This is a genomic window from Mucilaginibacter sp. P1_D10 (assembly GCF_056406215.1).
Genome location: NZ_JBFUAP010000011.1, coordinates 112,374 through 170,044 on the forward strand (window position 1 = coordinate 112,374; position 57,671 = coordinate 170,044).

General features: G+C 47.1%; 51 protein-coding genes (2 of these 51 cut by a window edge). 26 read left to right on the forward strand and 25 right to left on the reverse strand.

Annotation, left to right across the window (positions count from 1 at the left end):
• The 4 genes from AC1DYT_RS18210 to AC1DYT_RS18225 all read right to left on the reverse strand — a co-directional run.
• On the reverse strand, positions 1 to 310 hold the 5' portion of the coding sequence (locus AC1DYT_RS18210) for a hypothetical protein (protein WP_477470960.1). It extends 11 nt beyond the left edge of the window; the window shows 310 of its 321 coding nt (coding positions 1–310); the start codon lies at positions 308 to 310; its stop codon lies off the left edge, out of view.
• 2 nt (positions 311 to 312) lie between these two features.
• A complete protein-coding gene (locus tag AC1DYT_RS18215; protein WP_477470961.1) occupies positions 313 to 801 on the reverse strand; it encodes a ferritin-like domain-containing protein in 489 nt (162 codons plus the stop codon).
• Positions 802 to 862: 61 nt separating this feature from the next.
• Positions 863 to 1,132 carry a hypothetical protein gene (locus AC1DYT_RS18220; RefSeq protein WP_477470962.1) on the reverse strand — a complete coding sequence of 90 codons (270 nt, stop codon included), beginning with the start codon at positions 1,130 to 1,132 and terminating at the stop codon, positions 863 to 865.
• Between the two features lie 78 nt (positions 1,133 to 1,210).
• Positions 1,211 to 1,987 (reverse strand): DNA-formamidopyrimidine glycosylase family protein, encoded by a 777-nt coding sequence (locus AC1DYT_RS18225; RefSeq protein WP_477470963.1) that lies wholly within the window; start codon positions 1,985 to 1,987, stop codon positions 1,211 to 1,213.
• Between the two features lie 77 nt (positions 1,988 to 2,064).
• On the opposite strand from AC1DYT_RS18225, the gene AC1DYT_RS18230 reads away from it, so the two are divergent.
• The 9 genes from AC1DYT_RS18230 to AC1DYT_RS18270 all read left to right on the forward strand — a co-directional run bounded on the left by AC1DYT_RS18230 (position 2,065) and on the right by AC1DYT_RS18270 (position 9,035).
• Positions 2,065 to 2,280 carry a hypothetical protein gene (locus tag AC1DYT_RS18230; RefSeq protein WP_477470964.1) on the forward strand — a complete coding sequence of 72 codons (216 nt, stop codon included), beginning with the start codon at positions 2,065 to 2,067 and terminating at the stop codon, positions 2,278 to 2,280.
• 46 nt (positions 2,281 to 2,326) lie between these two features.
• Entirely contained in the window at positions 2,327 to 2,539 is a 213-nt protein-coding gene (locus tag AC1DYT_RS18235; RefSeq protein ID WP_477470965.1) for a hypothetical protein, read from the forward strand.
• Positions 2,540 to 2,603: 64 nt separating this feature from the next.
• Positions 2,604 to 3,113, forward strand: coding sequence for a hypothetical protein (locus AC1DYT_RS18240; RefSeq protein ID WP_477470966.1), 510 nt, complete (start codon positions 2,604 to 2,606; stop codon positions 3,111 to 3,113).
• A 69-nt stretch (positions 3,114 to 3,182) separates the two neighbouring features.
• On the forward strand, positions 3,183 to 4,796 hold the full coding sequence (locus AC1DYT_RS18245; protein ID WP_477470967.1) for an amidase: 1,614 nt from the start codon (positions 3,183 to 3,185) through the stop codon (positions 4,794 to 4,796).
• A 106-nt stretch (positions 4,797 to 4,902) separates the two neighbouring features.
• A complete protein-coding gene (locus tag AC1DYT_RS18250; protein ID WP_477470968.1) occupies positions 4,903 to 5,289 on the forward strand; it encodes a helix-turn-helix domain-containing protein in 387 nt (128 codons plus the stop codon).
• Positions 5,290 to 5,528: 239 nt separating this feature from the next.
• Positions 5,529 to 6,293, forward strand: a complete 765-nt coding sequence (locus AC1DYT_RS18255; protein ID WP_477470969.1) for an SDR family NAD(P)-dependent oxidoreductase — start codon at positions 5,529 to 5,531, stop codon at positions 6,291 to 6,293.
• Positions 6,294 to 6,399: 106 nt separating this feature from the next.
• Positions 6,400 to 7,521 (forward strand): sulfotransferase family protein, encoded by a 1,122-nt coding sequence (locus tag AC1DYT_RS18260; RefSeq protein WP_477470970.1) that lies wholly within the window; start codon positions 6,400 to 6,402, stop codon positions 7,519 to 7,521.
• Between the two features lie 13 nt (positions 7,522 to 7,534).
• On the forward strand, positions 7,535 to 8,056 hold the full coding sequence (cysC, locus tag AC1DYT_RS18265) for an adenylyl-sulfate kinase (RefSeq protein ID WP_477470971.1): 522 nt from the start codon (positions 7,535 to 7,537) through the stop codon (positions 8,054 to 8,056).
• 46 nt (positions 8,057 to 8,102) lie between these two features.
• Positions 8,103 to 9,035: a DUF72 domain-containing protein gene (locus AC1DYT_RS18270; protein WP_477470972.1), complete on the forward strand. Its 933-nt coding sequence runs from the start codon at positions 8,103 to 8,105 to the stop codon at positions 9,033 to 9,035.
• A 68-nt stretch (positions 9,036 to 9,103) separates the two neighbouring features.
• Here the strand turns inward: AC1DYT_RS18270 and AC1DYT_RS18275 are convergent, their stop codons facing one another.
• Positions 9,104 to 9,325, reverse strand: a complete 222-nt coding sequence (locus tag AC1DYT_RS18275) for a PspC domain-containing protein (protein ID WP_133236895.1) — start codon at positions 9,323 to 9,325, stop codon at positions 9,104 to 9,106.
• A gap of 1 nt (position 9,326) precedes the next feature.
• Positions 9,327 to 10,613 carry a DUF2851 family protein gene (locus AC1DYT_RS18280; RefSeq protein ID WP_477470973.1) on the reverse strand — a complete coding sequence of 429 codons (1,287 nt, stop codon included), beginning with the start codon at positions 10,611 to 10,613 and terminating at the stop codon, positions 9,327 to 9,329.
• A gap of 739 nt (positions 10,614 to 11,352) precedes the next feature.
• On the opposite strand from AC1DYT_RS18280, the gene AC1DYT_RS18285 reads away from it, so the two are divergent.
• From AC1DYT_RS18285 to AC1DYT_RS18300, 4 genes are all read left to right on the forward strand, one after another.
• On the forward strand, positions 11,353 to 11,625 hold the full coding sequence (locus tag AC1DYT_RS18285; protein WP_477470974.1) for a hypothetical protein: 273 nt from the start codon (positions 11,353 to 11,355) through the stop codon (positions 11,623 to 11,625).
• Positions 11,626 to 11,800: 175 nt separating this feature from the next.
• Complete coding sequence (locus AC1DYT_RS18290; RefSeq protein WP_477470975.1) at positions 11,801 to 12,430, forward strand: hypothetical protein; 630 nt, start codon at positions 11,801 to 11,803, stop codon at positions 12,428 to 12,430.
• Positions 12,431 to 12,623: 193 nt separating this feature from the next.
• Complete coding sequence (locus AC1DYT_RS18295; protein WP_477470976.1) at positions 12,624 to 13,946, forward strand: MFS transporter; 1,323 nt, start codon at positions 12,624 to 12,626, stop codon at positions 13,944 to 13,946.
• A gap of 101 nt (positions 13,947 to 14,047) precedes the next feature.
• The gene (locus AC1DYT_RS18300; RefSeq protein WP_477470977.1) at positions 14,048 to 15,640 is read left to right on the forward strand and encodes a Vps62-related protein; all 1,593 of its coding nucleotides are present in this window, start codon (positions 14,048 to 14,050) and stop codon (positions 15,638 to 15,640) included.
• Positions 15,641 to 16,008: 368 nt separating this feature from the next.
• On the opposite strand, the gene AC1DYT_RS18305 is transcribed toward AC1DYT_RS18300, so the two are convergent.
• Complete coding sequence (locus AC1DYT_RS18305; protein ID WP_477470978.1) at positions 16,009 to 16,701, reverse strand: DUF1345 domain-containing protein; 693 nt, start codon at positions 16,699 to 16,701, stop codon at positions 16,009 to 16,011.
• 103 nt (positions 16,702 to 16,804) lie between these two features.
• Positions 16,805 to 17,002, reverse strand: a complete 198-nt coding sequence (locus AC1DYT_RS18310) for a YwbE family protein (RefSeq protein WP_128534462.1) — start codon at positions 17,000 to 17,002, stop codon at positions 16,805 to 16,807.
• Positions 17,003 to 17,063: 61 nt separating this feature from the next.
• Here AC1DYT_RS18310 and AC1DYT_RS18315 point away from each other — a divergent pair, with 61 nt between their 5' ends.
• Complete coding sequence (locus AC1DYT_RS18315) at positions 17,064 to 17,807, forward strand: DUF6263 family protein (protein WP_477470979.1); 744 nt, start codon at positions 17,064 to 17,066, stop codon at positions 17,805 to 17,807.
• Positions 17,808 to 17,814: 7 nt separating this feature from the next.
• Here the strand turns inward: AC1DYT_RS18315 and argH are convergent, their stop codons facing one another.
• The 6 genes from argH to AC1DYT_RS18345 all read right to left on the reverse strand — a co-directional run bounded on the left by argH (position 17,815) and on the right by AC1DYT_RS18345 (position 26,336).
• Positions 17,815 to 19,149 carry an argininosuccinate lyase gene (gene argH / locus AC1DYT_RS18320; RefSeq protein WP_477470980.1) on the reverse strand — a complete coding sequence of 445 codons (1,335 nt, stop codon included), beginning with the start codon at positions 19,147 to 19,149 and terminating at the stop codon, positions 17,815 to 17,817.
• A 1,133-nt stretch (positions 19,150 to 20,282) separates the two neighbouring features.
• Positions 20,283 to 21,347 (reverse strand): M20 family metallo-hydrolase, encoded by a 1,065-nt coding sequence (locus AC1DYT_RS18325; protein ID WP_477470981.1) that lies wholly within the window; start codon positions 21,345 to 21,347, stop codon positions 20,283 to 20,285.
• Between the two features lie 74 nt (positions 21,348 to 21,421).
• Positions 21,422 to 21,790: a single-stranded DNA-binding protein gene (locus AC1DYT_RS18330; RefSeq protein ID WP_477470982.1), complete on the reverse strand. Its 369-nt coding sequence runs from the start codon at positions 21,788 to 21,790 to the stop codon at positions 21,422 to 21,424.
• 181 nt (positions 21,791 to 21,971) lie between these two features.
• Positions 21,972 to 22,622 carry a response regulator gene (locus tag AC1DYT_RS18335; protein WP_477470983.1) on the reverse strand — a complete coding sequence of 217 codons (651 nt, stop codon included), beginning with the start codon at positions 22,620 to 22,622 and terminating at the stop codon, positions 21,972 to 21,974.
• Between the two features lie 515 nt (positions 22,623 to 23,137).
• Positions 23,138 to 24,388, reverse strand: coding sequence for a DUF2130 domain-containing protein (locus AC1DYT_RS18340; RefSeq protein WP_477470984.1), 1,251 nt, complete (start codon positions 24,386 to 24,388; stop codon positions 23,138 to 23,140).
• 304 nt (positions 24,389 to 24,692) lie between these two features.
• Positions 24,693 to 26,336, reverse strand: coding sequence for a gliding motility protein RemB (locus AC1DYT_RS18345; protein ID WP_477470985.1), 1,644 nt, complete (start codon positions 26,334 to 26,336; stop codon positions 24,693 to 24,695).
• 273 nt (positions 26,337 to 26,609) lie between these two features.
• On the opposite strand from AC1DYT_RS18345, the gene AC1DYT_RS18350 reads away from it, so the two are divergent.
• Positions 26,610 to 29,747: a glycosyltransferase family 117 protein gene (locus AC1DYT_RS18350; RefSeq protein WP_477470986.1), complete on the forward strand. Its 3,138-nt coding sequence runs from the start codon at positions 26,610 to 26,612 to the stop codon at positions 29,745 to 29,747.
• Positions 29,748 to 29,842: 95 nt separating this feature from the next.
• Here AC1DYT_RS18350 and AC1DYT_RS18355 read toward each other — a convergent pair whose 3' ends face one another.
• A complete protein-coding gene (locus tag AC1DYT_RS18355; RefSeq protein ID WP_477470987.1) occupies positions 29,843 to 30,334 on the reverse strand; it encodes a hypothetical protein in 492 nt (163 codons plus the stop codon).
• Positions 30,318 to 31,631, reverse strand: coding sequence for an alkaline phosphatase family protein (locus tag AC1DYT_RS18360; RefSeq protein ID WP_477470988.1), 1,314 nt, complete (start codon positions 31,629 to 31,631; stop codon positions 30,318 to 30,320). Before AC1DYT_RS18360 ends, AC1DYT_RS18355 begins: the two co-directional genes overlap by 17 nt.
• 191 nt (positions 31,632 to 31,822) lie before the next feature.
• Between AC1DYT_RS18360 and AC1DYT_RS18365 the strand changes: the two genes are divergently transcribed.
• Both AC1DYT_RS18365 and AC1DYT_RS18370 read left to right on the forward strand, forming a co-directional pair.
• Positions 31,823 to 32,803, forward strand: coding sequence for a glycoside hydrolase family 5 protein (locus AC1DYT_RS18365; RefSeq protein ID WP_477470989.1), 981 nt, complete (start codon positions 31,823 to 31,825; stop codon positions 32,801 to 32,803).
• A 420-nt stretch (positions 32,804 to 33,223) separates the two neighbouring features.
• Positions 33,224 to 33,679 (forward strand): hypothetical protein, encoded by a 456-nt coding sequence (locus AC1DYT_RS18370; protein WP_477470990.1) that lies wholly within the window; start codon positions 33,224 to 33,226, stop codon positions 33,677 to 33,679.
• A 134-nt stretch (positions 33,680 to 33,813) separates the two neighbouring features.
• Here AC1DYT_RS18370 and AC1DYT_RS18375 read toward each other — a convergent pair whose 3' ends face one another.
• On the reverse strand, positions 33,814 to 34,575 hold the full coding sequence (locus tag AC1DYT_RS18375; protein WP_477470991.1) for an MBL fold metallo-hydrolase: 762 nt from the start codon (positions 34,573 to 34,575) through the stop codon (positions 33,814 to 33,816).
• Complete coding sequence (locus AC1DYT_RS18380) at positions 34,572 to 34,844, reverse strand: hypothetical protein (protein WP_477470992.1); 273 nt, start codon at positions 34,842 to 34,844, stop codon at positions 34,572 to 34,574. The genes AC1DYT_RS18375 and AC1DYT_RS18380 overlap by 4 nt, the downstream gene beginning before the upstream one ends.
• A gap of 212 nt (positions 34,845 to 35,056) precedes the next feature.
• On the opposite strand from AC1DYT_RS18380, the gene AC1DYT_RS18385 reads away from it, so the two are divergent.
• Together AC1DYT_RS18385 and AC1DYT_RS18390 are read left to right on the forward strand one after the other, a co-directional pair.
• Complete coding sequence (locus AC1DYT_RS18385) at positions 35,057 to 36,190, forward strand: acyltransferase family protein (protein WP_477470993.1); 1,134 nt, start codon at positions 35,057 to 35,059, stop codon at positions 36,188 to 36,190.
• 407 nt (positions 36,191 to 36,597) lie between these two features.
• Positions 36,598 to 36,831: a hypothetical protein gene (locus tag AC1DYT_RS18390; RefSeq protein ID WP_477470994.1), complete on the forward strand. Its 234-nt coding sequence runs from the start codon at positions 36,598 to 36,600 to the stop codon at positions 36,829 to 36,831.
• Position 36,832: 1 nt separating this feature from the next.
• Here the strand turns inward: AC1DYT_RS18390 and AC1DYT_RS18395 are convergent, their stop codons facing one another.
• From AC1DYT_RS18395 to AC1DYT_RS18410, 4 genes are all read right to left on the reverse strand, one after another.
• Complete coding sequence (locus AC1DYT_RS18395) at positions 36,833 to 37,711, reverse strand: diiron oxygenase (RefSeq protein WP_477470995.1); 879 nt, start codon at positions 37,709 to 37,711, stop codon at positions 36,833 to 36,835.
• Positions 37,712 to 37,811: 100 nt separating this feature from the next.
• Positions 37,812 to 38,861: a Fic family protein gene (locus tag AC1DYT_RS18400; RefSeq protein WP_477470996.1), complete on the reverse strand. Its 1,050-nt coding sequence runs from the start codon at positions 38,859 to 38,861 to the stop codon at positions 37,812 to 37,814.
• A gap of 184 nt (positions 38,862 to 39,045) precedes the next feature.
• Positions 39,046 to 39,714, reverse strand: coding sequence for an outer membrane lipoprotein periplasmic chaperone LolA1 (lolA1, locus tag AC1DYT_RS18405; RefSeq protein WP_477470997.1), 669 nt, complete (start codon positions 39,712 to 39,714; stop codon positions 39,046 to 39,048).
• 76 nt (positions 39,715 to 39,790) lie between these two features.
• Positions 39,791 to 42,358, reverse strand: coding sequence for an FtsK/SpoIIIE family DNA translocase (locus AC1DYT_RS18410; RefSeq protein WP_477470998.1), 2,568 nt, complete (start codon positions 42,356 to 42,358; stop codon positions 39,791 to 39,793).
• Between the two features lie 385 nt (positions 42,359 to 42,743).
• Here AC1DYT_RS18410 and AC1DYT_RS18415 point away from each other — a divergent pair, with 385 nt between their 5' ends.
• Both AC1DYT_RS18415 and AC1DYT_RS18420 read left to right on the forward strand, forming a co-directional pair.
• Positions 42,744 to 43,202, forward strand: coding sequence for a SecDF P1 head subdomain-containing protein (locus AC1DYT_RS18415; protein ID WP_477470999.1), 459 nt, complete (start codon positions 42,744 to 42,746; stop codon positions 43,200 to 43,202).
• A gap of 76 nt (positions 43,203 to 43,278) precedes the next feature.
• Entirely contained in the window at positions 43,279 to 44,601 is a 1,323-nt protein-coding gene (locus AC1DYT_RS18420; RefSeq protein ID WP_477471000.1) for a serine hydrolase domain-containing protein, read from the forward strand.
• Between the two features lie 32 nt (positions 44,602 to 44,633).
• On the opposite strand, the gene AC1DYT_RS18425 is transcribed toward AC1DYT_RS18420, so the two are convergent.
• A complete protein-coding gene (locus AC1DYT_RS18425; RefSeq protein ID WP_477459374.1) occupies positions 44,634 to 44,822 on the reverse strand; it encodes a hypothetical protein in 189 nt (62 codons plus the stop codon).
• 259 nt (positions 44,823 to 45,081) lie between these two features.
• On the opposite strand from AC1DYT_RS18425, the gene AC1DYT_RS18430 reads away from it, so the two are divergent.
• Entirely contained in the window at positions 45,082 to 45,654 is a 573-nt protein-coding gene (locus AC1DYT_RS18430) for a transposase (RefSeq protein ID WP_477471001.1), read from the forward strand.
• A 140-nt stretch (positions 45,655 to 45,794) separates the two neighbouring features.
• Here AC1DYT_RS18430 and AC1DYT_RS18435 read toward each other — a convergent pair whose 3' ends face one another.
• Together AC1DYT_RS18435 and AC1DYT_RS18440 are read right to left on the reverse strand one after the other, a co-directional pair.
• Positions 45,795 to 46,655: a YitT family protein gene (locus tag AC1DYT_RS18435; RefSeq protein WP_477471002.1), complete on the reverse strand. Its 861-nt coding sequence runs from the start codon at positions 46,653 to 46,655 to the stop codon at positions 45,795 to 45,797.
• Positions 46,656 to 46,800: 145 nt separating this feature from the next.
• A complete protein-coding gene (locus AC1DYT_RS18440) occupies positions 46,801 to 47,562 on the reverse strand; it encodes an NUDIX hydrolase (protein ID WP_477471003.1) in 762 nt (253 codons plus the stop codon).
• Between the two features lie 179 nt (positions 47,563 to 47,741).
• On the opposite strand from AC1DYT_RS18440, the gene bglX reads away from it, so the two are divergent.
• The 4 genes from bglX to AC1DYT_RS18460 form a co-directional block, all read left to right on the forward strand.
• Positions 47,742 to 50,051, forward strand: coding sequence for a beta-glucosidase BglX (gene bglX, locus AC1DYT_RS18445; protein WP_477471004.1), 2,310 nt, complete (start codon positions 47,742 to 47,744; stop codon positions 50,049 to 50,051).
• A gap of 792 nt (positions 50,052 to 50,843) precedes the next feature.
• A complete protein-coding gene (locus AC1DYT_RS18450; protein WP_477471005.1) occupies positions 50,844 to 54,044 on the forward strand; it encodes a SusC/RagA family TonB-linked outer membrane protein in 3,201 nt (1,066 codons plus the stop codon).
• Positions 54,045 to 54,071: 27 nt separating this feature from the next.
• Complete coding sequence (locus AC1DYT_RS18455) at positions 54,072 to 55,889, forward strand: RagB/SusD family nutrient uptake outer membrane protein (RefSeq protein ID WP_477471006.1); 1,818 nt, start codon at positions 54,072 to 54,074, stop codon at positions 55,887 to 55,889.
• 89 nt (positions 55,890 to 55,978) lie between these two features.
• Positions 55,979 to 57,671 carry the start of a VCBS repeat-containing protein gene (locus tag AC1DYT_RS18460; RefSeq protein ID WP_477471007.1) on the forward strand. The gene runs 1,880 nt beyond the window's last position, so only the first 1,693 of its 3,573 coding nucleotides appear in the window; it begins with the start codon at positions 55,979 to 55,981; the stop codon falls past the right edge of the window.

Below are 57,671 nucleotides of genomic sequence, written 5' to 3' on the forward strand. Positions count from 1 at the left end.
GATCTGCCTTGCCCGAGTTTTGCACTAGTATCTTGCTCAGGTTATATTGCCGTTCGGCCTCGTCGTCGCCTTTTATCAAGCCTTTATCAAACAGGTGCGTAAGCACTTCTTCCGCGTTTTTTTGGTGGGTTGCCAATTCAGTTTGCGGGTCGTGCTGCCAAAGCTTTAGGGCAACCTGTAAGGCATTGGCGTATTCTAATTGCGCAAGGGCATATACCACATTATCTTGCAGAGAAGCCGCTGCATCGTACTTGTGCGGTACGTGCAACGGCTTGTACTCTTTAAAGAAATCCTGGTCGGGGCTATCCATGGCTATGCTTCCTGCTTTTCTTTAAGGGCCACAGAGTCGCGCAGGGCCTTTATGGCATCGTGGGCCATCTTAAGCCCGGCAATATGATTGCTTAATAAAGATACCACTTTCTCATCTTCCCAAATCAGTTCTTTATCGTCAATTGCCTTGCGGTATGAGCCTCTGGCAATGTCTTCGCCATATTCGCAATCAGATAGTACCGAGTGGTCGTCGCGTTTGCTGAAAGCGGCCCTCACGTCTATCCAGGCATGGTAAAACTTGCCCGATAGCGTGGTGCCCTCGGCGGGTGATCCGCCCAGTTGATGTATATAATCGTTCAGTTCGGTAACGTAGCCTTTGCTTTGGTCGGCATAACCCTCAAAAACCGACTTCAGGCTAAGGTCGTCGGTACCCTCTATGGCTTTTTGATAACCGGCTACGCGGTCGTTATTAACTTTTATCAGGTCATTCAACGCTGATATCTGGTGGAGGATATGCTGCAACGTTCCCATGTTATGTTTGTTTTGATTAAATAACATAACATTTTGGTTAATTGTTTTACTTTTGACGAATTTATGCCATGTTTCCCACCACATAAATATTGGCTTTCTTGTTAACCTTGCGTGCACGATAAGGGGTTAAGTTTTGGTGTTCGGCCAGGCCCCTGGCCAGCCGAGCCTGGCGTGCCTTATTGCGTATCAGGCGGCTCCGGCGTGCCTTTAAAACATAGCGGTTACCCCAATGGTCGTAAGACCCGGTGAGGGCCGTTATGCAGCCCACGATAAACGCAGCCATCATAACAACAACAAAGAAGTGGAGGACGGTTGTAAGGAATTGTTCCATAGCGTTAATTAAATTATCCTACGGTTAAGGCAATTCCTGTGCCATTTAATACATTCAAGCCGGGCTATCGCATTCCTGTTAGCTATAAAGCTCCTGTTCTTCGGTATAATAGGTTTTGCGGCCGGCTTCTTTTACCAGGATAGGCGCGCCGGTTGGGCTGTTTTTCTTCTTGGAATTGTGTATCAGCATAAAATCACGTACCTCGCCATTGATGATTTCGGGATTCGATGCCAATATTTTCTCTTCCGCATCTTTCAATACCGAACGGATGGCCTGGGCGAGGTCTTTTATCTTGTCGGCAGGGATTTTGTTTCCGGCAGAGAAGGGCGAGATCCCCGCATGCCATAGTATCTCATCGGCATAAGCGTTACCTATCCCGCGGATGATCTTCTGATCTAAAAGCACCGTTTTTACCGCAGTTTTTGTTTTACCCAGCTTTGCAGTTAAGTAATCTGCGCCGGCTTTATCGTCCGCGGCATCCGGTGCTTCTTTTTCTTCGGGGTTGAGGGTGGGGGTGGCAATGCCCTGGAAATCGGTAAGCACCAGCCCGCTGCCATCGGTAAACAATAGTTCTATGATGCTGTATTTGTTGGTGTTTTCGCCCTCGAACAGGAACAGCTTGCCATGCAGCATCAGGTGCAGGGCCAATACATCGCCACCACTGAATTTGATATAAAGCTCCTTGCCATCGCGGTAAACCTTTTGCAGGGTTTGTCCGGTCAGTTTGCTTTGCAAAGCTTCGGCGCTTACGTTGAGTTTTTTAGGATTATGTACGATAACCTCTTTAAGTGTTTTACCGTGCAGTTTTTTATGGAGCGTATAGCTGAAGGCTTGCAGATCGGGTAGTTCGGGCATGGCGATGATTTTTTATGTTACAAACGTACTTAGGCTTAAGATGATTTACTAATTTTAAAAAATATGTATATTTGGTTATGGTAAGAACGATTATAAAATCTGCAACAAAAAGCATTTCTATTGAAGTGCCGGCAGATTACGTGGGTAAGGAAGTAGAAGTAATTGCATTTACCATTGAAGAAGCGCATCGCGAGGATGCCACAGATGCTATTTTAACACATTTTGCCAGTGAAAAAGCCTTGGCAAAAGATTGGTTAAGCCCCGAAGAGGATATTGCATGGCAAAGTTTGTAAAAGGCGACATCGTAATTATCCCGTTTCCGTTTTCTGACCTATTATTTTGTGCCAGATAACGAGCCAACAAAACACCGATGGTTTTGCGGTTCCTTTAACCTCGTCTGATTTTATAAGTGGCCAGCTTCCAGTATCTTCCAACATCCGTCCGACCCGGATTTTTACTGCTGATAAAAATATTATTGTTAGAAAAGCCGGAAGCGTAAACGCTGTAATCAAAAATAATGTGTCGCAAGTTTTGATTAAATTATTTTCCTAGACATCAGCATTTCATTTTAATCAGGCAAAACAATACTAAACCACCTGTTTTGCGCCCAACCACCATGAAACAGCTCCGCCTGCTATTGCTCCTTTTGCTCCCCTTCAGCGCCCTCCACGCCCAGGATACGGCCATCGTAAAGCATCAGGCTAACCTCATGGCCGAGGCGACTTTCAAGGAGGATTATCAAACAGTTATTGCATACACCCATCCCAGCCTTATTGCTATATCGGGCGGTAAGGACAAGCTACACCAACTCATCGTAGAGCGCATGCAGGAACTGAAAAGCCAGGGCATCACCAGTATCAATGGTTCGATAGGCAGCCCGGGTAAATTTTACCGCTCGGGTAACGAACTTTTCTGCTTGCTGCCCGAAGATATTATCATTACCGCATCTGCGGGGCGTTACCATAGCAAATCGTACCTGCTAGGCGTAAGCAACGATAATGGCAAAAACTGGACTTTTTTAGACGTAGGCAGTATGCCTGTGAACACGCTGCATCGTTTACTCCCTAATTTTAATAACGACTTGAAAATACCCCCACCCGTTAAGCCGGAGTTTTTGCCGAATTAATTTCCGGCTGTAGATAAACGGCTATAATTTTCCTTAAATTGGGATGGATTTTAATACCACCGCCCCAATATGCAACGCAGGAATTTTTTGAAGACAGGCACGCTAGCCGGCCTAACCATAACTACACTAAGCGCGGTATCGTGCAGCAGCCCATCCACCGATACCAAAGCAGGAACGGACACACCCTCTGCCGATGATTTCGAATTGAACGAGACGACCATAGACGCATTGCAGAAGATGATGCAGGATGGCAAACATACCGCCCGCTCCATTGCCGAACTGTATTTAAAGCGGATAGACGCTATAGACAAAGGGGGACCGAAACTTAACGCGATTATCGAACTTAACAAAAGCGCATTGGATATAGCCGATGGCCTGGATAAGGAACGTAAAGCAGGCAAGGTACGCGGCCCCCTGCACGGCATCCCCGTGCTGATAAAAGACAATATAGATACCGGCGATAACATGCACACCACGGCAGGCTCCCTGGCCCTGGCCGACCATTTTGCTAAGCAGGATGCCTTCATTGTACACAAACTTCGTGAAGCAGGCGCAGTGATACTGGGAAAAACCAACCTGAGCGAATGGGCAAACTTCCGATCCTCGCGTTCTACCAGCGGCTGGAGCAGCAGGGGGCGGCAAACTAAAAATCCTTATGTTTTAGATAGGGGGCCAAGTGGCTCCAGTTCGGGTTCCGGCTCGGCAACCTCGGCAAATTTATGCGCTATTGCCATCGGTACCGAAACGGATGGCTCGGTAGTGTCGCCTGCATCGGTAAGCGGTTTGGTGGGCATTAAGCCAACGGTAGGTTTGCTGAGTCGAAGTGGCATCATCCCTATCTCTGCCACGCAGGATACTGCCGGCCCTATGGCCCGCACCGTGCGCGATGCAGCCATTTTGCTGGGTGCCCTGGCCGGCGCTGACCCGAACGATAGCGCCACCCTCAAGGCCAAACCGGAAAAGGACTATACCACGTTTTTGCACGCCGACGGCCTCAAAGGCAAACGCATCGGCTTCGAGAAAATAGAACATGCTAACGATGGTACGCTTGCCCTTATCAAAGAGGCCAAGGAAACCCTTGTAAAGCAAGGAGCGACCATTGTAGAGGTAGAGGTTAACAAAGCGCTGGAACCAGCGGGCCGCTCGGAGTTCCAGGTGTTGCTGTACGAGTTTAAAGACGGCGTAAATAAATACCTGGCCAACGCCAATGCTAAGGTGAAGACCCTGGCCGACGTAATTGCCTTCAACAAGGCAAATGAGGCCACCGCTATGCCATTTTTTAAACAGGAAGATATGATGCTGGCCGAAACCAAAGGCGACCTGAAGAGCAAGGAATACATAGATGCCCTGGCAAAATCTACAGGGGTGAGCCGCACGGCGATAGATAAGATCCTTACAGATAATAAGCTGGACGCCATCTGCGGTCCCACCAACGGTTTCGCCAGCTGCATCGATATCATCAACGGCGATTACGATAACGGCTTCTCTTTTTCTACGCCCGCGGCAATGGCAGGCTATCCGCATATCACGGTACCGATGGGTGCCTGGCACGATTTGCCCATGGGGCTATCCTTCTTCAGCACCGCATGGAAAGAGGGCGAGTTGTTAACGCTGGCCTACGCCTACGAGCAGGCATCTAAAAAACGAAAGAAACCGGAATTTAAGGCAACTTTGCAAGCATAGCTTTTACGGCACTATACAAACCACGTCATTTATATGGCATGGTTTGTTATTGGTTTTCTTATTAGCTTTGTTAAACTGCAAACTGCTCACTGAAAACTGCCATCTGATGCCACAGCCCATCCCAAAAAAGGTATTAGCCCGCCAGCACGAAATCACAGCCGATTTCCTGAAGGAGATTGATAAGCATCTGGACGATGTGCTGCACGAAAAGCGGACGGACATGTTCGAGATACGCGATTTTGCGGAGATACTGCATATACACCCTACGCATTTAAGCAATACCATCAAGCTAACCACGGGCAAGGCCCCCTGCTTCTTCTTCGAGAAACGCATCATGGAAATTGCCAAAGGCATGCTGCAGCAAAATATGCCCATCAAAGAAATTGCCTACATCCTCACCTTCGATGCATCCAACTTTACCAAATTCTTCAAACGCTTCGAGGGCGTTACGCCCAAGCAGTATAAGGAGCAACTGGTGGAGGAGGCTGTCTGAACTCGAATTTTAAAGAATTTATGAAATTTTACAGAATTGAAAGGCGGCTCTTGATTCTGATAATTCGTGAATTCCTTAAAATTCGAGTTCAGACGAAATAATCCTGTTAAATCCTTCAATCCCTAAATCCTGTCCAAATCGTGTCAAATACTGAAACTGTCACCATTTATTCTGAAGCTGTCACCATTTTTTAGCGCGGATTTTGCTGCAACTTTGCATCATCATCTAAAAACAAAATAATGGAACCGACAAACAAAATTGCATTAATAACAGGCGGAAGCAGGGGCCTTGGTAAAAACGCTGCATTAAAATTGGCCTCAAAAGGTAACGACGTTATCATCACCTATCGCAGCAAGAAGGAAGAAGCCGACGAAGTAGTGGCCGGGATAGAAGCGCTTGGATTAAAGGCCGCCGCGCTGCAGATAGATACAGGCGTGGTATCATCTTTCGAGGCATTCAAAACCGCCTTAACCGATGTTTTACAGGAAAAATGGGGCCGTGATACTTTCGATTTCCTCATCAACAATGCCGGTATTGATGCCGCATCGCCATTTGCCAAAACTACCGAGGAAGATTTCGATAGTCTGTTCAACGTGCATTTCAAGGGCGTTTACTTCTTAACCCAAACCCTGCTGGGTATCATTGCCGATGGCGGCCGCATCATCAACCTGTCTACCGGGCTTACCCGTTTCGCCACACCTGGCTATGCTGCTTATGCATCTATGAAGGGCGCTATAGAGGTGTTTACCAAATACCTTGCTAAAGAGTTGGGCAGCCGCGGCATTGCCGCCAATTTGGTAGCACCGGGCATCATCGAAACGGATTTCACCAAAAGGGCTTTCGATAGCCATCCGGGCATGCACGATTTTATTTCGTCGATAACCGCACTTGGCCGCCCCGGTCAGCCTGACGATATCGGCGGTGTGATCGCTTTCCTGTGTTCAGATGATGCCCGCTGGATAAACGCGCAAAGGATAGAGGCTTCGGGCGGTATGTTCTTGTAACAAGCTTATCGTATAAAATAAAGGGTTGCGCAAAGGCATATAAAATGGTCCTCGCGCAACCCTTTTTACGTTTTTAGAGTATTGCCTATAAATCCCAACCTCCGCAATGCTCGCGTCAATTATAGCAGCCGAAGAGAAGCTTGATACCCTGTTGCCCCCAAAACGGTTGACGGGCAGCCCGCCGACGACTTTGCTGGAGGCGGCTAAGGGCTGGTCGGCCCTGGTATGGGCGGCAGCTGAACGTTTGGGCCCTATGCCGCTTTGCAAACAACAGGCCGAGGATGGGATCAACCTCGCCACCCAACCCGTATTTATTTGTGGGGTGCACCGCAGCGGCACTACACTGGTACGAAACCTGCTGGATGGGCACCCCAGCCTTAGCGTATTACCGTCCGAGGGCACATTTTACACCAATCTGGAGCATCAGTTAAAACAATTGCCTGCCGATAAATGGGCGGCCCACCTCGGCACCGAATGGCTGCGGCGGCTGGCGAACCCCATCAATCAGCCGCCTTATTGGTTGCTGGGCCGTAGTAAGGGAGAGGCCTCGCCTTACGTGGATTTTGCACGCTACCTGCTTGGCTGGTGGCGAGCGCTGGAGCAAAAGCCGGGCACGCAATGGCCCTATGTAGCTGTGGCACTGGCTTATGCGGCTTGCAACAACGCACTTTCGGCGGCTTACTGGGTAGATAAAACACCCACCAACGAACGTTTCCTCGCCCGCATTTGGCAGGAAGCACCCGATGCGCGCATTATACATGTGGTGCGCCATCCGCTGGCTACTATCGCCTCGCGCAAGGTAATGGAACCGGGGGCGGCACTAAGTGGTGCCCTGCGCGATCTGAAGGCGTCTTACCGTATCGCGCGTCGCGAAGCTGCTTTAAACAACCCTGCTTATTTGCTGGTGCAATACGAGGAATTATGCGATGAGCCGGAAAAGGCAATAGCCCGTATGGCGGCGTTTCTGGGCATCAAAAACCTGTCCATTTTACAACAGGCCACGGTAGCTGGCGTACCTGCGGATGCCAACAGTTCTTTTGCGGCGGGGACGGCATCGGGGCAAATACGGAAAGCCGATGGACCGGGTCGTGAGGTGCTAAGTCAGGATGAACAGCAATTGGTTGCCGCTTACCTGGGCAGGCAGGCCGCTAAGCTGGGCTATCAATTGCCGGAGGTAAGTTTATTCCGCAAGGTATGGCTTAGGATGAAGTACAAATTATTTATTTAAACCATTAACTATAATGATTATTCAGTTTTGCGGGTTATCGGGCGCGGGGAAAACCACCATAGCCAATAAGGTTAAAAGTTTGGTGATGGAACGTGGCCTGAAATGCGAGGTAATAGACGGCGATGCGTACCGCAAAAAGCTCTGCGCCGACCTCGACTTCTCCCGCGCAGGCCGTAACGAGAATATCCGCAGGCTCGCTTTTGTGGCTGATGTGTTGGCTCGGAACGGCATCGTCCCCATCATTTGCGCCATAAACCCGTACGAAGATATCCGGCAGGAAATTGAAGCAGCTTACGGCAACGTTATGACCGTTTACATCAACTGCAACCTGGATGTTTTGATACAGCGCGATACCAAGCAGCTTTACCGGAAAGCTATGCTCCCTACTGGCCATCCTGATAGGATATGTAATCTAAGCGGTGTGAACGACCCCTTCGAAACGCCTGCAAACCCGCACTTAATTATCCATACAGATACCGAAACGGAGGATGCATCGGCGCAAAAGTTGCTGGCGTTTATTCTTTCGATTAAATAAGCCGTCGAATTCTAAATCTGCTTATCTTGCCAAAAATTATAGCAATATGGAATTTGGCCGCGTACCCGAAGAACAACTTAATCTGGTAGATTTCACCCTGCCGCCCAATCCGGATTTCACCCTGGAAACCTTACGCAACGCCGGCACAACCCAGCCCTTGCAGGTACGAGCGGGCTGCGCCAAATGGGGGCGTAAAGAATGGGTAGGCAAAATTTATCCACCAAAAACCAAAGACGCGAACTTTTTAGATGAGTATGTAAAGCACTTCAACTGCATAGAGCTTAACGCCACTTTTTACCAAACCTACGGCCCGGCCACTATAGCCAAATGGAAGGAGAAGGCTGATGCCAGTCCCGATTTTAAATTCTGCCCCAAGTTTTCGCAGAGTATCAGCCACATACGCAGGCTGAAGAATGCCGAGGAAATTACCACTGCTTATTACGAAGGTATTATGGCCTTTGGTGATAAGCTGGGGCCGTTGTTTTTGCAGCTGAGCGATAATTATACGCCCAAAAGCCTGCCCGAACTGACGGCCTACCTGGAAAGCCTGCCTACAGATGTGCCCGTATTTGTGGAACTGCGACATAAAGATTGGTTTGCGGTGCCCGAGAACAAAGAAGCCGTTTTCAGTATGTTCAGGCGGCTAAATATCGGCAGCATACTAACCGATGCCAGCGGCCGCCGCGATTGCCTGCACATGATGCTACCTACGCCACATGCCTTTATCCGCTTTGTGGGCAACAGCCTGCACCCAACCGATTACAGCCGTTGCGACGAGTGGGTAGACCGAATTATGCAATGGAAAGAATTGGGCCTGCAGTCCGTTTGGTTTTTTATGCACCAGCACGATGAACGCTATAGCCCTGAGCTATGTGATTACGTGATAGATAAGCTGAACCAACGATTGGGCACCCACCTGCTGCGGCCAACGTTTATCAGTAAAGACGATGGGCTTTCGGGCGCTCCTCAGCTGTTTTAAAAAATGCAATAGTTTGGCAAATCCAGCATCATCAGCGCATCTGAAATCTGGCATCTGTACATCCGGCCCTACATATCCGCAGCACGTGTACGGCTACGTTTGATGTAGTTGCGGAAATCTAATACAATGCCGGCAAAGAAGTAGAATATGAGCGGGAAACCTACCGCCAGGAACGACGAGTAGATAAAAAACAACCTTATCTTGGCGATAGACACGTTGAAACGTTCGCCCAGGTAAGTGCATACCCCGAAAGAGTAGCGCTCGAAAAAGGTGATGATCCGTTGTAACATATCAGACTGGTTTTAATATTTTTATTCCAACGCCGCAGTGCAGGCATTTCTTATAATCGCAATAATTGTTTTTTAGTTCCAATAGTGCCTGCGATTCGAATGCGGTGAAAATATTTACCCCTAAGGTAGCAAATTCTTGCGTAACATGGTTATTCTCAGCGGGAATATTTTCTAAAAGTTTTAAAGCCCGGCTAATGTAATATTGCTGTTGCATATGCTTGCCGTAACTGAACAGGAACAATGCCACCGTATTAAGCAATACGGTATCTACCGATGCCTGCCCAAAATGCTTGGCCGCAGGCGGCGACTCCTTATCAAAACGATAATGATTCTCCCAATAAGGGTTCACTTGTATGCCGGAAAAAAGCTTCCGCAGTTCTTTCACTTCCTTTACCTCCAGTATCTTCGAGAACAGGTGGTTGCTTTGCACCACCAGCGCGGCAAACTGCGCAAGCCGAATGGTAGGGAAATTCTGCGGCCGCATCCGCAGGAATTTCCAAAGGTGGTTTTCTATTTGGTTGATTTTTAGCTTCTTGCGCAGGTAATCGTATTCCTTTTTCAGGCTGCGCGGGTATTCGTCCGTGGGTTCGTTTTCTAAAAATCCGGCCTGGCCGAATATCAGGGCCTCTATTTGCAACGGGTTGTTTTTATGCTTCGCGAGGATGTTTTGCGGTAGCGATTTTGCCAGCAACTCGAAGGGTAACGCATTGGTTTTGAACCCGAAATTTGCAGCAAGGTATTGGTAAAAGGTTTCTTCCCAGTCGCCACGGTTGAGGGCCAGGGTAGCATCTACCGTCTCTGCGCGTTTTTCCAGGCGTTCTACCAGCACGCGGGTGAGCCAGTTTTGCATGGTGAGCGGATCTACCCGGCCTATGCTGGCCTCGCAAGGGATAATAGTTTGATTACCGAAAACAAGGTTATGGTAACGCTGGTAAAGATCCGCACTGATGCGGTTTTTCAATTCCAGCGTGGGCACACGGCGGCCCGATGGTAGCGTAACAGGCTGGTCGTCAGTGTGTACTACATGGAGGATTACGTTATCGTATGCACCATCGCCAGTATGCCCGTGGCGTTGCCAGTCGGACGAGCTGAGGTGTAGTTCGGCGTTGCCGGCCCATGTGGTATCTCCAATGCGGATACGGGCGTTCTGGAAGTCGGGCCCGGCATGGGTGTTATGTTGCCCTGCGGAAAAAATCTCCAGCTCTTCGCCCTCGGTGGTGCGCAAATCTAACCTGTCGAACAGGCGGAACTTCCAAACGTAGTGCAGAAAATCTTCGGTGAAAAGCATGAAGCAAGGTAATTAACAATACTGCCGAATGCAAATCCGCATCGGGGAATTTACGCCGGTTTTTGCCAAAAATACCGTCGGAAATTTCCGTGTTTTTGCCACAATAGACAAAAAAAAGGGTCGTTTTTACTGCCCCGGCGTTTTTTTCGGCTTGTATCATCGCAACCAACCTAAACCCTAGTGCAATGGCACCGCCCGGAAGCATTTTCGATAGCAAGAGCCTTTTGCGGCATAATGAAAAACTGCACTGCCCTGAAATAAACGTAGTGCAAAAGTCCGCCGGCGAAAAGCATCGGACGAGGAAAGATGAGTTTAAAAACAATTGGAGCTGTACAGTCCGTTTTTTAATTGGCTGTATTGTATTTATGTATATTCGGGAGTTAATCAAATTGCTAATTAAACTCTCAACCTTAATATGACGGGACGGGCAAAATTCATATTACGACTTTGCGCACTATGCTTTATCATTAGTAACGCGGCTTGCGGGCAAAGCAAAACTAACGGTGAGGTGGTTATTGTAGATCAAAATGTGGAGATTCCAATAAAGGCCTGCGTTGAAATAAATAGCAAAATTTTCGGCGGTTCGGTTGAACCGGTTGAGCTTTGCAAGTGCCTGATCCCCCGATTGTACGCCGACTTAAAAAACGATCCACAAAAATTGAAACTACTTAAAGATGGGAATTGGGATAAATTATCTTGGGAGAAGAAGGATTTGATAGTTAAGTATTATCAAAGTTGCATGGATAAATCGATAACGGTCGATTCCACAACGAAGCTTACCATTACACCAACAATGGCAGGCATAATGAAAAAACAGCTGAAAGATAAGTTAAAAGGGACTGGTATAGAAAAAACCAACGATGTAGATAAGTATTGTGATTGTTTAATAAGCAGCATGCAAACCGACTTTTCGGCTAATGAAATTATGCAACCCAATTTTAACCAAACCGCGAGTTATCAAAAAATGAACAAGAAATGCCTGGCAATAAGTAAAAAGGATAACACCAATTAAATGCGAAGAGTAAGCCCACCGAAGAAATCCTGAATTTTCTCAATGCTGGCCAATGCCTTAGTTTAGGCATGATACGAGGTAGTAAATTGGCCGTCGATTTTTCGTCGATAATAAAGCTGTAACAATGCAGCATGAATTTACTCTCATTGGCACTTAAAACCAACACAATAAACAAATGATTAAGAAGTACTCAGTACTGATAGGCATAATAATATCTTCTATCATCGCGGCGATTGCCGTATCTGTTTACCCCGGCGGCTCCCGGGTGGACCAAGACTCCATTGGGTTTAGCTGGGCACACAACTTTATCAGTAACCTGTTCGCAGCAAAAGCATTGAACGGTGCCGAAAATACATCAAGGGTATGGGCTTGCCTGGCCATGGTGCTTTTCCCCGTGAGCTATGCCATTTTCTTTATCAATATGGCTAAGAAAATACCGGATAAGATTGCCGGCTACATCCTGAAATATGTTGGGTTAGCCAATATTCTTTTTACTTTTTTGACCGTAATACCATCCCTGCACGATTCGATGCTGATTGTTTCGACCACTTTGTTTTGGACGGGCATCATCGTTACTACGGCTATCATCCTCAAAACAAAGCTAAGCCTGTTTAAATTCCTCTGCGTAATTTCTGTGTTGGTTTTTTACTACGGCGTGTACCTATGGGGTACCAGTAATTGGGAGTTGTTGCCCGGCATACAAAAGGTAAACTTTATCGCGCCCACGCTACTAATCCTCGGGCTGGAATATTTTACAAAAGCGGAGGATTTCGCTCATATAAAAACGCGAAAAGCAAAAGCGTAGGCCTGCTTCTGAACCATGATTTTTCGCGGGTTATTTATTTTCAGAAGTGCTCAAGAGGGCTTTGCCGTTCACACGATTTAAGGATTTCAATGATTTCCCTATAGTTTTTGTTTCATGGCCATCCTCTAATCCTACAAATCATGGTTCAGAATTAAATTTATATCTTGCCTGTAAAATCACTGCATTACCAATCATGACAGCACCCGCCACCGCACATACGCCAATCACCACCGCAGGCCGCATCAAATCAATCATAGGCGGTTCGCTGGGTAATTTGGTGGAGTGGTACGATTGGTATGTGTACTCGGCCTTCTCGCTCTACTTTGCCGATGCGTTTTTCCCGAAGGCCAATCAAACGGTGCAGCTTTTGAATACGGCCGGCATATTCGCCATCGGCTTTTTGATGCGCCCGCTTGGCGGCTGGCTGATGGGCACTTTTGCCGATAAGCATGGCCGGAAGGCAGCCCTCACCTGGTCGGTTTTGCTGATGAGCGCGGGCTCGTTGATTATCGCTGTAACGCCCGATTATCACCATATCGGCATAGCTGCCCCTATATTGCTGGTGTTTGCCCGTATTATACAGGGCCTTAGCGTGGGCGGCGAATACGGCACCAGCGCCACCTACCTCAGCGAGATGGCGGCCAAAAAGCACCGTGGTTTTTACTCCAGTTTCCAATACGTAACGCTCATTATGGGGCAGCTGATTGCCCTGGGCGTGCTGGTGCTGCTGCAACGCGTTTTCCTTACGGATGACCAATTGAAGCTATGGGGCTGGCGCATCCCTTTCGGCATAGGGGCCGTGCTGGCCATCATCACTATGTACCTGCGCCGCAGCCTGCACGAGCCTGCCGCCTTTACCCGCAAATCGACCACCCCACAGCAGCATAGCAACCGCGGTACCATCAAAGCGCTGATGCAGCACCCAAAAGCTGTGCTTACCGTTATAGGCCTTACGCTTGGCGGCACGGTGGCTTTTTATACTTTCACCACTTACATGCAGAAATTTTTGGTGAACACCAGCGGTTTCAGCAAGAATACGGCTACGCTGGTATCAACCCTCACGCTGTTTGTTTTTATGCTGGTGCAGCCGCTGTACGGCTACATCTCCGACAGGATTGGCCGCAAACCCATGCTGAGGGTTTTCGGCATTTTAGGTACGCTCACCACTATCCCCATCATGATGGCCCTCAGCAATACCAAAAACGAGTGGACCGCCTTTGCGCTTATCATGGCTGCGCTGCTCATCGTCAGCAATTATACCTCCATCAATGCCGTGGTAAAGGCCGAGCTTTTCCCTGCGCATGTGCGGGCCCTCGGGGTAGGCTTCCCTTATGCCATCGCGGTATCGGCCTTTGGCGGCACGGCGGAGTACGTTGCCCTGCTATTCAAGAACGCCGGCCACCAGGAGTGGTTCTACTGGTATGTTACGCTTTGCATAGCGGTATCGCTGGCGATTTATATCACCATGGTTGATACGCAGAAGCATTCGAAAATTGAAGAGGAGACAGGCTGTTAGTTAAAGGTTTTTCAATCTATTGTAAGTATGATTTTATATAATTAAAAGTTAATAAAAAATTAACCATTAAGTTATATATTTAAGACTTAACAAATAGCTATATGGAGAAAAAATTTACGTTCAAAAATGCAGGTTTAATTTTAGTATGTATTATGGCTTTTGCTTGTAAAAAAACATCGCCTGCAGATGAAGTTTTACAGCAACAAGCCGAAGCAACGGCCATCACGCCCCGGCTTACTGTAAATGCAATACCTGCCGGTGCCATACGCATTGTGCCGGATGCCAGAGCTCAATCCAATCCGTTGAAAGAAAGCAGCAGTGAGTTTGCTTGTCCGTTTTATGATGTATTAACCGGGCGATCGCACACGGGTGACGAAAATGGCACTACCTATTATGAGTATTCGTCATTAAAGGCCATTGATGCAACCGGCAACCGGTTAACTGGTAATATCACCGTCGAAGATGTGCGGTGGGAACCTTCATTTAAAGAATCGGTAGCAGGTGCGGGGTTTACAGCTGTGGTGGGGCGTGTTATAACCGGCCGTAAGCATAGTGGAGATGAAAATGGCCAAACGGCCTATCAAACCGGCGTTATAAAATTTAACGGTATGGCAACAACCATCAATACAGATGTGACCAGTACAGCCAATGTAAGTGAATCCCGGATTGGATGGTACAGAACAGGCCAATTCCAGTTAATGACAGGGAGGCACCACAGCGGAGATGAAAATGGACCTACCAATTTTACCAGCGCAACATGCGTGTTTGACCCTAATACGCCAATACCGGCACCATCAAACTATAGGGTGATCGTACGAATGAATTCAAGGGAGACGTATTTCCCGATGAACCCTATTGATTTTATCCATGCATCGCGGTTTAGAGAAGAGGTTGACCGGGGTGCCGACAATGGCTGGAGCAAAAGCTATGGCGGTTTTGTAGAGGGCAGTAACTCACATAACTATCCTGACAATTATGATATCCCCGTATCCATAATCAATAGTTATAAAACATCCAGTCCTTCCACGGTTAATCTGAGGCCAATGGACGATAAAAGAGACCCTAACCGGCACGGCGTTTTTCTGGAGCCGGATAATAACCTGGTTGGTGACCTTAACCCAAGTGGTGCTGTACCCGTTTTTAGGTATCCATCACTTGATGGCACCAAAATACAATACTGGCTATTTTATGGTTACGACAACGCAGAGATAAGTGCAGGTATCGGTCTTTCTCACCAGGGAGACTGGGAGAATTTTATTATCAATAAAAATTCAAGCGGCAGTTTGGTGAGTATAACGCTAAGTCAGCACACCAATAGCCAAACGGTTCCGATAGCACAGGTGATTACATCTGTAACAAATAATATCCCCACTATAACTATTTACAGCGCTTATGGTACGCATGCCATGTATCCCGCCATTGGTAATTATAACTATGGTACCGACCATTGTGACAATGGCTATCAATATGCCGTAACAGATTATGCTTTGGATCTTATTTTGCAGCCTTGGCGCGACTATGCCGGCGCGTGGGGCGAGGTTGGGATTAAGAAAGAAACGACAGGCCCATTAGGCCCGTGGTATAAAAGATCATTTGCCGGGCCGGAACCCGTGAAGCCGCCATTGCCGCCAGTTATATCTTTAGCAAATGACGCCCGCATTACTAAAAGCAACTCGTTTTCAGCTCTTAAATAAATATCTTCGAGGCTATTCCTAAGCAGTGGATAATGTAAGGGATATTTACAATTATCAACGGAATTGGGCTATCTGAATATCATTAAATAATTATGAATATGTGTTTGTGAGTTTTACAATAGCAGCCTTGTTTTTTAATAAGGCCGCTATTGTTTTATTTGCGCTCGGCTTGTCCGAAAACTATAAGGTGTAAGGCCCAAACGGTCCTTGATAGTGGGAATCATTAACCCAGAGTAAGAGTGTCGCGGATGACTGCGAATCTGAAAGAAGCCAGCGGTAAATCTCCGGCCTGACGAACGGTAAGCGGATCAGGTAGTCACGATTGGGTGAACTTGATATTCAGCATTCCGTGTTCGATATTCTTCCTCCTACTTAGATACCAGCCCCGATATCACATTGATACTCAACGCAACGATCGCGGTATTAAACGCAAACGCGATAAGCCCGTGCGCCCATACGATGCGGCGGATACGGCGCGAGGTGATCACCACATCAGATACCTGGAAGGTCATGCCGATAACGAAGGCGAAGTACACAAAATCCAGATAATCGGGGTCTTTCATATCTGCGGGGAATTCCAGGCCGCCAAGGGGTGCTTTTTTTCCTCCGTCTGTAGTATAATAAAGGTGGGCGTAGCGCATGGTGTAAACGGTATGCACCAGCCACCACGATATTACTACTGCGCTCATGGCTAAAATAATGTAGCCGCTCACGGTTTCATCGGATTGCCCTTTTGTCGACTTGAGCAGCAGATACATGGCTACCAGGCTCACCAGCGACGCCGTCATCACGAAGATGAAGATCAGGTAACGGCTGCTGTCTTCCAGGCTGGCTATACGGCGAATCTCGCGGGGGTGTGCCCATAGGATGATGATCCAATCGAGAATGATGATGCTCAAAGCTACGGCTATCCAAACGATAAGCGTAACCGCCGGCACCGAAGGGATATGCCGCGCAAAAAAGAAAGCCACCAGCCCCATCAACAAGGAGATATATAGCCGGTAATGCGCATCGAGCCGAAGGAGGAGATATTTTTGGGGTTCTTTTACGTAGTGGTTCATTTTAGTTCATGGTTCATAGTTGATAGCTGGTTCATGGCCTATAGTTCATGGTTCATGGTAGCTGCAACCCTCCGGCCATGCACCATGAACCATCAACTATGAACTAATCCTCAACAATTTCCGCCACGCGGCCAACCTGCCCATCTTCCAAACGTACCTTAATTCCGCGGGAATGGAATGCCGAACTGGTAAGCAGTTTTTCTACTATGCCACGGGTAAGCTTGCCGCTGCGCTGGTCTTTCTTAAGGATGATATCTACTTCGAGGCCGGGGTATATGTCTGCCCTGTTTTGTCCGTTCATACCTGATATATAAATTTACTCATCGAGCATTAGTTTGCTTCAACTTTGCTAAATTAAGCAAATGAAATCTAAACTATTATTACTCTTACTACCATTAACTTTTTTGGGATGCGGCAACAAAAAGCCGGTTTTATTGAGGCTGCATTATAGCCCCGGTGACGAAATTACTTATATTTTCCAACAAAAAACGTTCGGTACCAGCGAGTTTGAGATCAATAACGAGACTGAAATGAAGTTGTCAGTAGATTCCGTTAATGGCGACAATATTACTTTTGCGGGCAAACTCGTTGCGCTTAAAACACATAGCAAAGTGATGGGACAGGAAGAAGACTACGATTCCCGAAAAAATGGAGCCGACATGAACTACCAACAGCGCGAAATGCATCAATCTTTCATGAAAGCGTTGTCAGAAAACTACACCCTAACTATGAATAACCGGGGCGTTGTTGTGCAGCCTTTTAAAAATTGGAGCGGCGCTGTTGTTGAGGCTCCCATAGATATTAATGTGGCTCAATTGGTGTTTCCAGAAAAACCTGTCAGCGTAGGATATACGTGGACAGCTAAGCGTAAAAATCCTATCCTGAACAGGGAAAATACTTTTAAGTACACCATAGACAAAATCACCGACACAGAAGTTATAATTGCCGTTGAAGCCGATCTGTCTCTAAAACCCTTAACAGCGGATGCTAAATCGACAGGAAAGTACACTATTGATTTAAAAACCGGCAAGTTGCTTACCGGCTATATGGAAACTAAGCTACCAACCGTAAATGGCAGGGCACTAATGTCAATCTTTACGCAGTAAATATTACTTATTTTACCAGCGCAGCGATAGCCTGCTCCACCTTCTCAAACCCAAAGCTACCCAGCACTTTATCCATTGCGGCGCTTATCTGTGCGTTTTGCAGGTTGCCGATGCTGCCTTCGTGGGTGTGGCTGATGTTCATATCGGGGTTAAAATCGCCTTGCTCTATCGCCAGGCCTACTTGTTTATAGGCATCGCGGAAGGGGGTGCCGTTCAATACTGCGCGGTTTACTTCTTCTACGCTGAAGAGGTAGGCGTACTTGGGGTCGGCTAAAATATCGGTGTTTACTTTGATGTTCTGCAGCATAAAGGTGGCCATGTGCAGGCAGTTAAGCAAATCGGCAAAGGCGGGGAACAGGAGTTCTTTAAGTAATTGCAGTTCGCGGTGATAACCCGATGGCAGGTTGGTGGTCATCATGGCTACATCGTTTGGCAGGGCCTGCAGACGGTTGCATTTGCCGCGCATAATTTCCCATACGTCCGGGTTCTTTTTATGCGGCATGATGCTGCTGCCGGTAGTCAAATTCTCGGGATAGCTTACGAATGCGAAGTTCTGGCTCAGGTACATGCATTGGTCCATAGCCATTTTGGCCAGCGTTGCCGCTACGGAAGATAGCGCCTGCGCAATAATGCGCTCGGTTTTGCCACGGCCCATCTGCGCGTAAACCACGTTATGGTTGAGGCTCTCGAAACCAAGAAGTTCGGTGGTCATGGTCCTGTTCAAAGGGAAGGACGAGCCGTAACCTGCGGCAGAACCTAATGGATTTTTATTGGTGATCTTCCAGGCGGCAAGCACCATTTCCAGATCGTCGGCAAGGCTTTCGGCGTAAGCACCGAACCAAAGACCGAAGGATGATGGCATAGCCACCTGTAAATGGGTGTAACCGGGCAGCAAAACCTCTTTGTGCTGTTCGCTGAGTGTGATAAGCTGGCGGAAGAGTTTATCTACCTCCTCAACCACTTCCTGTATCTTATGGCGGAAGAAAAGTTTCAGATCTACCAGCACCTGGTCGTTACGCGAGCGGCCGCTGTGTATCTTTTTGCCGGCATCGCCAATGCGTTGGGTAAGCAGCATCTCTACCTGCGAATGCACATCCTCTACACCATCCTCTATCGTAAAATTATTGTTTTGGATATCGGCATAAATAGCTTTCAGTTCCTGTTGTACAAGGGCCAAATCTTCGGCGCTCATCAGGCTGATGCTCTCCAGCATAGTGGTATGGGCAAGGGAACCAAGCACATCAAAAGCGGCCATTTCGCGGTCGAGCTCGCGGTCGCGACCTACGGTGAAGTTCTCTACTAATTGGTTTACGTTAGTCGTTTTTTGCCAAAGCTTTGCCATGCTGCAAATATAAAATTAAATGGGGGTTGTTAGCATGTAAGTTGGCAAAGGGGTTTCACGCAAAGGCGCCAAGACGCAAAGTTTTCTTGATTGGTATGGATGATAGAAGATGATATTACAATTCCTTATCTTTACCTCAAACAGCTTAAGCCTCTTACATGCGCCTGGCCCTAAAACGCTTTCTTAATATCAGGCAACGGCCGTATGAACTATTCGGATTGTTTGCTTTAGGTTTTTTTCTGCTTTCTTTTATACCATCTGAGGGAAGTATCGATTTCCAAATGCACGATAGTTACTTCGTTATACAACCTAATTTCCTGTTTGGTTTTGGAGCTATTTACTTCCTATTTACTTGGATGCTGTACGTCATAGCCAAGAAAATAATTTGGTATAAATGGTTAACGTGGATTCATGTAATGCTAATGATGATATCAATAATTACGATATTTCTGGTCATAAGCAAAGTGTACCCCTTTTACGGGCTGGGTGGCACAAGTAGGCGATATTACGCTCTGGAAGTTCAGCCTGAAGAAGTGTTGCGGTCGTACAAATTCTTTATTTTACCAGGTTTATCGCTGTTGGTAGCACATGCTGCCTTCCTTGTCAATATATTGGGCGGGCTTGTAAGGAGCTTCATTAAATCTTGACAACATAAACGCCTCAGCATTCCTTCTTTGCGCAGTGCAGAAGATTTCTCCCTCGCTATCGCTTGGTTCGAAATGACAACGGGGGATAATGTAATTTCTAATCAAGGTTGTCGATACGATAGAGCAGCGGGTGGGAATGAGCAGAAGGGCGAAAGATAAAACTTATAGGCGTGCAAGCGGACATGCATTATGGCTATTTGACTCACCCCGACGGCCCCGTATACGGGGCGTCGGCCCTCTCTGCTGCGCAAAGAGGGCTAAGAAAAGAATATATTGAAGCTACCCTCTTTGCGGAGCAGAGAGGGTGCTCGAGCGGAGCAATGACCGGGTGAGTCGACTCTCGTCGCGGACATTGACAACAATGCACAACCGCTCTGCTTGGTTCCATTGCATAGCGAAGAAGATTTTTCGCTGTCGCTCAAGAGATAGTTTCTCGTAGCTGCGCTTCCCTCGAATGACAATAAGGTTTAAATCGTAAATCTAAAATCAAACAATCTTAGATAACATTTCAATATACAGCGCTATCCCTTTGCCAATCTCGTCCACATAAATAAACTCATCTGCCATATGCGAGCGGGCGCTATCGCCGGGGCCTATTTTGATGGATTGGATATCCAGCAGCGATTGATCGGATGTAGTAGGGGAGCCATACGGCGTGCGGCCAAGCGAGATACCGGCCTGTACGAACGGATGGTTCTTATCTATCTTGGATGGTTTCAGCCGGATGGAGCGTGGCTTAACATCACAGCTTACATGCTCACGGATAATCTCCAGCACTTCTTCGTTGCGGTAGGCATCGGTTACGCGCACATCTACCGTAAATGTGCAGGTGGCGGGCACCACGTTATGCTGCGAGCCGGCGTTGATAATGGTTACCGACATCTTTATCGGCCCGAACACTTCAGATTCTTTAGGGAACTTGTAGTTGCGGAACCATTCTATATCGGCCAGTGCCTTATAAATGGCGTTCTCGCCTTCTTCGCGGGCGGCGTGGCCGGCTTTGCCATGGGCGGTGCAATCCAGTACCATCAGGCCGCGCTCGGCAACGGCAAGGTCCATGAGGGTGGGTTCGCCTACGATGCCAAAATCAAGCTCGCCCAGATCGGGGATGATAAGTTCCAGCCCGTTTACGCCGGATATTTCTTCCTCGGCGGTGGTGGCCAGGCAAAAATTGTATTTTAAACCCGCTGCGTCGAAGTAGTATAAGAACACCGCTATTAGCGATACCAGGCAACCGCCGGCATCGTTGCTGCCCAGGCCGAAGAGCTTATCGCCCTCTATTTTGGCATCGTAAGGGTCGCGGGTGTAGCCGGAGTTTGGTTTAACGGTATCGTGGTGTGAGTTGAGCAGGATAGTGGGTTTTGCGGCATCGAAATGTTTGTTCCAAGCCCATATGTTGTTGAGCTTGCGGTGGGTTTGCACGCCGTGTTGCTGCAGGGTTTGTTCTATAAGGTCGGCCGTGCGGTCTTCCTCTTTACTAAAAGAGGGTATCGAAATCAGTTGCTGGAGCAGGGTGACTGCCTGTTGCTGAAGGGTTGCTATATCTGCCATAGATGCCGGGAATATTCCCGATGATGTCGGCAAAATTACTGCTTTTTTACGGAAAGGTAAATAGCTTTGTGGGTTTATGATTTTATCAGGCTCACGTCAACCATGCCTAAAACATCTACTTTGTTGGCAACGATGTCCAAATTATAACGTTTTATCCGTTGGTCGTCTATGTACGATGTAGTGCTGATCCTGCCCTCTATAAACAATGTGATGCCATTGGCTAAACCCGTTACCTCGGGCGTGAATAATTTTTCCGGAATCCGTATCCGATGGGATTCGCGATGCTCGACGTAATTAGTGCCTTTTTTCATTTGCTCCGCAGTAATTAAGTTAAAACATAAAAACAACAAGCCGCCTGCCATTTTTTGTTCGAAAGGCCCCTCTGCTATACCCAATAAAATTACTTTGTTTACTCCCGAATTACTAAGCATCCTGTAGGCCATCCTTTGCAAAACAAAATTTCGGCTTTGTATAAAACTTACAGTTAGTATAAATACTCATTTAGTTGGTAATAAATACCTATTTATGGCGGCAGGGCGTATTGAGGCCAGCGAGCGAGTTATGCGGTATGCTTTGCCTGACAGCCGCGCTTAGCTATTGGTGTGGGAGGGAGGGGGAGCCCTGTTATCCGATGATTTGATTTAATACGGCATACCGTACCAGCGCTGCTGTATTACGGGTGCCTGTTTTATTGATAAGGCTTTGGCGATGGCTTTCGATTGTGCGCCTGCTGGTAAATAGTTTACCGGCAACTTCTTCGTTTGTAAAGCCCTGGGATATCAGTACCAGAACCTCTATCTCACGTTTAGAAATGTCTGTAGCCAATCCAACTCCATCTGCTGTTGGGGTTAATTGCAATAGTTTATCCAGCAGTTTAAGGGCTATTTCGTTGCACAGGTAACGCTGATTGGTATTTGCCACATGGCGTATGCCAAAAATGAGCTCGTCGGCGTTCACGCTTTTTAGCAAGTAACCCATAGCACCAGCCTTAAAGGCTTGCAGTATGTATTTTTCTTCGTCGATACGGGATAGTATTACCACTTTTACGGCCGGATATGCCTGTTTTATTTCGGCCGTAAGCTGAATGCCATTTAGCAGGGGGAAAGTTATGGCGGTAATAACAACATCCGGTGCAGGGTTTTCATTCAGCCATTGCAAAGCAGATTCCGCGTCTCCAACCTCAGCAATAACGGCTATATCTGTTTCTTTTTCTAAAAGGGATTTAATACCATTACGTACTACCGTATGACCTTCGGCCAGCAGAATTTTTATCATTAAAGAAATACTAAGAATTATGTAATGAAAAGGTACCGGGAAGTATACTGGTGGAAATAGCAAAGAATAAGTAAAACTACGGATAAAGCCTTGCATTAACGCCATGAATTGGTAATAAACCGAAACAGGCGTATTAAAACACAAAGGGGACGCCTGCGTAACCAAGCTATGCTACGGTTAACCGCCTATAAACAAGAGTAATATCCCATGAAAAGGCATGCCCATCGCAATGCGCGGGGGCCAAGTGATTTGCGTGGATGATTTGCATGCGGGAGACGCAAAATATTGCGTCTCTACGTGTCGGCAACCCTACCAGATTTTTTGATTTTTCGCCGTAGAGACGCAATATTTTGCGTCTCTCATTTTGCAATGCCGATTTGCATTCCTGAGTTGCTGCCTATTCATGTGCTATTACCTGGGCCAGGGGCCTTACCGTTAGCAAAACAACCTTATCTCCGCCCCACACATTAAAAAAACAAAAAAGTTTTTGCGTTTACGTTGTAAAACGCCGGCCATTATTCAAGCAACAACGGGTCGTCGTCGTCGCTGAGGCTCAAATGTATCATATCGCTTCCGGCTATGCCCTCTACCGAGCCTTTGATATGCGCCGCGTTCAGCAACACCTTATCCAATTGTTTCTCGCGTGCTTTCCACATTTTCTCCATGGCATCGCGTTCTTTTTGGATGGATAGGCGCATACTCATGTAGCCTTCGCGGATAGCCTTCCATTGCTCGGAAAACTCAGCACTGGTGAGGTAATCATACAGCAGGTGCATCTTATCGCCTTTGTTGTCCTGTGCTTTGGCCAGATTAGATAGCTTTATCACGCCATCGCGCAGGATATAGCTCACGGCCCTTACCTCATCAAAACTGCATATCCATACCCCGTCGCGCTCGCCGAAGCAGTCCATGCCTTTTGGGTAGCATTGGGTTACTATTACGGCAACATCAACGCCCTGGGCGCGCATATCCTTCTTCAGTTTGTCTATCCAGTCGCCGCCGAAGGCGGTGGTGCGTTTGCTTTCGTATATAATTTTGCCGCATTCCTGCCCAAACTGGTTGCGCACGGTTTGCACACAGTCGGCCCCGCGAACACCTTTGCCCACCTCACTTATCACATCAAAGGGGAAGTAGGTACGCAGCAATTCTTCCAGTATCAGCTCCTGCGCTTCGCCCTGCAGTTGCATCGAGCCTTGCTCGGCGCGGCGTTTCATCTCGTCAACCAGGCGTTTCTGGTCTTCCAGCTGCTTTTCCATTTCTTTTACCTTTAGCTGATGCTCGGTGTCTTTAATGGAGTATTTTTCGGTTTCCTGTTTGCGTATCTGTTCGCTCAGTTCGGCGCGCTGCTCCTGCAATTTGCGTTGGGTAGACAGCTCCAGCTCTTCTTCTTTTTGCTTGAGGCTTTGCTCGCGTTGTAAAAACTCCAGCTCTTTCTGGCGCGATTCCTTTAGTTTTTCGGCACTGGCGTTTACCGAGTTTTGCAGCATCAGCAGCTGGTTCTCAAAATCGGAGGCGATATCTTTGCGCAGGTTTTCTTCCAGCGTAAGCTGCAAAGCCTTTTTTTCGGTGCTCAAGCGCTGCTCAAATTCCTGTTGTTGCAGTTTTTGGCGGCTGAGGAAATCGTCGTCTTTTTTGCGGTATTCTTCTTCTTTCTGGCGGGTATAATCCTGCATCTTCAGCCTTAGCTGCTGCTTGTATTCCTCGGCCATAACCTCCTCAATAGGGAAACCATGTCCGCAGCTGGGGCACTTAACTTCTGTAGCCATAAATGAATTTCACGAATTGAGTGAACACGAATTTCACTAATTCAATCGAATTACACGAATTAAAAAAGGTATTGTGGAGAAAAATGCTCAAAATATTAGCCGCCGAATTTAACCACAAAGGACACAAAGAGAGAAGCACAAAGTACACAAAGGGTAAGGTTTTATATTAAATTGCAAGGCTTAGTGCTCTTTGTGAATGCCATCATGCCAATCTTTGTGCGCTTTGTGGTTCAATCTCTACCAAACCAAAAGAGGCGCAAATCGCGCCTCTCTAATCTCTTATCTTTAGCCTCTAATCTCTAACTTAGAAATCGTGGTATAAATTACGGAACGTAGTGCGCATACCAAAGGTGATAATGGCGTTTTTACGGTCGTTCGGATCAATACTTCTCATCGTTCGTCGGTAAATCCCGCCCAGTTCAAAACGGAGGTTGTATTTAGGGTTTACCAGGAACGATACGGTTCCTTCGGCGTAGTATAGAGAGGTACTTATTCCCTGCCCTACCACGGCAGTTGGGTTCGCAACGTTGTATGGTGCATTGATGTTTTTACCATTGTTTTCGTTAGTGCCATCCAGTCCGTATTTGGCGTAATTAAGCTGCCCCTGGAAATCCACGCGACCGATAGAGTAGTTTAGCAAGCCTACAAACTCCCTGAAGTTTGCGCCAAGCGGATGTGCCAGCGGGTCGCCATAGAAGGTATAGCTGGCCAGCATGTTGGCATCCGAGTAGGTGTAAGGCTTTACGGTGTTGAACTCCACTAAATAGCTGAGGTTCTTTACGCCGCCCACGTCTCCGCCGCGCAAGCCAATTTGGTAGCCATTGCTGCTTTTGCTGGCGCCTGCTGCCGTTTTTTGATTATCGAGGATAACCTGCGCATACAGGGCATTTTTATCGAACACTTTATACTTACCGGTAAAACCGAACAATACGTTATTCGGCGTAGCCGAATTGTTGCCTGCCGTAAAAAACAGCGGGTTAATATAGTTTACGTCGAAGCCGTGGCGGTTGTCCTGGTCGTCGGCTTCGGGCGTTATAACTGCGTTGAAGAATCCTAAAGAAAGGCTCTTGGTGGCGTTCCAATCTAAATAATGGTACAGCGCATATTTTCGTCGGTTGCTGCCAAAATCGTCGAACTTAGGGGCTTTGATGTCCTGTAGGTAGGTCCACATCATCATATACTGCACGGGGCCAATGTTTGCCGTCATCCGCAGCAGGGGGTAATTGGCCGAAAAGTCTGACAGCAGCAACGAGCGGTAGCCATCGCCGATAAAGGTTTTATCCTGCCCCAGGGCAACGTTGAAATACCTGGAAGGCGTGTAAGATAACATAGCCGTTACGTACGAATAATCCTTCTGTGCTTTGCCGAAGCTACGATCGTAAGCCTGCCCCGGAACGAAGCCCGAGGAGTCTACGTATTTGTTATAGTAGTTGGGGAACACCGCCTGGTTTTCGTAAGCGCTGGTATAAAATGAGAATTTTTTGCCAATGGTACCGCCTACCTGGAAACCGCGGGTATTGATGCCCAAAGGCGTTTTTAAACCGTAGCCAAAAGGTTTGAATGCGGCAGGCGTGTTGCTTTTATCCTTAAAATCTTTGCCGAAGATGTTATCGATCAATATATCGGCGTAAAAAGTGTAATCTTTTTCTTCTACCTGAAGCAGGTGTTCGTTCAGCAGCTTGCGGCCAAACCAGTTTTTGCGGTCGGTTTTAACGCCAACGTTCATCAATTCGTTATATCGGGCAGTTAGCGAGCTATCTATCAAAAAAGGGCGCAGCGACGTGTGCATGCCATTGCTTTTTGAGTAAACCTGGGCATTAAATTTTTGGTACAGCTGGTAAGATTGCGGCAGGTAAACCGACTGAGCCTTAGCTATTCCCGAAAAAAATAGCACGCAAGCGGCTATCGTTATGATTTTGCGTGGTAACAGGGGCAGGTTTTTTTGCATCGCAACAAAATAAGTATTATTTATCGTAACATTAAAGTACCAAATTGAATTAAATATCAATACTTACGCAGCCTCACCTATAACCTCTCCAAAGGAGAGGACTTTTTTGCAATTTTAGCATATTTCAACCGTTTAGAGGCCTTCTCCTTTGGAGAAGGGTTGTGATGAGGCTTCGTGTTAATTTGTGTTAAAATTATTAATGTAAGCCGCTTTTTCTTAATATAACTTATAAAAATACTGATATTTGCCGCGCCCATTAGCTATCCGTAGTACATGCAATACAATAAAATCAACAACCTTTTAGGCTGGCTTTGCTTTATTATAGCCTCTACCACTTACATCTTAACATTAGAACCTTCCGTAAGCTTTTGGGATTGCGGCGAGTTTATCTCCTGCGCCTACCGCCTGCAGGTATCGCACCAGCCGGGCTACCCTATGTTTGCCATGCTGGGCAAAGTGTTCTCCTTACTATCATTCGGCAATAATACCAAGGTGCCTTTCTTTACCAATATGGGTTCGGCAATTGCCAGCGGCGCTACGGTAATGTTTTTGTTTTGGACTATAACCGCTATGGCCAGAAAGCTGGCAGCCGGGCGCGAAAAGGATTTTGGCAACGCGCAAACGTACCTTATTATGGGCTCGGGCCTGGTGGGCGCTCTGGCTTTTACCTATACCGATACGTTCTGGTTCTCGGCGGTAGAAACCATCGTGTTCGCGCTATCGTCGCTTTGTATCGCTGTGGTATTTTGGGCCATATTGAAATGGGAGGCCCACGCCGATGAACCCGGAGCCGACAGGTGGATTGTTTTCATTGCGTATGTAATGGGTCTTTCTATCGGTATCCACCTTTTGAATTTGCTCACCATCCCGGCCATCGCGCTGGTTTATTACTTCCGCAGGTCAAAAAATATTACTACTAAAAGCACTATCATTGCCTTTTTGGTGGGCGTGGTTGTTTTGGGCGTGGTGCAATATGGTATACGCGGCTACACGGTAAAGCTTGCCGCATATTTCGACCTTTATTTCGTAAACACCCTCGGCTTCGGTTTCGGCACCGGCGCCTTGTTCTTTTTGCTGCTGCTGATAGGGGCCATCGTTTTTGGGATATGGTACAGCATCCGGTACAAAAAGCCGGTGCTTAATTTGATATTGCTCTGCGTGGCGTTTATATACTTCGGTTACGGCTCGTTTGCGTATATCCCTATCCGTGCCATTGCCAACCCAAACCTCAACAACTCGCACCCCGATAATGCCTTTACGATGTATGGTTACTTAAACCGCGAGCAATACGGCGATAACCCACTCCTCATTGGCCCTTATTTCGATGCTAACGTTACCGACAGAGTAGAGGGGAGCATCATTTACCGCAAAGGTAAAAGCCAATACGAAATGGCCGACAGGAAGTTAGAATACAAGTACGATCATAATACGCTTTTCCCCCGCATGTACAGCACCGACCCTAACGACGTTGGCTTTTACAAGCAATGGCTGCAAATTCCCGACGGGCAAACACCCAATTTTATAGATAACCTAAGCTGGCTGGGCAGCTGGCAAATATACCAGATGTACGTAAGGTACTTCTTATGGAATTTTGTGGGGCGTTATAATGATGAGGATGGCCAGCAAAGCACCGAATGGTACGACGGCAACTGGACCAGCGGCATCTTCGACGGCGGCAAGCATCTGCCAAAATCTATACTGAACAACCCTACTTACACCCCGCTTTATGCTCTGCCCTTAGTGTTGGGGTTGGTGGGCATGGGGTATCAGCTCAGCCGCAAAAAACGCGATGCGCTTATTGTTGCCTTGCTTTGGTTTTTTACCGGTATAGCGGTGGTGCTTTACGTAAACCAGCCATCGGTGCAGCCGCGAGAGCGCGACTACTCGTACGTGGGATCCTTTTATGCCTTTGCCATATGGATAGGGCTGGCAGTAATGGGTTTGGGCGATATCAGGAAGGGGATAATTTCCGGGCTTATTGATAGTTTTGCTCAATTTTTTGCCATGATAGTTGGATGGGTAGCCGCTCCGTTCAGTAAAAAAATCGAGGGTTTTGCCATTAAGCTGCAAACATCCTTCAACAAGGTTAGCCCAAAGGCGTTCGGCATACTGGTTACGCTTTTATGCCTGGCCGGCGGGCCGGTGCTTATTGGGTGCAAGGAGTGGCGGGCGCACGACAGGTCGACCAAAATGACCCCGCACGATATGGCCTACAACTACCTCATCTCCTGCCCGCCAAACGCTATTTTGTTTACCTATGGCGATAACGATACGTACAGCCTTTGGTACGATCAGGAAGTAGAGGGCATACGCCCCGATGTGCGCCTGGTGAACCTGAGCCTGTTTACTGCGGATTGGTACATCCGCCAGATGCAGAAAACCATGAATAAAAGCGCGCCGCTGCCTATTACTATGCCATTTGATAAGTATAAGGAGGGCATCCGCGATGGTATTCACTACACCGAGAGCGGTATAAAAGGTTATACAACCATACAGGAGGTCTTCAATTTTATTACTTCTGATGACCGTAACCTGCAAGCCCAAACCGGTTCTGGCAAGTATGTTAATTATTTGCCAACCCAAAACTTTAAACTGAATATTAATGCCGATGATGTATTAAAGAACAAGGTGATTACGCCAGGGCAGAAGGGCCGGTTGGATAGCGTGATGAAATGGCGATACCCTGCCGAATGGGTAACTAAAGAGGACCTGGCCCTGTTTGATATACTGGCCCATAATAACTGGAAACGCCCCATCTGCTTCACTACCACTATAGGCACCAGCAATACGGTTGGCCTGATGCCTTACCTTTACAAAGAGGGGTTTGCTTATCACCTGATTCCGTTTAAGGTCGATACCGCTAACCACAATCAGGATAGTAAGACCAATACGCTGGTGATGTATGATAACGTGATGAACAAATTCAGGTTCGGCAATTTCAAAAAGGCTAAGTACCTGGATCACGAATCGGTTACGATGTTTTACCCGGTAATGATGACCACCTTCCTGGATCTGGCAACCAATTTGGCAGCCGAAGGCCACGGCGATCTTGCGTTAAAGGCCTTGCATAAATTTGATGAGGAAATGCCGGAGGACCTTTACCCTTATGTAGATATTGCGAAGCGTAAATCGTCTCTGGCCGAAATTGCCTACCGCCTTGGCGATATAAACCTGGGTAATAAGTTTACCAATAGCATACACGATTATATTAAAGACCTGTTGCAGTTTAATTACTACAACCTGCAACACCACCAATCATGGTTAAACCCGCGCGATGTGCGTATCTCACTGGGGATGCTTGAAGATCTTTCCGGCGCAGCGCAGCAGCAGCACCAGGATGCGCTTTATAAATCGCTTAGTGCCGACTTAGAAAACTATCGCACCAAGCTGCAGGTAGTGTTTAATATGTAGTATTAGGCAATACATACCGATATGTAAAGGCCTCCGCGCGATTATCGTGCGGAGGCCTTTTTATTGCATGATGTTTTTTGATGTACCGTTGTAGCTTACTGCTTTGGCTCGGGCAGTTTAAGGTCCTTATTAAAATTAGGGAACAGCTTGGGCACCATAGCGATGGTGTTTTTGTTAAGGTCTAAAAAGCTCCAGTTTTTACCCTTATCGCTGCTTACGGCCAGCAGGTTGCTGTTAACTTTCATGGTAGTCCCGCCAACCTTCATGCTGATGTACTCGGGCACCAGGCAATGTATCTCGGTACCAGCCTTGTAAAATTTCCCAGGCGTGCCTATAGTAGCACTCTCAAAGCTTACGCCCTGGGCGGTCATTTGCTGCATGCCTGTAGTCATCATTTGCAGCATTTTGGCCTTGCCGCCGCCCAATTGCAGGGCCTTGGGGTAGGTATGGTTAATTACGGTCGCATAATCGTTGTGTACCAAAGCATCGGCAACAACGGTGGCTTGTTTTTTTACCACTTCGGGGTCTTGCGCGTAAACAGCTGCCGGCAACAGCAGCAGCACTAATAGTTTAATTGATTGTTTCATTTCTTCTTTTGAGTACTTTTTTTACCAGTATTTTTTTGGCGAGGGCGCGGGTGCCATCCACCTTGTCGGTTATTTTTAGGCCAAGCAACTCGCTTACCATATTATAAACATCTACGTTAGGGAAACTTTTGATGGTTATGCGCTTGCGGAATGCGGGCCCCCAGGCGTAAAAGGTGGCGTGCATATCCTTCACCACGGTGGGGTCGAAACCGTGCCAGCCGGGGTGCAGGTTTGTGCGGTTGGCCAGGTTAAATACCTTTGGCCACTCGGGTATCAGCAGTATATCGCCTATGCGGTTGTGCCAATCGTCCGTCGCACCGTAATGGAATTTGGCCGGCATATTGGTTTTTAGGTACACCTTGTAATAACCTTGTGCATCTTTGGTCAGCTGGTCGAAAGTGCTTTGGATAGCCGTTTTATCCTTTGCGTAAAGCTCTACCAATGTGCCGTCGCCCGATATCCGGAACTTAGCGGTATCTATAGCAGCGGGTATGCCCAGCGGGCTTTGGTTTTCAACCTGCGTCATCCCGTGGTCGGCCACGAAGACGAAGTTTACATCCAGCCCGGTAGTTTTAACGGCTTTGTACAACTCGTTCACCGCCGAATCTACATAGAGCACCTCGCGGCCTGTTTCGGGTGCGTCGGGTCCGTAGGTATGCCCGGCATGATCTACCTGGGGCAGGTAAAAAGTGATGAAATGCGGTCGCTCTTCTGGCGGCAGCTTAAGCCAGTTTACAACAGCGCCTATGCGGCGGGTCATGTCTATCTGTTCGTTGTAGATGTAATAGTAAGTTGGGCGGGTGTTTTTTATGGCCGCTTCTGATGCTACCCAGTAAAAACTTGCGGCCAGCATATTCTGCTGCTCGGCCAGTACCCAAAGCGGGGTGCCTCCATACCAGGTGCCGTCGGCCACCTTGGCTTTATTGCTCATGCTGTAGCTGTCGTTGCGGTCGCGGTCGTAAAAGGAGTTGTTCACCAGGCCCGAGTGCGAGGGGTAAAGCCCGCTTACCAGCGCATAGTGGTTGGGGAAAGTTACCGAGGGGTAGGAGGGTACCATCGATTTGGCATGCACCCCATCGTTACGGAGCCTCTTGAGGTTGGGAGCGTTGTATTTATCCACATAATCCCAACGGAAACCATCGGCAGAAATCAATATTATGTAGGGCTTTTTTTGCTGGGCCAGGCTGTTTTTACGGCCCGCGACGATTTTTTGGGTGGTATCTGCAGGCTGTTGCTTTTGGCAAATGCCCGCAAAGCAAAGCATCATTAAAGCCGCTAATATGCTGTATTTTTTCATTTGGGGATACTATGGCTTCAAAAGTATATAAATACAGTTAACAAATTGATACTATAACATTAATGTTGCAGCCCTGGCCAAGTCCATCCAGCAGGAACGCCCATTGGCGGCGCATGTTGCATTTACAGCATTCTCTTCTCAATTTTTGGCAAATCCGGCCAAATCAGGAAGCTTAGCCTTATCTTGTCCGGATGATGAAGAAATATGCTTTGTTGGTATTTGTTTTAGCGATGGTAAGTGCAGCCTTTGCCCAACCCGATGGCTCGCCGGTGGCAGTAAACGGTGCTTTGGCGGTTAAGAATGGCATTATCGTAAATAAAAACGGCCTGCCGCCTGCCTTACGCGGCGTAAGCTTATCCTGGAGCCTATGGGCAGGGCGCAAATACTATAGCCCTGTGGTGGTTGATTGGCTGGCCTCAGATTTCAAGGTGTCCATCCTTCGCGCATCTATGGGCGTACAGCCCGGACATGGCTATCTGCAGGAACCCGGCCTGCAAAAACAACTGATGCTTTATGTGATAGATGCAGCCATTAAAAACGGTATTTATGTGCTGATTGACTGGCACGACCATAACGGCAATCGGCACATCCCGCAGGCCAAGGCCTTTTTTGCCGAGATGGCGCAACGTTACAAAGGCGTGCCCAATGTAATCTATGAGATATGGAACGAACCCGAGCGCGTAGCCTGGGACACCGTGAAGAACTACGCCATGCAGGTAATCCCCGAGATACGCAGGTACGATACCGATAACCTGATTGTAGTTGGTAGCCCGCATTGGGACCAGGATGTGGATATAGCAGCAGCAAGCCCTATTGCCGGTTTTGCCAATATTGCCTATTCCTTCCATTTTTACGCATCTGACAAAACCCACCAGGAGCCGCTGCGCGCCAGGGCAGATAAGGCCATACAGATGGGCCTGCCGCTTATGGTTACCGAGTGGGGCGTGGGCGAGGCCAATGGCAACGGCAAATTCGACCGGGGCAAAACAAAGGCCTGGCTGGATTGGATGGAAGCCAGGCACCTGAGCTGGGCAAATTGGAATTTAACTGACAAGGACGAAACCACCGCCATTTTAGAACCTGGTGCGCCGGTTACAGGCGGCTGGACGGAGGAACAGCTTACATCGGCAGGCAGCTACATCCGTAAGGTACTGCGGGGGCTTAATAAATAAGCAATAAAACAAAATTTGGCGGCTATTTAAACACAGAGTCCGCGGAGGTTTGCACAGAGGGCACGGAGTCTTTTTGTTCGCTTAAACTCAATAAAATCCCCGCCAGTTCAAGCGTCTCGCTTGAACCTACATACATGTCAGCGTCCCGCTGACGTAACGAAATGATTTTTTAGTCGATTTTGCAGGTATATTATTATTCCTGTACCGAAACCACGTGCCAACGGGGTTGCACGATTTAAATGCGGATGTTTCTAACATTGCAAAGCGTTATAGTAAGCGGGACGCTTACTATAACGCTTTGGTCCAAGCGGGACGCTTGAACCGGCGGGTAAACCGCCATAATCCTCTATGGTTCAATATTAATGTAAAATATCGCCACGATGCCTTGTTTGTTGATTTCCCTGCGTAAATTGTGTGGCAATGCAAAAAGCTTTTTTTTTAATCCTGATGCTGGCCACGGCAATATGCCTGGGCTGCGCGCATAGCAAACGCCTTTACACCAGCGATTGCGCCGAAGGCATCGTGTTTAAAAAGGTAAGTTATGCAAACCTGGTAGATAGCATCAAATATTATAACCTGCAATACGTGGAGGTATCCGGCCGATACACCGAAGGTAAGGACCTGTCGGCCCTGGTAAACGATAGCCTTTTTTCTGCACGTGGAAATAGCCATGCTCTTTGGGTAAACTTTACGCAGGATTGCCCTTTGTATCTATCAGGCACGCAAAAAGGTTTTTTTGATGCCGAAGATGGCAGTTATACGCATATGAACAACCGTATGGTAACCCTGCGCGGCCGTGTAGATGTTAAGATGAAAGGCCACCTAAAAGAATACCGTGGCGCTATAGATCAGGTGAGCTTTGTTGAGCTGCATTAACAGGTTGGATTGCTGCCAATTAATGGTTTATTACCAGATGATTGCTTTCTATAAAAGCCTTAAGCATAGCTACAGAGGTGTGGTTGCCGCTTTTTGCAGGGATATGGCTTGCGGTAGTCGTTTTTTACGGAATTTTAAATTTCCAGCTTCAGACCATCGTAAGCCAGGCGGATGCCATCCGGCAGTTCTGCGGCAATGTCCCGGTGCTTGCCCAGCCGGTGGCTGATATGGGTAAAGTAAGTAATATCCGCGCCGATATCCTGTGCAAAAGCTATCGCTTCCTCCAGCGTAAAATGCGATATGTGCTTTTCTTTCTGCAGGGCGTTTACCACCAATATCTTGCTGCCGCGTATCTTCTGCTTTTCGGCATCTGATACGGTTTTAGCATCGGTGATGTAAGTGAAATCGTTTATACGGAAACCCAGCACAGGCAGTTTGTAGTGCATCACCTCCAGGGGTATGAGGTGTATGCTGCCGATATCGAAAGGCTGCAAGCCAATAGTATGTAAGTCAATCTGCGGTATGCCGGGGTAGCCCTTATCGTCAAAAATATAAGGGAATTCGCGGCGGAGAGCCAACTGCACGCGGGTATCGGCATAAATATCTACCGGGCCCTGTTGTTTGTAATTGAATGCGCGGATATCATCCATACCTGCCACGTGGTCCTTATGTTCGTGGGTAAAAACGATGGCGTCCAGGTGCTGTACGCCGGCGCGCAGCATCTGGTACCTAAAATCGGGCCCGGAATCAATTACCACGGTTTTATCGCCGGCTTCTATCAGTATAGATGTGCGCAGGCGCTTATCCTGCGTGTTGGCAGAGGTGCATACTTCGCAGTTGCAGGCTATCACAGGCACGCCCTGCGAGGTTCCGGTTCCCAGGAAGGTAATGGTCACAGCTGCAGGGTGGTTTGTTTTAATTGATGCAAAAACGCAGCCTGCTTTTCATCCAGCAGGTGCTGGTCTATCTCCAGCGTGCGGGCCAAATCGGCCACGGCGGCTATCTTGCTTTCGAGGTTGGCAAATTTGTTTACCACAATCATGCGGCTATTTTGCAGCAGGCAGGCACCGGTTTTAAAGTTGCCTTTTTCGTACCGCACGCGGTAGCCGGCTGTTTTTAACAGCAGTTCCAGTTTTTCCAGCGTATGATTGGTAGGCGTAAGCATGAAGTTCAAAAATAGGATAATTACCCATTACAAATGTGTCGGCTACGTCCTTTTTCCATTTTTTTTAAGTCGGTTCGATGTGGCTTATTAAATTATTTTAAAAACTATTGCCGCTTTTTGCAAATCAATGGCGCGGGACTATTTTTAATTTCGATTTATTTATATCTTGGACAAGATTTTCGCCCTTAACCATTTAAGCCCTTTGTTGATATATGAGCCAAAAGCCTGAACGGTTCCTCTCGCTGGATGTATTCCGTGGGATGACCATTTGTTTTATGATTATTGTGAATACGCCCGGCAGCGGCGCGGCACCCTTCGCCCCGCTGGAACATGCCGCCTGGTTTGGCTTTACGCCAACCGACCTGGTGTTCCCTTCCTTCCTTTTCGCTGTCGGTAATGCCATGAGCTTCACGTCGGGCAAGTTTGCGCAGATGAGTGCCGGTGCGGTGCTGGGCAAGATATTTAAACGTACGGTTATTATTTTCCTGCTGGGATACCTCATGTATTGGTTCCCCTTTGTGGATCATACAGACGCAGGTTGGGCATTCAGGCCCATCAGCAACACCCGCATCATGGGGGTATTGCAGCGTATCGCGCTTTGCTATATGTTTGCTTCGCTTATCGTTTACTTCATCAAATCGAAAAGGGCTGTTATCGTCATCAGCGTTGTATTATTAGTGGGCTATCAATTATTGCTGCTGGCCTTTGGCGACCCGGCTGCCCCTTACGGCATGCTTACCAACGCGGGTACTTACCTGGATAAATTTATCCTGGGCGACGCCCACCTGTACCACGGCGAGGGCGTAGCATTCGACCCGGAGGGCATACTGAGCACGCTGCCCGCCATTGTGAACGTTATCTGTGGCTACTACGCCGGCAAATTCATACAGGAAAAAGGCAAAAGCTACGAAACCATTTCGCAACTGATGCTTACCGGCGCATTGTTCCTGTTCATCGCCCTTTTCTGGAATATGAATTTCCCGATAGGCAAGAAACTGTGGACAAGCCCATTCACTTTATTAACGGTTGGTTTGGATATGCTTATCATATCATCGCTTATTTATATTGTTGAGGTACGCAACTGGAACAAAGGCAACTGGACCGGTTTCTTTACCACCGCAGGCAAAAATCCGCTGCCTATTTACATCCTCTCGGAGATACTCATCATCGCTTTTTGGATGGTGCCGGTTGGGAAAGTAAGCTTTTTCGATTGGATAAACTCATCGTTTTACCAGGTAATAGCACCCGGGGCCATAGGTTCGTTGCTGTTTGCCATCAGCTACATGCTGATATGCTGGGTGGTAGGGAAGATATTGGATAAGAGGGGGATATATATTAGGGTGTAAGGAGGTTATCTGAACTCGAATTTTAAAGAATTTTAAGAAAGTACAGAATTTAATGAGCCAGGTCTTAGCATTCTGTTAATTCAATAAATTCTTTAAAATTCGAGTTCAGACATTTTGCGGTAGGAACAGAAGCGATACCGGCCAAAGAGCGTAAAGGCGACTTACTGGCGATGCTGGACCCGAGGCTGAAAGCATTTTTAAAAGAGAAAGGTTTTATATTGACCACCTGGCGGGAGGTAATGGAGCGGAGGACATGATTAAAGGATTAAACACGATGGGACACGATTAAAGGATTTCGGGATTAAACAGGATGAAAATTAACCACCGCGTCATTGCCGATATACTTCAGCGCAATATTGTTTTTACCTTAAATCTACCTTACTTTTACACAACCAAAATATTTACTCATGAATTCATTAATAATTGTCGCGGCATTAACATGGATATTAGCTTTCACGTTAATCGTTCGCTTTAGCCGGGATAAATATAAATTTGGTAAATACGAGGCAATCCAGGAAAGGGTCGCTGTCAAAAATTGGACAACACACGGTGGGCGCATAGCTTATTATCGTTTGGCAGTTGCTTCCAGTGCTCTCATCACAATGCTCGTTGCTGTTGTTGTTAAAGTTGTATTTTATTAATTTAAATTTTTGCACCCAACAACCACCGCCACGCCCAGCGGGTGGCAGCATTAAACCCACCGAAACCATCCACAAATTCGATAATATGCCCGAGGCAGTTTTGGGTGAATTTGCTGCGGTAATTTTTGGTAGCTTCTTTAAAAACTGCATCGGCGTTGGGTATGCCAATACGCTCGTATATGGCGCTACGCACATACATGGTGCGCACGAAGTATATGTTCATCAATATCACAAAGCTGTATAGCGTGCGCCTGATATAGCCCGCTTTTTTGGTGTAATTCTCCAGTAAACCCTTCGTGAAATGGATGTGGCGGCCTTCTTCGATGTTGTGCAGTTCGAACACCTTGCGCAGCACGATGTAAATTTCCGGCGCGCGGCGGGTGTGGTTGCCGTACATATCGGTTATCAGTTCCACCGCCAGGCTACCCATAAACAGGAAATCGGCAGGCAGGTAATTGGTGCTGACCTTCCCAACGAAGGCATGCATTTTGGTAGGGGGCAAGGCTTGCCCCCTCAGCTGCGTGATGGTTTGCGCAAACATTTCCTGGTGGCGGTATTCTTCGATTATCTCGCGGATGAGGAAACGGTGCTCCGGCCCATCGGGCGGGAGGGTGAGCAGGTAGCGCGTCATAAATACGCAGAAAAGCGCTTCGCCCCAGCCGTAAGAGTATAGCACCTGCACGACTTCGTGGCGACCCAGATCGGTTTTTTGTTGTTGGGTGAGGGTATCGTAAACCGGGAGGCCCTCTAAAGAAGTAAGGAATTCGGGCAGGTATAAGTCGGTAGATGACGGTTCCTCCGCCCAGGGCACATAAGTTTCGGGCATCAGCGGGCGCTCCTTGCTTATCTTTACCAGCCTTTCTATTTCCTCTGCGCGCATATGCTAAGATAACGGAAAAAATGGGGAGAGGGTTTGCTGGGCTTCAACTAGAGTTGAGAAATCCCTACATAATGTGAGTTAAAAAATGTTAGGCATTTGCCTATGGTAGTATGTACCATGTCGTTTTGCCGGCTCCGCTTTTCCCCAAATACTTTTGTGCTACCAGTTTGCGAAAGTGGTCTTTAAGCGTGTTCCTGCTTACTCCGGTCGCGTTAACCATATCACCTATAGTTACTCGGCCATGTTCACGGGCAAAATCAATAATCTGCAAAGACAATTCCGATATATTCGCCAAGACTATTTTTTCGCGCTCGACCTTGCCCGCCAACCGTTTCATTTGGTGTTGCATAGATCGTAGGAAAAATATCGTCCAGGGTTGCCAGTCGGGGTTATCTGTACGAATTGTCCTTTGCGTTTGTCGCAATGCGAGATAGTAACTCTCTTTACTCTGCTCAATCACACTTTCCAAGGAACTGTAAGGCACATAACTGTAGTTTAGTCGCAAAAGCAGCAACGTAGTCAACACGCGGCTCAATCTCCCGTTGCCATCTTGAAATGGGTGGATCTCGAGAAACACCACTACAAAAATAGCGGTAATTAAAAGGGGGTGAAGTTTTTGTTCCGCTTGGGTGGCCTGTAACCAATCGGTTAACTCCGTCATTAAAAAAGGTGTATCAAACGGTGTTGCTGTTTCAAAAACAATACCTACCTGTTTCCCTTCGCCGTCAAATGCCGCCACTGAATTAGACGTCGTTTTGTAGTTGCCACGATGCCAATTGTCTTTTTCGCTGTATTTTAATAAATCGCGATGCAATTGTTTAATGTAATTTTCGGTAACGGGTATATCCATCCACGATTCGAAGACAGTATCCATTACATCAGCGTAGCCCGCAACTTCCTGTTCGTCGCGGCTGCTAAATGATTTTATTTCTAAATTGGATAATAACCGGTCAATCTCCCGATCCGAAAGCTTGCTCCCTTCAATCCTTGTTGATGAGCCTATGCTTTCTATCGTTGCAATACGCCGCAACGCCAATAGTCGTTTAGGGGCTAGGGTGCCGAGCGCACGCCAGGCACCTTTAAACTCATCTATTTCACTTATTAACTTAAGGATTTCAGGAGTAATTATTATGGTGTCGGTTTTTATCATAGCTTATCCACACCCAAATATACACCCAAATACACCCAAATGCAACAAGCCAGAACGGGAATTATTTAAACAAAAATAGCGACGGGTTGAATGCCCATCGCTATTATCTGAACTCGAATTTCAAGGAATTAATTGAATTTTTAGAATTAAAACAAAGTCGATTAAACAGTATTGACTCTAACCTCTATCTCAAATCCACAAACTCAGCACCCGGGTGGGCTTTTTTATCGTAACTAAAAACAGCATCGGCTATGCCGGTAACCGGGGCGAATGTGTTTAAGGTATAAGTATAACGACTTCCGTTTTTATCGAATATCAGTGCGCTATACAGCTGATTCTTAACTTTATCCACCATCAGCCTAACTTTAAAAAAGCTGGCCTTTTCGTTCTCGGGGGTAAGGTCTATCACCTGATAGGTTTTGCCGCCGGCTTTCTGCAGGCCCACGTACACGTATTTATAGCCTTTCTCGTACATGGTGAATATTTTGGCCGGGTTAAAGCCTTCATCGCTGTTATCGGCATCAGCTGCCTGTACTTCATTGGCATCCTTAAGGTAGGTCCACTGGCTTTTACCATCGCTGATGATTTCCTGCGATACCGATTTGCCTGTACCGTAAATGGTTACCTTATACTTGTTGGCTTTTGATTTGGCTAGCAGCGTGCCGCTTTGGGTTTGCTTTACATTGGCCTGTACATTATCAACCAGCAGGGTGAAGTCCGTTTTCACGGCATCGTAGCTGCGGTATTGCTTGCTCAGCTTGTTGAGGATAAGTTTAGCATCCTTATCTTTTTGAGCAAAGGCACTCACAAAAGTAAGTGCCGACGCGAGTATCATTAGGGTTAATTTTTTCATGTTGAGTGTCGTTGTAAAATCACAGCATTAACCATTGGGGTTAACAATAGTTTAGAGTGATATTATACAATTTAGTTTAATCCTTTGGTTTTTGCAGGGTTTCCAGGTGGCGTTCCAGGCTGTACTCGTCGGGGTAAAGCACGTCGCGGGCTTTGCTGCCTTCGAATGGACCAACTATGCCGGCTGCCTCCAATTGATCTATGATGCGGCCTGCGCGGTTATAACCCAGCTTCATTTTGCGTTGGATTAGCGAAGTTGAGCCTTGCTGGTGTAGCACAATGAGGCGGGCAGCTTCTTCGAACATCGGGTCGCGTGTTTCCGCGTCGTATTCTTTAGTACTGCTGCTGGCTTCGCCGTCGCCTACGTATTCGGGCAGCATCATGGCCGATGCATAGCCGCGCTGATTGCCTATATAATCGGATATCCTTTCTACCTCGGGCGTATCTACGAATGCGCATTGCAGGCGTATAAGGTCGCTGCCGGTAGAGAGGAGCATATCCCCGCGACCGATGAGTTGGTCGGCGCCGCCGGCATCCAATATCGTGCGCGAATCTATCTTTGATAACACCCTGAAGGCCAAACGTGCCGGGAAGTTGGCCTTGATAGTACCCGTAATTACGTTTACCGATGGGCGCTGCGTTGCAATAACTAAGTGAATACCCACCGCACGCGCCAGCTGTGCAATACGCGCTATAGGCTGCTCTACTTCTTTGCCCGCGGTCATCATTAAATCGGCAAACTCATCTATCACCAGCACAATAAAGGGCAGATAACGGTGTATTTCGGGGTTGCTTATCTTACGGTTTACGTATTTAGTATTATACTCTTTCAGGTTACGTACCTGGGCATCTTTTAGCAGGTCGTAACGCTGGTCCATCTCTATACAAAGCGAGTTGAGCGTGTTTACCACCTTTTTGGTATCAGTGATAATGGCATCGGCTTCATCAGGCAGCTTGGCCAAAAAGTGCCGCTCTATTTTGCGGAAGAGCGTGAGCTCTACCTTTTTAGGATCTACCAGTACGAATTTCAGTTCCGCAGGGTGCTTTTTGTACAGCAAAGATACCAGTATGGCGTTGATACCTACCGATTTACCCTGGCCGGTTGCACCCGCAACCAGCAGGTGGGGCATCTTAGCCAAATCGGCTATGAACACTTCATTGCTGATGGTTTTACCCAGGGCTATCGGCAGATCCATGGTGTTGTTTTGCCATTTCTCGGTAGCCAATATCGAGCGCATCGATACCATCTCGGGGTGCTGGTTGGGCACTTCGATACCAATGGTACCCTTACCCGGCATGGGGGCAATGATACGGATGCCCAGAGCGGCCAGGTTCAGCGCGATATCGTCTTCGAGGTTCTTTATTTTGGAGATACGCACGCCCGGCGCGGGGACTATTTCGTAAAGTGTAACCGTTGGGCCAATGGTGGCCTTTATCTTATCTATCTCTATGTTATAGTGGTTCAGCGTTTCTACGATCTTGTTTTTGTTGGCTTCCAGTTCGTCGCTGTTTACGGGTATCTTGTTGTTGCCGTAGTTTTCCAGCAAGTCCAAAGTGGGGTATTTGTACGATGCCAGTTCAAGCGTGTGGTCGTACATGCCAAACTGATCCACCAGCGATTTTGCCTTGTCATCGTCGCTTTTCTCGATAGCCAGGATTGGTGTAGGGCGCGCTACATCAATGGTTAGCGGTATTTCGTCGTCTTCCTCGGGTTCGCTAGGGGTATAGGGCTCCGGCGTTAAAACTACAGGTTCGTGCGTTATGGTGTTTTGCACCAGCGGTACCTGCTGCAATTTCTCTGCATTGCCGCCAAGCGTTTCATTTACGGTTGACCTTGCGCGGTTGCCCCTGGGCCACTCTACAGGCAGAGAGATATCCTCGTCCACCAGGTCGATGTCCTCTGAATCAACGTCGCCGGCGGCTACCGGCACGGCGGTACGTTCTTTACGGGCGGGCAGCTTAAAATCAATATTGTAAGCAATAACCAGCACGGCAAGCCCTGAAAAAACCAACACACATCCTGTACCGGCCGAACCTATCTGTACGCCGAGCAAACGATTGCTCCAGTAGCCGAAGCCGCCCTCCAAAAAGTGTGGGTAATCTGCCACCATGGCGTGTATAAAGCCGATGGATACCGATATAAACACGATGCCGAAAAGACTATAAGCCAGCATTTTGCTGATAGAGAAAAGCCTTATTTTGAACACCAGCCTGAAACCTATCACAAAAAAGATGAATACGAAGAGGAACGAAGCCACGCCGAACCATTGGTATATGAATTGGTTGGCTAGCAGCGCCCCGAAAACGCCCAGCCAGTTTTCTATGGGGTTGGTAATGCCGCTTTCTATAAGTTCTTTTGGCGATTTGAACAGGTTGGCCCAGCCGCCGTTTGACGGCGCTACCCAGCTCTGGTCTTGCTGCCAGCTAAACATGTACGAGGTGAACGCAATGAGGAAAAACGCCGAAAGCACTAAAAAGAATAGTCCGGTGATTTTTAGCAGCCGCCCGTCGCGCAGGTTGAATATGGGCAGGCGCTCCGCCTGTTGCTTTATCGGTTTCGGCCTTTCGGCTTTCGCCCCCGGCTTGCGTGGCGCATCATCATCCTTAAAACTATTAGTCCTGAACTGGTTTCCTTTTACTGGCATCCTGCTATCTCCGCACGTTTAGTTGCAAATATAAAGTTATTAGAATTAATTCGGATTACGGGGATGGGGGAGAATTTTTTGAGAGGGGGGATTGAGCGGGCAGCATGCAGAGCGGATATGCTGCGCGGGAATGTCCTCGTGCCACAGGGGCTTTTTTCAAAGAGACCCTCAATGCTATTAAGTTAAGGGAAAGCCGTAGGGTTAATTTCACGCAAAGTCGCAAAGTCGCGAAGGATTTTAAGCTTTTACTTTGCGGTCTTGGCGGCTTTGCGAGATAAAAAATCTTAACTTAATAGCATTGAAGAGACCCTGCGGGAACAGCATAAAGCACCGTAGAGTGGATGCCTCATAATTTCACTACCTTGTAGCCAAAACCCCATCTCCCATGAAAATGTTCCGTAATCTGATGCTTTTTGCCGCCTTGCTTTTTGCGGGAACCGGCCATGCACAGCAAAGTCGCTTGAAAACCGGCTGGTATTTCATAAGTGCCGACACTACCGGCTATAAACGGCAGTTGGATAAAAGCGGAGATGTTTACTACATCAATCCGGCCCCAATTGTATTGGCCAACCATTTTAAAATGATTGAGATACAGGAAAATACTTACCAGGGCAAGCAACGGTTTTCGCTGTTTTTCAGGTTCGACGAGGCCGGCACGAAAGCATGGAGCGACGGAACGCTCAAAGCGATGGATGGCAGGATAGCTTTTGTTGTGGACGACGTACTGATGTGCGCCCCGATGGTACGTTCGCAGATTACATCCGGCGTAAGCGTGATGGACCGCGGGAACGAAACCCGGGAAGGCTTAGAGGCAATCGCCGCGCAAATAAGAAAATCCATGTGAGCTGAAATTATCCTTAACTTTGGTAACATCCCTGCTGATACCCCGTCCAAACGATACGCCTTAAAAATCTACCCCAATGATAAAAAAATTACTCACCATTGTATTGTTTACGTCATCTGTAGGTACTGCCGTTAACGCCCAAACTCTCAATAAAGCTAAACTCGATAGCTTGTTGGATGTGCTGGCCGCTAATAACAAAACCATGGGCAGCCTGGCTATATCGGTAGACGGCAACATCATCTACCAAAAATCGGTTGGCTATATTGCAGCCGATGCCAAAACGCCTGCAGATGCGCATACTAAATACCGCATCGGTTCTATCAGTAAAGTATTTACGGGCGTTATCGCCTTTCAGCTGATCGAGGAAAAAAAGCTTACGCTGGAGACCACGCTGGATAAGTTTTACCCGCAGATGCCCAACGCGACGAAAATCACCATTGCGCAACTGCTTAACCATCATAGCGGTTTGTTCAATATCACTAACGACCCGGCCTTTGTTACCTACATGACCACGCCTACCACGCATGAGCAGCTGCTCACAAAAATGGCATCCTTCAAACCCGATTTTGAGCCCGGTGCTAAATATGCATACAGCAATACCAACTTTATCCTGCTTAGTTACATCATCGAAAAAATAACGGGTAAGCCTTATGCGGAAGTGGTTAAAAAACGCATCATCGATAAAATTGGCCTGAAAGACACTTATTACGGCAGCAAAATAGATGTTGCAGCAAACGAGGCTTTGTCTTATAACTATAACGGCAGCTGGAAACTATTGCCAGAAAGCGATATGAGCATACCCACCGGCGCAGGTGCTATGGTGTCCACACCTTCCGATCTCGATAAATTCATTGAAGCACTTTTTGCCGGGAAATTGATCAAAGCGGCCAGCCTGGCGCAAATGAAACCCACCATAGAAAAATATGGCATGGCCATGCATAAAATGCTTTTTAAAGACAAAACAGGGTACGGCCATGGCGGTGCTATCGATGGCTTCCTGTCGTCGCTGGCCTATTTCCCGGAGGATAAATTGGCCATATCGTACATAAAAAATGGGGGAAGCTATTCGCCGGATGAGATATTGAAAGGGGCATTGGCAATCTATTTTAACCAGCCCTACGTACTCCCCACCTTCGTAACTGCCAAGGCCGAAAGCCTGGATAAGTACACCGGTGTGTACGCCTGCCCGGCTTTGCCTATAAAAATAACGATAAGCAAAGATGGCAATACGCTTATTGCACAAGCCACAGGGCAGGGTGCTTTTCCGCTGGACGCGACAACCACGCCCGATAAATTTAAGTTCGATGCGGCAGGGATTGTGATGGAGTTTAAGCCTGTCGAGGGTCAGTTTACCTTAAAGCAGGGCGGCGGCGAATACGTGTTCACCAAAGAAAAGTAAAGTTGGCCGACCCAAACGGCAATATGCAGTGCTTATTCGAACTGTAGTTCCCAGGTGTCCTCGCCACCATCCACTATCCTGAAGATGGTTTTCGTTACCGAATGCCTGCCGTCTGACGATTGCAGGGTTATGGTGTCGTGGTCGTGATAAGTGCTTCCTGCTTGAGGCACCATAATGGCGGTCATGCCTTCGGGGTTGCCGTTTACGATTATTGTTTGCATGATGGTTTGTATTTGGTTTATAGCAGGATAACAAGCACGGGCACAATAAGTTTCGGATTATCGTAGAGACACAATATTTTGTGTCTCTAAAGGGTACGGTTGAACACGCGCAACGATTGTCCTGCGGGAGACGCAAAATATTGCGTCTCTACGGTTAAATAAGGCGTTCGTAGAGACACAATATTTTGTGTCTCTTTCGATTTATCCCGAAAATATTTTTCATTTTTATTCGATAGAGTGGCAATATTGGACACCGTCAATGGAAGATAAATTCAAAAACAAGTATCGGATTCCATCTATCCGGTTATCCTCATGGGACTACGGTTCTCACGGCTTATATTTCGTAACTATCTGCACTAAAGACAGGGTTCAATACTTTGGCGATATTGTTTCGAATGAGATTGCTTCTGGGAAGCAAAATATTCTGCAGACGGACAATATTGCGTCATTACACGCTACTGAGCTTGGCTTAATTGCAAACCAAAATTGGTTAAACATACCAAACCATTTCGACTTTGTTGAGCTTGGCGAATATATCGTGATGCCAAATCATATTCATGGAATCTTATTCATAAATAAACCTCATAAAACAGATTGGAAACCGAATAAATTTGGTCCACAAAGCCAAAATTTAGGGTCGGTGTTGAGGGGGTATAAGGCATCTGTAAAAACCTTCGCAACAACCAATAATATTGAGTTTGCATGGCAAGCCAGATTTCATGACCGGATAATAAGAAATGAAAAAGAATATAACAATATTCGTGGATACATCTTTGATAATCCACAGCAATGGCTATTGAATGGCGATAAGGATGAGGATTTTATACCGTAGAGACGCAATATTTTGCGTCTTTGAACGCGCGACAACGATTGTCCTGCGGAAGACGCAAAATATTGCGTCTATGAACACGCGATTGTCATGTCCTGCGGGAGACGCAAAATATTGCGTCTCTACGGCGAATTGCCGGGGGGCTAATGCCCTTTCTTCCTCTTCAACAACCCGCCCGTAGTATCATCCACGCTTTGCTGTACAATGAAGGCCTGCGGGTCGATATTCAATATCTCGCGTTTGATGAGGGGAACTTCTAAACGGGTGGCTACGGTGAAGATGATCTCCCGTGGCGTATTGATGTGCCCGTCTTTACCATAACCGCTCTTGCCCTGGTACACGGTTACGCCGCGGCCAAGGTTTTGGGTAATGGCCTGGCGTATCTCTTCGCCCTTGGCAGATACTACCGTCATGCCGGTGTATTGCTCCAAACCGTTCAATATCAAATCAATCATCTTGGATGCAGAAAGATAGGTAAGGATAGAATACAAGCCTTGTTCTACGCTCAAAACGTAAATGGCTGCCATAAAGATGAATACGTTAAGGGTGAGTATAACGTCGCTTACGCGTACTATCTGGGTTTTTTTGCTAACGAGTACAGCGGCAATTTCCGTTCCGTCTAATACTGCGCCGCCACGTATGGCCAGGCCTATGCCCGCGCCAATGAACACGCCGCCGAAAATGGCCGTAAGTAATTTATCTGGCGTAACATCAGGGAATTTTACAAAGGCTAATACCAATGCCAGCCCGCCGATAGCCAGCGCGCTCCGGATGGCAAAACCCAAACCCAGTTTGCGGTACCCTAAAAACAGAAAGGGGAGGTTGATAACGAATATAAGTATAGGTAGGGGGAGGTGCGTAACATCGGCCACTAAAATGGCAATGCCGGTTACCCCGCCATCAATAAAATGGCTAGGCAGTAAAAAACCTTTAAGCCCCATCCCGGCAGAGAATATGCCCAGAATAACTAAAGCGGTGTCGACTATTGCAGATCTGTATTTCATGGCAGCGGGATTGGATGTGCGCTTAAGGTACGGAAAAAGTTTAAAGCTAGTTATGTAAAAAGCGGCAGTAGAAGTTGCGGTGGCAGCAACAGATGTTATTCGCGGGTTTCCAACTGCTACTCAAAACTGCTACTACAACTTAATGCTACCACCCGCTCTTCAAACCCTCTTTCAACGCTGCCTTATAATTCTCCAGGTCGAAGGAGTATAGATAGGGGGCCTTGTGCGCGCCGCCTTTGCGGGTTTGGGGTAGCTTATTCAATATACCAAAGCCGAGTATGCGCCGCTGGAAGTTACGCCTGTCGAGTTTTTTCCCCAGTATAGTTTCGTATAGCTTCTGCAACTCGGGCATGGTGAATTCCTTAGGCATCAGGTTATAGCCTATAGGTTGGTAGCTTAGCTGCAGGCGTAGGGTATCAAGGGCCGTGTTGAAGATCAGTTCATGGTCCAGCAAAAAGACGGGCAGATCGTTCAGATCGCGCCAGGCGCATAGCTCGCTGAATTCATCCGGCGTGGGGATAGCATCAAAAAAATCTACCAGGGCATAATAGCCAATGGAAATGAAACGGTGCGAGAAGAAGTTCTTTTCTTTCGGCACGATATCGTTATACTGCTCGTTATGCAGCCGGTTGCGGTCGGGGTCGCCAAATACATGAAACTGCTTCAAAAAAACTTTATCAATACCTGTACGTGTTGCCAATATGCGGCTAGCGGCGGTATCAATAGGTTCCCTTTTCTGCACAAAGCCGCCCGGCAATTGCCAGCCCTCCTCGTTCTTGCTTTTCAGCATCAGCACTTTCATCTGCCCCTCATGGAAACCAAACACCACGCAATCTATAGAGATATGGTCCAGGTACACCTCAAAAGCATCGGTCGAAAATCGTTCCAGTTCTTCTTTAGTCAACATTTGTACTATTATACAAAATTACTTTGATTGTTTAAATTTAATATCTACAATTGTGTACCAATTACACCATTTAACAATACTTACTTACTGCCAATAATAACCAATAAGTTTAACAAACTGTTATTGGGATAGCATATCCCGTTGGTTCGTTTTGGCAAAATATAAATTAAGCTTGCGCAATGAAAATTTTATTTACAAAAAAATCTCGTTTGAAGATAGCCGCTGTAGCCATGCTTGCGCTGCCTTTTGGCCAAGCCATAGCCCAGCAGCCGCGCCCGGATGCCAGGATGGACGCCTTCATAAATGCGTTGATGAAGAAAATGACAGTGGACGAGAAGATAGGCCAGCTTAACCTGGTTACCAGCGGCATGGCCATCACCGGCTCGGTTACCAACAATGGCGTAGATAATGGCATTGCCAAAGGGCAGATAGGCGGCATCTTCGGTTTATATGGGGTAGATAACGTACGCAAGGCGCAGGATCTGGCCATAAAGAACAGCCGCCTGCATATACCATTAATATTCGGGCTGGATGTGATACACGGGCACCGCACCATTTTCCCTATCCCGCTAGGCATGTCGGCCACCTGGGATTTGCCTTTGATACAAAATGCTGCACATATTGCCGCTAAAGAAGCCACTGCCGAAGGCCTTAACTGGGTGTTTTCGCCGATGGTTGATATTGCGCGCGATGCACGCTGGGGCCGCATATCTGAAGGCAGCGGGGAAGACCCTTTCCTGGGCGGAAAGATTGCCGCTGCTATGGTTCGTGGTTACCAGGGTACAAGCCTGCGTAATGCTGATGCCGTTATTGCCTGCGTAAAGCACTTTGCCTTATACGGTGGGGCAGAGGCCGGCCGCGAATACAATACGGTTGATATGAGCCGCCTGCAAATGTACCAGGATTACCTGCCGCCTTACCGGGCCGCAGTTGATGCAGGTGCGGGCAGTATCATGAGTTCGTTCAATACGGTGGATGGCATCCCCTCAACCGGCAATAAATGGTTACTTACAGATTTGTTGCGCAAGCAATGGGGCTTTAAAGGTTTCGTGGTGAGCGATTATACCTCGCTTAGCGAGATGAGCAACCACGGGCTGGGCGATTTGGCGCAGGTATCGGCCATTGCTTTAAAGGCAGGTTTGGATATGGATATGGTAGCTGAAGGTTTCCTGAATACCCTGAAGAAATCATTACAGCAAGGGAAAGTAACGCTGGGCGAGATAGACCTGGCCTGCCGCCGCGTACTGGAGGCCAAATATAAACTGGGCTTGTTTGATAACCCGTACAAATCCATGAATGCCGATAACGAACGCAAGGATGTATTTACAGATGATAACCGTAAAGCTGCACGCATAGCCGCCGAACACTCTTTCGTACTGTTGAAAAACGCCGGTCAGATTTTGCCTTTGAAAAAGAAAGGCGGCACTATTGCAGTTGTAGGCCCCCTGGCCGATAACAAACGCGATATGCTGGGTACCTGGGTTATTGCCGGCGAGTGGGAAAAATCGGTAAGCGTACTGGAAGGCATCAAACACATCGTGGGCGATAACGTGAAGCTGCTTTACGCCAAGGGATCTAATATTACCGATGATGCCGAGTTTATGAAACGCCTTAATTTTGGGCCCGGCATGGTTACGCTGGATACCCGCACGCCTCAGCAAATGATAGATGAGGCAGTAAACACCGCCAAAAAAGCAGATATCATCGTAGCGGTAGTGGGCGAGAGCCAAAGCATGAGCGGAGAATCGTCCAGCCGGTCAGACATCAGCATCCCCGAGAGCCAGAGGAACCTGCTGAAAGCGCTTGCTAAGCTGGGCAAACCAATAGTAATTGTATTATTCAACGGCAGGCCGCTTACCCTAACCTGGGAAAACGAAAATGCAGCCGCTATATTAGATGTATGGGCTCCCGGCACCGAAGCTGGCAACGCCATTGGCGAAGTGCTGTTTGGTAACTACAATCCATCGGGCAAGCTTACCGCAACCTTCCCACGCAGCGTTGGGCAGATACCTATATATTATAACCACAAAAACACAGGCCGCCCTTATACCGATGGCCCAACCAAATTCAAATCTAATTACCTGGATATTTCTAACGATCCGCTGTTTCCGTTCGGTTATGGTTTAAGCTATACCAGCTTTAGCTACAGCGATGTAAAACTTAATAAAATGAAACTAAAAGGTAACGAAACATTAACAGCAACAGTTACCATAACCAACACCGGCAGCTATGCAGGCGAAGAAGTGGTACAGCTTTACATTAGCGATCCGGTTGCCAGTATATCGCGCTCGGTAAAAGAATTGAAAGATTTTAGAAAGCTGAAACTGGAAGCAGGAGAGGCTAAAGTGGTTACTTTCAGCATCACAACCGAGCAATTGAAGTTTTATAACAGCCAGTTGAAGTACGATTGGGAGCCGGGCGAATTTGTGATACAGATAGGTACCAACTCGGCCGATACGCACAACGCCAGGCTAACCTGGCTTAAATAGCCGATTGCCTAATGGTTAAATAGGGCTTATATAAATAATTGCAAAATATGCCATTGTACCACGCAATGGCATATTTTGTTTATAAAACCCTTAAAACCGTTGCTGCCCCAACGCAGCTTGAGCGCAAGGGCGGGGCTTTATTTAATTAATAAAAAATTAACATAAAAATAACCTACAGGTAATTTGTGTGGATGGGCGAGGGGCAAAAAGGGGGGCATTTTCCAAAAAAAAAACACCCGTATCAGAATTTAGAGGCTCCATAAAACAAAAAGTGCAGCATTTGATAAAAAAACTGCTTTATAACAACTTTTTTACATTGCTAAGTTTTTATAAATAAGCCCTAATCGTTAACAGGTGGATAATAAAGTTTTTAAAAATTGTAAATTATCCTGTCAAACTTCTTAAAAAATAAATAATTCATAATTCTATAAAACAAACTTGTGTAACCTGTACACTCTATTTATATTAGATGCAGTACCATTATAAACTTTTCTGTAGTAGGAAAAGCCACAAAATTTCGGGGATTTGAAAAGGATGATGTGGTCGCCAAGAAGCATTGTTCAATTGTAAACAGGAAAAAAATTAGACAGGGTAGTATCGTTATATGATTAAACTTCTACAAAATTTTCTTTTTGACAACTTCATGTATAAAGGGAATCTCACCCCTTTAGTTAAAGAAAACTGTTCGGGTTTTTTCGTATGCCTTCCTATCCTTAGTTACAAGCCCAAAATCATACATTAATGTAACCAAGATCTTAAATCAAATATATTAATCAACTAAATCTCAATCTCATGTTTAAAAGTTTACTCCTTAAAGGAAGAGTATTGTGCGTGCTATTATGCTGCATGGTTTCTTCACTGGTAGTTCAAGCCCAAACAAAACACACCGGCCGTGTAACCGGCAGCGATGACAAGCTGCCCGTTGTTGGTGCCAGTGTGCGTATCAAGGGCACATCTACCGGTACACAAACAGACGTTAGCGGACAGTTTACCATCAGTGTAAAAGCCGGCGACGTTTTGGTAGTTTCTTACCTTGGCTACACCAGCCAGGAAGTTACAGTAGGTGCCAGTGAAAACATCAGCATCGTACTGCAAGTAGCCGCCAACAACCTTAACGAAGTTGTTGTAACGGGCTACACCTCACAACGTAAAAAGGACATCTCCGGTGCGGTTGCAACGGTAGATGTGGCACAGGCCATTAAAGTGCCGGCCAGCAGTTCAGATCAATTGCTGCAGGGCCAGGCATCGGGTGTTACCGTAGTTACCCAGGGTGCTCCGGGTGCAGGTGCTCAACTCCTTATCCGTGGTATCTCTAACTTTCAAAATTCCTCTCCACTTATCGTTATTGATGGCGTTCAGGGTGGCGACTTAGGCAACGTTAACCCTAACGATATCGAGTCGATCTCTGTATTGAAAGATGCGGGCGCGGCGGCTATTTACGGTATTGCCGGTGGTAACGGTGTTGTTATCGTAACAACCAAAAAAGGAAAGCAAGGTAAGTCTACATTAACTTACGATGGTTTTTACGGTACACAAAGGCCTAAAGGAGGTAACCCATTCAACGTTTTAAACGCAAGGGATTATTTAGCATTGGTAAAAAAGGTAGACCCGCAAAATAGTTTGTTTTTAGCTAACGGTTCTATTGCAGCTTACGGTGCGCAGGGCCCGGGCGTAAAAGGTAACTTTGCCGCAGGCGATCCGAAGGTTGATCCTGCCAAGTACAGGTTTGACCCTTTTGACCCAACCAAAGATTATCTGATCCAAAAATACGATAACGACCAGGGTACCGATTGGTTTCACGCGGTTTTCAAACCAGCCTCTATGCAGTCGCATACCATTAGTGCACAAGGTGCAAATGATAAAAATGCATATTACTTCTCTGCCGGCTATCTTGACCAAAAAGGTACTCTGATGAATACTTACTTCAAAAGAGCCACTACACGTATCAACACTACGTTTAATATCAAAGACCATTTCCGTGTAGGTGAGAATGCTTCATTATTTTATACCCTGTCTCCAAACGGACAAGGTAATATCCCGGGCGGTAACCAGGGTGAAGGTAACTCGATATCTGAAATTTACCGTATCGAGCCGCAGATCCCTATCTACGATATCTCCGGTAAACAATATGGCGGTACATGGGCGGGCCCTACCTCTTTAGGTAATGCGGTTAACCCGGTAGCTACACAGGACAGGCAAAAATACAATACAGTTAAAAACTGGAATATCCAGGGAACTGTATTCGCTGAAGCTGATTTCTTGCAACATTTCACCGTACGTACGGCATTAAGCGGTACTATTAACAATCAGGAAAATTACTCTATCGGTTTTAGACCATACGACAGTGGTGAAGGCCATGGCGGTACCGAAAGCTTTAACGAAAATGCCAGTTACTACAACAATTACAACTGGAGCAACACTTTAGTTTACAATCAAATTTTCGGTAAACATAGCATCAATTTCTTAGCTGGTTATGAGCAAAGGGAGCAATTTGGCCGTGGCGTGGGTGCCAATGTTGTTGGTTTGCCATCGCTTGACCCGGCATTTGTTTCAGTTTCGGGTGGTACAGGTGCAATAACTGCTTATAGCTACAATGGCCAGCCAGTTACACACCAGTCTTTCTTTGGTAAATTAGATTATGTTTATAACGATAAATACATCTTATCTGCTACTATCCGTCGCGATGGTTCATCTGTGTTTGCCCCTGGTCACAACATAGGTTATTTCCCATCTGCGTCGTTGGCTTGGCGAGTAACTCAGGAAGACTTCGCAAAAGGCATTAGCTGGTTAAATTCATTAAAAATACGTGCCAGTTACGGTGTCGGTGGTTACGATCAGAACGTAGTTCAGTTTGCGCCTTCAAATGCCTACTCTTTATACGGGTTGAATAAAGGTTCATCATTTTATGACATTACCGGTTCGAGCAGTAGCATACAACAAGGTTTCTTTAATTCTACCATTGGTAACGCTACTACAACATGGGAACGTGATTATGTTGCCAACGTAGGTTTTGATGCGACCCTATTTAACAAAATGGATCTGTCTATCGAGTACTACCAAAAACGTTCTACAGGCCTGTTGTTTGCTACTCCATTGCCGGCAACTACCGGAGGGGCTAGTCCTCCGTATGTTAACACAGGTGAGGTGCGAAACAGAGGTATTGATGCATCATTAAATTATCGTGATAAGGTTGGTGATCTTGGTTTTAACGTAGGTCTTAATTTTACTTCGTATAAAAATAATATTTATGACATACCCGTGCCTATCCAATCTGTTGGCAGCCGTATAGGTACCATTGCTCAACAGTCAGAAGGTCATCCTATCGGTTCTTTCTATGGTTATGATGTAATTGGTTATTTTGCTTCTGCTGCAGATGTAGCGGCTTCGCCTACACAGAATGATGCAGCCCCCGGCCGTTTCAAATACCGCGATGTTAATGGCGATAAAAAAATTACCGATGCTGACCGTACTTATTTTGGTAACCCGAACCCCGACTTTACTTACGGCTTAAACTTAGGTTTAAACTATAAAGGCTTTGATTTAAGTGCTAACTTCTATGGTTCTCAAGGCAACGACAACTTTAACTATGTTAAATACTGGACTAACTTCTACAGTTCATTAACCGGTAACAAAGGTAACGACCTGTTGTACAACTCTTGGAGCCCAACCAACCTTAACCCTAAAGCGCCAATTGCAGAAGCTGCAAGTACCTTTAGTAGCGCTGGTGTGGTTAACTCTTACTACCTCGAAAACGGTTCGTTCCTTAAATTAAAACAAGTACAAGTAGGTTATACCTTTAAAGGTGGCCTTAAACAAATCGGTGCAGATAAATTAAATGTATATATCCAAGCCGTGAATTTGTTTACCGCTACAAAATATACAGGTCTTGACCCAGAGCTGCAGGCTGTTACTAACAACAGCAGTGGTGTAGATTTCGGTAACTACCCAAGCAACGAACGTAAATTTATTTTCGGTGTACGCGCAACATTTTAATTAGAGGGATTTTTAAAAATTTTAAATATGAAAAAATTAAGTAACAAATTGATCATTGTGGGGTCAGTTGCCACTCTTGCCTTCTCTATGTCGTGTAAGAAGTTTTTGGAACAAACGCCCACAGGTTCGCTAAACCAAATCGTTTTGGCGAACAAGGCAGGTGTAGATGGCTTGTTGATAGGTGCCTACGCTTTGGCGGATGGTGTTTACAATGGCCAGGCAGGTGCTACCTGGTCTACAGGTACAGACAACTGGATTTATGGTAGCGTTGGTGCGGATGATGCGCACAAAGGTTCTACCCCGGGTGACCAGCCAAGTGCCGCCGATATAGAGGCACGTACTATGAACGGTGTTAACGATTACCTGGATCCGAAATGGAGAATGAACTTTGCAGGCGTTCAGCGTGCAAACGACGTAATCCGCGAGATACCTTTGGTAAAAGACGGTTCAATGTCGGCAGATAACATCACCCAGGCAACTGCCGAGGCTCGTTTCCTGCGCGGTTTCTACCACTTCGAACTGGCCAAATTATGGAGAAACGTACCTTATGCAGACGAAAGCATCACTTACGATGCCGGTAACTACACCGTAGGTAACCCTGGCCCGATATGGGATAAAATTGCCGCCGATTTTGCTGCAGCAGCAGCCGTATTGCCAGAAACCCAGCCACAGGTTGGCCGCGCAAACAAATGGGCAGCTAAAGCTTTCCAGGCAAAAGCGTTATTGTACGATCACAAATACCAGGCTGCCCTTGATATCCTTAAGGATGTTATCGCAAACGGTAAAACTGCAGGTGGTGCTAAATATGCGCTGGTACACTACGGCGATAACTTCAACCCATCTAAAAAGAACGGGCCAGAAGGTGTATTCGTGGTACAAACATCGGTTAAAGATGGTGCCAACGGCTTAAACGGTAACGCAGGTAGCACACTTAACTTTGCCGCTGGCGGCCCTGCATCATGCTGCGGTTTCTTCCAGCCATCATTCAGCTTGGCTAACGCCTTTAAAACAGATCCGGTTACGGGTTTGCCATTATTGGATACCTACAACAATGCCGATCTAAAGAACGATCAGGGTATAAGCGAGTCTTCTGCTTTTGTTCCTGCAACTGAAACTGTCGATTCTCGTTTAGATTGGACTGTTGGCCGCAGGGGCATCCCTTATCTTGACTGGGGTATTCACCCGGGAAAATCATGGGCTCGTGACCAGGACGACGGTGGCCCATACAGCCCTATCAAAAACGTTTACTACCAGGCGGCACAGGCTACAACTTCTGATACTTACGGTGGTTGGGCTGCTAACCAGGCAACATCAAACAGCTACAATGCAATCCGTTTTGCCGACGTAATACTGTGGGCTGCAGAGTGCGAAGTAGAAGTGGGTTCGCTTGATAACGCACTTGCGTACGTAAACATGATCCGTGCCCGTGCATCGGATGCTGTAGGATGGGTGCATACTTATGTAGATGCTACTAAACCCACAGGCGGTTACACCAGCACCCCGGCTGCTAACTACAAAGTAGGCGTGTATCCTCCGGGTTCGTTTACCGATAAAGCTACCGCCCGCAAAATCGTTCAGTTTGAGCGCAGGCTTGAGTTTGGTATGGAAGGTCACCGTTTCTTCGACTTACAGCGTTGGGATGGTATCACCGGCGGCCCAATGGGCAATGGCTTTATGGGTACCGCGATCAATTTCTACCTCGATCACGAAAACCACGTGCCAAACTTCCCTATCCTGCTGTTGAAACAAGCTAAATTTACCGTTGGTAAAAACGAGCTTTATCCTATTCCGCAGGCTCAGATTGATATTACCGCAGGTAGCATCAAACAAAACCCGGGTTATTAATTCGTAACCAGTACTTTAATCATAAAGAGGGGGAGATAATATCTCCTCCTCTTTTTTTATATTTATATATTTGTGTACTATTGAAACCTATGAGATCTGTTAAGCCCATCCTACTCTTACTGTTTTCTGTTGCTTTTTTTTCGTGCAGGAAAGCCACCCTTTTCGAGAAAATCGAATCGTCGCACTCGGGGATAACGTTCAATAACCTTATCGTAGAGAACGACACCATCAACCCGCTGGATAAGCTGAATATTTATAACGGCGGCGGCGTAGGCATAGGCGATTTTAATAACGATGGCAAGCCCGATATTTACTTTGTAGGCAACGCTGTATCTAACCGCATGTACCTCAATAAAGGCGATATGCAGTTTGACGATGTTACCGATAAGGCCGGCGTTGGCGGCAAAGGCGGATGGGGCAGAGGCGTAGCCGTAGTAGATATTAATAACGATGGCCTGGCCGATATTTACGTGTGCAACACGCTGCTGAACGACCCTGCAAAACGCATGAACCTGCTCTACATAAACCAGGGCGTGGGCAAAGACGGCATCCCCACATTCAAAGAAGAAGCAAAAGCATACGGGCTTGATATCAATATACACTCTACCATGGCATCGTTCTTCGATTATGATAACGATGGCGACCTGGATATGTACCTCACCGTAAACGAGGCTCAATCTACCGATAACACCAGCGCATTCAGGCACCTGGCTACCGATGGCTCGTCGCGCAGCACGGGCAGGCTGTACCGCAACGATTACAACCCTGCGCTAAAGCATCCCGTTTATACCGATGTTTCTAAAGCGGCGGGCATACTGATAGAAGGCTACGGCCACGCAGCCACCATTGCCGATATAAACCGCGATGGCTGGAAAGATATTTACGTTACCAACGATTTTTTGCCCAATAACATCCTCTACATCAACAATCACGACGGTACGTTTACCGACCGTTCTAAAGAATATTTTAAGCACACCGCCACCAGCGCCATGGGCCAGGATATACAAGACATCAATAACGATGGCCTTGCCGATGTGTTTGAGCTGGATATGGACCCCGAGGATAACTACCGTAAAAAGATGTTCATGCCCGGCACGTCGTACCAGCTATACCAAAACTTCGATCATTACGGTTACCAATACCAATACAATCATAACACCCTGCAACTAAACCAGGGACCACGTCTGGGGCAAAACGATTCGATAGGCGCGCCTATATTTAGCGAAGTGGCCTTTTTTAGCGGCGTTGCCCAAACCGACTGGAGCTGGGGGCCGATGATAACCGACTTTGATAACGACGGTTACCGCGATATAGTAGTAACCAACGGCTACCCCCGCGATGTTACCGACCACGATTTTATCACCTTCCGCGACGAATCGTTCGCCGTAGCTACCAAAAAGCAAGTGCTCGATCAGATACCCATCGTAAAAATACCCAACTATGCTTTTCATAACAACGGCAACCTGGGCTTTGATGATGTCACAAAAAGCTGGGGGATGGATATCGCGTCCTTCTCTAACGGTTGTGTATATGCCGATTTGGATGGCGATGGGGCCATGGATATGATTATCAATAACATTGATGACGAGCCCTTCCTGTACCGCAACACCTCGCGCGATAAGGAGAAGGCCGATAATCATTTTTTACAGGTTCAATTTAAAGGAGGCCCTCAAAATTTGGGCGGCATAGGTGCCTGGGCCGATATTTACTACGATAAAGGCAAGCACCAGGTGTATGAGAATACGCCATTCAGGGGTTACCTTTCTACCATACAGAACATAG

Excerpts from the sequence above, each read along its gene's own strand:
- AC1DYT_RS18215 (WP_477470961.1), bottom strand. The coding sequence starts at position 801 with ATGGGAACGTTGCAGCATATCCTCCACCAGATATCAGCGTTGAATGAC.
- AC1DYT_RS18220 (WP_477470962.1), bottom strand. The coding sequence starts at position 1,132 with ATGGAACAATTCCTTACAACCGTCCTCCACTTCTTTGTTGTTGTTATG.
- AC1DYT_RS18225 (WP_477470963.1), bottom strand. The coding sequence starts at position 1,987 with ATGCCCGAACTACCCGATCTGCAAGCCTTCAGCTATACGCTCCATAAA.
- AC1DYT_RS18230 (WP_477470964.1), top strand. The coding sequence starts at position 2,065 with ATGGTAAGAACGATTATAAAATCTGCAACAAAAAGCATTTCTATTGAA.
- AC1DYT_RS18240 (WP_477470966.1), top strand. The coding sequence starts at position 2,604 with ATGAAACAGCTCCGCCTGCTATTGCTCCTTTTGCTCCCCTTCAGCGCC.
- AC1DYT_RS18245 (WP_477470967.1), top strand. The coding sequence starts at position 3,183 with ATGCAACGCAGGAATTTTTTGAAGACAGGCACGCTAGCCGGCCTAACC.
- AC1DYT_RS18250 (WP_477470968.1), top strand. The coding sequence starts at position 4,903 with ATGCCACAGCCCATCCCAAAAAAGGTATTAGCCCGCCAGCACGAAATC.
- AC1DYT_RS18255 (WP_477470969.1), top strand. The coding sequence starts at position 5,529 with ATGGAACCGACAAACAAAATTGCATTAATAACAGGCGGAAGCAGGGGC.
- AC1DYT_RS18260 (WP_477470970.1), top strand. The coding sequence starts at position 6,400 with ATGCTCGCGTCAATTATAGCAGCCGAAGAGAAGCTTGATACCCTGTTG.
- cysC (WP_477470971.1), top strand. The coding sequence starts at position 7,535 with ATGATTATTCAGTTTTGCGGGTTATCGGGCGCGGGGAAAACCACCATA.
- AC1DYT_RS18270 (WP_477470972.1), top strand. The coding sequence starts at position 8,103 with ATGGAATTTGGCCGCGTACCCGAAGAACAACTTAATCTGGTAGATTTC.
- AC1DYT_RS18275 (WP_133236895.1), bottom strand. The coding sequence starts at position 9,325 with ATGTTACAACGGATCATCACCTTTTTCGAGCGCTACTCTTTCGGGGTA.
- AC1DYT_RS18280 (WP_477470973.1), bottom strand. The coding sequence starts at position 10,613 with ATGCTTTTCACCGAAGATTTTCTGCACTACGTTTGGAAGTTCCGCCTG.
- AC1DYT_RS18285 (WP_477470974.1), top strand. The coding sequence starts at position 11,353 with ATGGATAAATCGATAACGGTCGATTCCACAACGAAGCTTACCATTACA.
- AC1DYT_RS18290 (WP_477470975.1), top strand. The coding sequence starts at position 11,801 with ATGATTAAGAAGTACTCAGTACTGATAGGCATAATAATATCTTCTATC.
- AC1DYT_RS18295 (WP_477470976.1), top strand. The coding sequence starts at position 12,624 with ATGACAGCACCCGCCACCGCACATACGCCAATCACCACCGCAGGCCGC.
- AC1DYT_RS18300 (WP_477470977.1), top strand. The coding sequence starts at position 14,048 with ATGGAGAAAAAATTTACGTTCAAAAATGCAGGTTTAATTTTAGTATGT.
- AC1DYT_RS18305 (WP_477470978.1), bottom strand. The coding sequence starts at position 16,701 with ATGAACCACTACGTAAAAGAACCCCAAAAATATCTCCTCCTTCGGCTC.
- AC1DYT_RS18310 (WP_128534462.1), bottom strand. The coding sequence starts at position 17,002 with ATGAACGGACAAAACAGGGCAGACATATACCCCGGCCTCGAAGTAGAT.
- AC1DYT_RS18315 (WP_477470979.1), top strand. The coding sequence starts at position 17,064 with ATGAAATCTAAACTATTATTACTCTTACTACCATTAACTTTTTTGGGA.
- argH (WP_477470980.1), bottom strand. The coding sequence starts at position 19,149 with ATGGCAAAGCTTTGGCAAAAAACGACTAACGTAAACCAATTAGTAGAG.
- AC1DYT_RS18325 (WP_477470981.1), bottom strand. The coding sequence starts at position 21,347 with ATGGCAGATATAGCAACCCTTCAGCAACAGGCAGTCACCCTGCTCCAG.
- AC1DYT_RS18330 (WP_477470982.1), bottom strand. The coding sequence starts at position 21,790 with ATGGCCTACAGGATGCTTAGTAATTCGGGAGTAAACAAAGTAATTTTA.
- AC1DYT_RS18335 (WP_477470983.1), bottom strand. The coding sequence starts at position 22,622 with ATGATAAAAATTCTGCTGGCCGAAGGTCATACGGTAGTACGTAATGGT.
- AC1DYT_RS18340 (WP_477470984.1), bottom strand. The coding sequence starts at position 24,388 with ATGGCTACAGAAGTTAAGTGCCCCAGCTGCGGACATGGTTTCCCTATT.
- AC1DYT_RS18345 (WP_477470985.1), bottom strand. The coding sequence starts at position 26,336 with ATGCAAAAAAACCTGCCCCTGTTACCACGCAAAATCATAACGATAGCC.
- AC1DYT_RS18350 (WP_477470986.1), top strand. The coding sequence starts at position 26,610 with ATGCAATACAATAAAATCAACAACCTTTTAGGCTGGCTTTGCTTTATT.
- AC1DYT_RS18355 (WP_477470987.1), bottom strand. The coding sequence starts at position 30,334 with ATGAAACAATCAATTAAACTATTAGTGCTGCTGCTGTTGCCGGCAGCT.
- AC1DYT_RS18360 (WP_477470988.1), bottom strand. The coding sequence starts at position 31,631 with ATGAAAAAATACAGCATATTAGCGGCTTTAATGATGCTTTGCTTTGCG.
- AC1DYT_RS18365 (WP_477470989.1), top strand. The coding sequence starts at position 31,823 with ATGATGAAGAAATATGCTTTGTTGGTATTTGTTTTAGCGATGGTAAGT.
- AC1DYT_RS18370 (WP_477470990.1), top strand. The coding sequence starts at position 33,224 with ATGCAAAAAGCTTTTTTTTTAATCCTGATGCTGGCCACGGCAATATGC.
- AC1DYT_RS18380 (WP_477470992.1), bottom strand. The coding sequence starts at position 34,844 with ATGCTTACGCCTACCAATCATACGCTGGAAAAACTGGAACTGCTGTTA.
- AC1DYT_RS18385 (WP_477470993.1), top strand. The coding sequence starts at position 35,057 with ATGAGCCAAAAGCCTGAACGGTTCCTCTCGCTGGATGTATTCCGTGGG.
- AC1DYT_RS18390 (WP_477470994.1), top strand. The coding sequence starts at position 36,598 with ATGAATTCATTAATAATTGTCGCGGCATTAACATGGATATTAGCTTTC.
- AC1DYT_RS18395 (WP_477470995.1), bottom strand. The coding sequence starts at position 37,711 with ATGCGCGCAGAGGAAATAGAAAGGCTGGTAAAGATAAGCAAGGAGCGC.
- AC1DYT_RS18400 (WP_477470996.1), bottom strand. The coding sequence starts at position 38,861 with ATGATAAAAACCGACACCATAATAATTACTCCTGAAATCCTTAAGTTA.
- lolA1 (WP_477470997.1), bottom strand. The coding sequence starts at position 39,714 with ATGAAAAAATTAACCCTAATGATACTCGCGTCGGCACTTACTTTTGTG.
- AC1DYT_RS18410 (WP_477470998.1), bottom strand. The coding sequence starts at position 42,358 with ATGCCAGTAAAAGGAAACCAGTTCAGGACTAATAGTTTTAAGGATGAT.
- AC1DYT_RS18415 (WP_477470999.1), top strand. The coding sequence starts at position 42,744 with ATGAAAATGTTCCGTAATCTGATGCTTTTTGCCGCCTTGCTTTTTGCG.
- AC1DYT_RS18420 (WP_477471000.1), top strand. The coding sequence starts at position 43,279 with ATGATAAAAAAATTACTCACCATTGTATTGTTTACGTCATCTGTAGGT.
- AC1DYT_RS18425 (WP_477459374.1), bottom strand. The coding sequence starts at position 44,822 with ATGCAAACAATAATCGTAAACGGCAACCCCGAAGGCATGACCGCCATT.
- AC1DYT_RS18430 (WP_477471001.1), top strand. The coding sequence starts at position 45,082 with ATGGAAGATAAATTCAAAAACAAGTATCGGATTCCATCTATCCGGTTA.
- AC1DYT_RS18435 (WP_477471002.1), bottom strand. The coding sequence starts at position 46,655 with ATGAAATACAGATCTGCAATAGTCGACACCGCTTTAGTTATTCTGGGC.
- AC1DYT_RS18440 (WP_477471003.1), bottom strand. The coding sequence starts at position 47,562 with ATGTTGACTAAAGAAGAACTGGAACGATTTTCGACCGATGCTTTTGAG.
- bglX (WP_477471004.1), top strand. The coding sequence starts at position 47,742 with ATGAAAATTTTATTTACAAAAAAATCTCGTTTGAAGATAGCCGCTGTA.
- AC1DYT_RS18450 (WP_477471005.1), top strand. The coding sequence starts at position 50,844 with ATGTTTAAAAGTTTACTCCTTAAAGGAAGAGTATTGTGCGTGCTATTA.
- AC1DYT_RS18455 (WP_477471006.1), top strand. The coding sequence starts at position 54,072 with ATGAAAAAATTAAGTAACAAATTGATCATTGTGGGGTCAGTTGCCACT.